Origin of the sequence: Actinomadura sp. DC4, from assembly GCF_030406325.1 — a bacterium.
Taxonomy (GTDB): domain Bacteria; phylum Actinomycetota; class Actinomycetes; order Streptosporangiales; family Streptosporangiaceae; genus Actinoallomurus.
The window spans coordinates 1-55768 of record NZ_JAUEQY010000040.1 but is presented as its reverse complement, the minus strand read 5'-3'; the positions used below and the strand labels follow the sequence as shown (position 1 = coordinate 55768).

At 71.5% G+C, this 55768-nt stretch carries 54 protein-coding genes and 2 pseudogenes (1 of these 56 cut by a window edge); 25 read left to right on the top strand and 31 right to left on the bottom strand.

Annotation, left to right across the window (positions count from 1 at the left end; translation table 11 throughout):
• Window positions 1-336: the 5' portion of a TMEM175 family protein gene (locus QWU11_RS41725; RefSeq protein ID WP_290120115.1), read on the bottom strand. 291 nt of this gene lie to the left of the window's left edge; the window shows 336 of its 627 coding nt (coding positions 1-336); it begins with the start codon at window positions 334-336; its stop codon lies off the left edge, out of view.
• Window positions 337-486: 150 nt separating this feature from the next.
• Between QWU11_RS41725 and uidA the strand changes: the two genes are divergently transcribed.
• The 3 genes from uidA (at window position 487) to QWU11_RS41710 (ending at window position 4760) form a co-directional block, all read left to right on the top strand.
• The gene (uidA, locus tag QWU11_RS41720) at window positions 487-2241 is read left to right on the top strand and encodes a beta-glucuronidase (RefSeq protein WP_290120114.1); all 1755 of its coding nucleotides are present in this window, start codon (window positions 487-489) and stop codon (window positions 2239-2241) included.
• A 92-nt stretch (window positions 2242-2333) separates the two neighbouring features.
• Window positions 2334-3428: an alpha/beta hydrolase gene (locus QWU11_RS41715; protein ID WP_290120113.1), complete on the top strand. Its 1095-nt coding sequence runs from the start codon at window positions 2334-2336 to the stop codon at window positions 3426-3428.
• Between the two features lie 93 nt (window positions 3429-3521).
• Window positions 3522-4760 (top strand): MFS transporter, encoded by a 1239-nt coding sequence (locus QWU11_RS41710; protein ID WP_290120112.1) that lies wholly within the window; start codon window positions 3522-3524, stop codon window positions 4758-4760.
• Here the strand turns inward: QWU11_RS41710 and QWU11_RS41705 are convergent.
• Together QWU11_RS41705 and QWU11_RS41700 are read right to left on the bottom strand one after the other, a co-directional pair.
• Entirely contained in the window at window positions 4731-5057 is a 327-nt protein-coding gene (locus tag QWU11_RS41705) for a hypothetical protein (protein ID WP_290120111.1), read from the bottom strand. The genes QWU11_RS41710 and QWU11_RS41705 overlap by 30 nt on opposite strands.
• Window positions 5058-5153: 96 nt before the next feature.
• Window positions 5154-5522 carry a hypothetical protein gene (locus tag QWU11_RS41700; RefSeq protein ID WP_290120110.1) on the bottom strand — a complete coding sequence of 123 codons (369 nt, stop codon included), beginning with the start codon at window positions 5520-5522 and terminating at the stop codon, window positions 5154-5156.
• Window positions 5523-5765: 243 nt separating this feature from the next.
• Between QWU11_RS41700 and QWU11_RS41695 the strand changes: the two genes are divergently transcribed.
• The gene (locus QWU11_RS41695; RefSeq protein WP_290120109.1) at window positions 5766-6254 is read left to right on the top strand and encodes a pyridoxamine 5'-phosphate oxidase family protein; all 489 of its coding nucleotides are present in this window, start codon (window positions 5766-5768) and stop codon (window positions 6252-6254) included.
• Window positions 6255-6260: 6 nt separating this feature from the next.
• Here QWU11_RS41695 and QWU11_RS41690 read toward each other — a convergent pair whose 3' ends face one another.
• The 5 genes from QWU11_RS41690 to QWU11_RS41670 all read right to left on the bottom strand — a co-directional run bounded on the left by QWU11_RS41690 (window position 6261) and on the right by QWU11_RS41670 (window position 10854).
• Window positions 6261-7262: a YihY/virulence factor BrkB family protein gene (locus QWU11_RS41690; protein WP_290120108.1), complete on the bottom strand. Its 1002-nt coding sequence runs from the start codon at window positions 7260-7262 to the stop codon at window positions 6261-6263.
• 62 nt (window positions 7263-7324) lie between these two features.
• On the bottom strand, window positions 7325-8215 hold the full coding sequence (locus QWU11_RS41685) for a TauD/TfdA family dioxygenase (protein WP_290120107.1): 891 nt from the start codon (window positions 8213-8215) through the stop codon (window positions 7325-7327).
• Window positions 8216-8231: 16 nt separating this feature from the next.
• The gene (locus QWU11_RS41680) at window positions 8232-9059 is read right to left on the bottom strand and encodes an ABC transporter permease (RefSeq protein ID WP_290120106.1); all 828 of its coding nucleotides are present in this window, start codon (window positions 9057-9059) and stop codon (window positions 8232-8234) included.
• Window positions 9056-9847 (bottom strand): ABC transporter ATP-binding protein, encoded by a 792-nt coding sequence (locus QWU11_RS41675; protein ID WP_290120105.1) that lies wholly within the window; start codon window positions 9845-9847, stop codon window positions 9056-9058. Before QWU11_RS41675 ends, QWU11_RS41680 begins: the two co-directional genes overlap by 4 nt.
• Window positions 9844-10854 carry an ABC transporter substrate-binding protein gene (locus QWU11_RS41670; RefSeq protein WP_290120104.1) on the bottom strand — a complete coding sequence of 337 codons (1011 nt, stop codon included), beginning with the start codon at window positions 10852-10854 and terminating at the stop codon, window positions 9844-9846. The genes QWU11_RS41675 and QWU11_RS41670 overlap by 4 nt, the downstream gene beginning before the upstream one ends.
• Window positions 10855-11103: 249 nt before the next feature.
• Between QWU11_RS41670 and QWU11_RS41665 the strand changes: the two genes are divergently transcribed.
• A complete protein-coding gene (locus QWU11_RS41665; RefSeq protein WP_290120103.1) occupies window positions 11104-11796 on the top strand; it encodes an RraA family protein in 693 nt (230 codons plus the stop codon).
• Here the strand turns inward: QWU11_RS41665 and QWU11_RS41660 are convergent.
• The 3 genes from QWU11_RS41660 to QWU11_RS41650 all read right to left on the bottom strand — a co-directional run bounded on the left by QWU11_RS41660 (window position 11760) and on the right by QWU11_RS41650 (window position 15216).
• Entirely contained in the window at window positions 11760-12503 is a 744-nt protein-coding gene (locus tag QWU11_RS41660; RefSeq protein ID WP_290120102.1) for a class I SAM-dependent methyltransferase, read from the bottom strand. The two genes, QWU11_RS41665 and QWU11_RS41660, sit on opposite strands and share 37 nt — an antisense overlap.
• Before the next feature lie 19 nt (window positions 12504-12522).
• Window positions 12523-14052, bottom strand: coding sequence for an alpha/beta fold hydrolase (locus QWU11_RS41655; RefSeq protein WP_290120101.1), 1530 nt, complete (start codon window positions 14050-14052; stop codon window positions 12523-12525).
• An 84-nt stretch (window positions 14053-14136) separates the two neighbouring features.
• Window positions 14137-15216 (bottom strand): aldo/keto reductase, encoded by a 1080-nt coding sequence (locus tag QWU11_RS41650; protein ID WP_290120100.1) that lies wholly within the window; start codon window positions 15214-15216, stop codon window positions 14137-14139.
• 152 nt (window positions 15217-15368) lie between these two features.
• On the opposite strand from QWU11_RS41650, the gene QWU11_RS41645 reads away from it, so the two are divergent.
• Window positions 15369-16235: an AraC family transcriptional regulator gene (locus QWU11_RS41645; RefSeq protein WP_290120099.1), complete on the top strand. Its 867-nt coding sequence runs from the start codon at window positions 15369-15371 to the stop codon at window positions 16233-16235.
• Between the two features lie 4 nt (window positions 16236-16239).
• Here QWU11_RS41645 and QWU11_RS41640 read toward each other — a convergent pair whose 3' ends face one another.
• Together QWU11_RS41640 and QWU11_RS41635 are read right to left on the bottom strand one after the other, a co-directional pair.
• Complete coding sequence (locus tag QWU11_RS41640; RefSeq protein WP_290120098.1) at window positions 16240-16611, bottom strand: VOC family protein; 372 nt, start codon at window positions 16609-16611, stop codon at window positions 16240-16242.
• 17 nt (window positions 16612-16628) lie between these two features.
• Window positions 16629-17168 carry a hypothetical protein gene (locus QWU11_RS41635; RefSeq protein ID WP_290120097.1) on the bottom strand — a complete coding sequence of 180 codons (540 nt, stop codon included), beginning with the start codon at window positions 17166-17168 and terminating at the stop codon, window positions 16629-16631.
• Between the two features lie 180 nt (window positions 17169-17348).
• On the opposite strand from QWU11_RS41635, the gene QWU11_RS41630 reads away from it, so the two are divergent.
• Window positions 17349-18368, top strand: a complete 1020-nt coding sequence (locus QWU11_RS41630) for an NADP-dependent oxidoreductase (RefSeq protein WP_290120096.1) — start codon at window positions 17349-17351, stop codon at window positions 18366-18368.
• Window positions 18369-18758 carry a MerR family transcriptional regulator gene (locus QWU11_RS41625; RefSeq protein WP_290120095.1) on the top strand — a complete coding sequence of 130 codons (390 nt, stop codon included), beginning with the start codon at window positions 18369-18371 and terminating at the stop codon, window positions 18756-18758.
• A 105-nt stretch (window positions 18759-18863) separates the two neighbouring features.
• Here QWU11_RS41625 and QWU11_RS41620 read toward each other — a convergent pair whose 3' ends face one another.
• Window positions 18864-19259, bottom strand: coding sequence for an RNA-binding S4 domain-containing protein (locus tag QWU11_RS41620; protein WP_290120094.1), 396 nt, complete (start codon window positions 19257-19259; stop codon window positions 18864-18866).
• 322 nt (window positions 19260-19581) lie between these two features.
• Between QWU11_RS41620 and QWU11_RS41615 the strand changes: the two genes are divergently transcribed.
• Together QWU11_RS41615 and QWU11_RS41610 are read left to right on the top strand one after the other, a co-directional pair.
• Window positions 19582-20577, top strand: a complete 996-nt coding sequence (locus QWU11_RS41615; RefSeq protein ID WP_290120093.1) for a LacI family DNA-binding transcriptional regulator — start codon at window positions 19582-19584, stop codon at window positions 20575-20577.
• A gap of 44 nt (window positions 20578-20621) precedes the next feature.
• Window positions 20622-23543, top strand: a complete 2922-nt coding sequence (locus QWU11_RS41610; protein WP_290120092.1) for a glycoside hydrolase family 48 protein — start codon at window positions 20622-20624, stop codon at window positions 23541-23543.
• 102 nt (window positions 23544-23645) lie between these two features.
• Here the strand turns inward: QWU11_RS41610 and QWU11_RS41605 are convergent, their stop codons facing one another.
• Window positions 23646-24251 carry a TetR/AcrR family transcriptional regulator gene (locus tag QWU11_RS41605; RefSeq protein ID WP_290120091.1) on the bottom strand — a complete coding sequence of 202 codons (606 nt, stop codon included), beginning with the start codon at window positions 24249-24251 and terminating at the stop codon, window positions 23646-23648.
• A 56-nt stretch (window positions 24252-24307) separates the two neighbouring features.
• Here QWU11_RS41605 and QWU11_RS41600 point away from each other — a divergent pair, with 56 nt between their 5' ends.
• Complete coding sequence (locus QWU11_RS41600; RefSeq protein WP_290120090.1) at window positions 24308-24940, top strand: class I SAM-dependent methyltransferase; 633 nt, start codon at window positions 24308-24310, stop codon at window positions 24938-24940.
• Between the two features lie 8 nt (window positions 24941-24948).
• On the opposite strand, the gene QWU11_RS41595 is transcribed toward QWU11_RS41600, so the two are convergent.
• The 3 genes from QWU11_RS41595 to QWU11_RS41585 are packed head-to-tail and all read right to left on the bottom strand — an operon-like array spanning window position 24949 to window position 27256.
• A complete protein-coding gene (locus QWU11_RS41595) occupies window positions 24949-25566 on the bottom strand; it encodes a GntR family transcriptional regulator (RefSeq protein WP_290120089.1) in 618 nt (205 codons plus the stop codon).
• Window positions 25563-26330: an NAD(P)-dependent oxidoreductase gene (locus QWU11_RS41590; RefSeq protein WP_290120088.1), complete on the bottom strand. Its 768-nt coding sequence runs from the start codon at window positions 26328-26330 to the stop codon at window positions 25563-25565. Before QWU11_RS41590 ends, QWU11_RS41595 begins: the two co-directional genes overlap by 4 nt.
• Window positions 26327-27256 (bottom strand): DUF6282 family protein, encoded by a 930-nt coding sequence (locus tag QWU11_RS41585; protein WP_290120087.1) that lies wholly within the window; start codon window positions 27254-27256, stop codon window positions 26327-26329. The genes QWU11_RS41590 and QWU11_RS41585 overlap by 4 nt, the downstream gene beginning before the upstream one ends.
• Window positions 27257-27521: 265 nt before the next feature.
• Between QWU11_RS41585 and QWU11_RS41580 the strand changes: the two genes are divergently transcribed.
• Both QWU11_RS41580 and QWU11_RS41575 read left to right on the top strand, forming a co-directional pair.
• Complete coding sequence (locus QWU11_RS41580) at window positions 27522-28910, top strand: MFS transporter (RefSeq protein WP_290120086.1); 1389 nt, start codon at window positions 27522-27524, stop codon at window positions 28908-28910.
• Entirely contained in the window at window positions 28907-29929 is a 1023-nt protein-coding gene (locus tag QWU11_RS41575) for an aminotransferase class V-fold PLP-dependent enzyme (RefSeq protein WP_290120085.1), read from the top strand. Before QWU11_RS41580 ends, QWU11_RS41575 begins: the two co-directional genes overlap by 4 nt.
• Before the next feature lie 5 nt (window positions 29930-29934).
• Here QWU11_RS41575 and QWU11_RS41570 read toward each other — a convergent pair whose 3' ends face one another.
• Window positions 29935-30423 (bottom strand): nucleotide disphospho-sugar-binding domain-containing protein, encoded by a 489-nt coding sequence (locus QWU11_RS41570; RefSeq protein WP_290120084.1) that lies wholly within the window; start codon window positions 30421-30423, stop codon window positions 29935-29937.
• Window positions 30424-31104: 681 nt separating this feature from the next.
• Here QWU11_RS41570 and QWU11_RS41565 point away from each other — a divergent pair.
• The 3 genes from QWU11_RS41565 (at window position 31105) to QWU11_RS41555 (ending at window position 33450) form a co-directional block, all read left to right on the top strand.
• Window positions 31105-31542 (top strand): hypothetical protein, encoded by a 438-nt coding sequence (locus QWU11_RS41565; protein WP_290120083.1) that lies wholly within the window; start codon window positions 31105-31107, stop codon window positions 31540-31542.
• Between the two features lie 602 nt (window positions 31543-32144).
• Window positions 32145-32987, top strand: coding sequence for an alpha/beta hydrolase (locus QWU11_RS41560; RefSeq protein WP_290120082.1), 843 nt, complete (start codon window positions 32145-32147; stop codon window positions 32985-32987).
• Window positions 32988-33066: 79 nt separating this feature from the next.
• Window positions 33067-33450, top strand: coding sequence for a VOC family protein (locus QWU11_RS41555; protein ID WP_290120081.1), 384 nt, complete (start codon window positions 33067-33069; stop codon window positions 33448-33450).
• A 38-nt stretch (window positions 33451-33488) separates the two neighbouring features.
• Here QWU11_RS41555 and QWU11_RS41550 read toward each other — a convergent pair whose 3' ends face one another.
• The 6 genes from QWU11_RS41550 to QWU11_RS41525 all read right to left on the bottom strand — a co-directional run bounded on the left by QWU11_RS41550 (window position 33489) and on the right by QWU11_RS41525 (window position 42699).
• Window positions 33489-34187 (bottom strand): YafY family protein, encoded by a 699-nt coding sequence (locus QWU11_RS41550; protein WP_290120080.1) that lies wholly within the window; start codon window positions 34185-34187, stop codon window positions 33489-33491.
• Between the two features lie 34 nt (window positions 34188-34221).
• Window positions 34222-38145 (bottom strand): FxSxx-COOH system tetratricopeptide repeat protein, encoded by a 3924-nt coding sequence (gene fxsT, locus QWU11_RS41545; protein WP_290120079.1) that lies wholly within the window; start codon window positions 38143-38145, stop codon window positions 34222-34224.
• Window positions 38142-39392 (bottom strand): TIR-like protein FxsC, encoded by a 1251-nt coding sequence (locus tag QWU11_RS41540; RefSeq protein ID WP_290120078.1) that lies wholly within the window; start codon window positions 39390-39392, stop codon window positions 38142-38144. Before QWU11_RS41540 ends, fxsT begins: the two co-directional genes overlap by 4 nt.
• Before the next feature lie 77 nt (window positions 39393-39469).
• On the bottom strand, window positions 39470-40276 hold the full coding sequence (locus QWU11_RS41535) for an AAC(3) family N-acetyltransferase (RefSeq protein ID WP_290120077.1): 807 nt from the start codon (window positions 40274-40276) through the stop codon (window positions 39470-39472).
• Entirely contained in the window at window positions 40273-42501 is a 2229-nt protein-coding gene (locus QWU11_RS41530; RefSeq protein ID WP_290120076.1) for an FxsB family cyclophane-forming radical SAM/SPASM peptide maturase, read from the bottom strand. The genes QWU11_RS41535 and QWU11_RS41530 overlap by 4 nt, the downstream gene beginning before the upstream one ends.
• 18 nt (window positions 42502-42519) lie before the next feature.
• Complete coding sequence (locus QWU11_RS41525) at window positions 42520-42699, bottom strand: hypothetical protein (RefSeq protein ID WP_290120075.1); 180 nt, start codon at window positions 42697-42699, stop codon at window positions 42520-42522.
• 599 nt (window positions 42700-43298) lie between these two features.
• Here QWU11_RS41525 and QWU11_RS41520 point away from each other — a divergent pair.
• The 4 genes from QWU11_RS41520 (at window position 43299) to QWU11_RS41505 (ending at window position 46169) form a co-directional block, all read left to right on the top strand.
• A complete protein-coding gene (locus QWU11_RS41520; protein ID WP_290120074.1) occupies window positions 43299-43964 on the top strand; it encodes a PadR family transcriptional regulator in 666 nt (221 codons plus the stop codon).
• A gap of 166 nt (window positions 43965-44130) precedes the next feature.
• Complete coding sequence (locus tag QWU11_RS41515; protein WP_290120073.1) at window positions 44131-45135, top strand: ATP-binding cassette domain-containing protein; 1005 nt, start codon at window positions 44131-44133, stop codon at window positions 45133-45135.
• Entirely contained in the window at window positions 45135-45929 is a 795-nt protein-coding gene (locus QWU11_RS41510) for an ABC transporter permease (RefSeq protein WP_290120072.1), read from the top strand. The genes QWU11_RS41515 and QWU11_RS41510 overlap by 1 nt, the downstream gene beginning before the upstream one ends.
• 24 nt (window positions 45930-45953) lie before the next feature.
• Window positions 45954-46169 carry a hypothetical protein gene (locus QWU11_RS41505; RefSeq protein ID WP_290120071.1) on the top strand — a complete coding sequence of 72 codons (216 nt, stop codon included), beginning with the start codon at window positions 45954-45956 and terminating at the stop codon, window positions 46167-46169.
• Between the two features lie 320 nt (window positions 46170-46489).
• Here the strand turns inward: QWU11_RS41505 and QWU11_RS47555 are convergent, their stop codons facing one another.
• The 3 genes and pseudogenes from QWU11_RS47555 to QWU11_RS41495 form a co-directional block, all read right to left on the bottom strand.
• Window positions 46490-46645 (bottom strand): hypothetical protein, encoded by a 156-nt coding sequence (locus QWU11_RS47555; protein ID WP_354670945.1) that lies wholly within the window; start codon window positions 46643-46645, stop codon window positions 46490-46492.
• Window positions 46646-46745: 100 nt separating this feature from the next.
• Window positions 46746-46994: pseudogene (locus QWU11_RS47550) on the bottom strand (LysR substrate-binding domain-containing protein); the annotation flags it as partial.
• Window positions 46937-47254: a hypothetical protein gene (locus QWU11_RS41495; protein ID WP_290120069.1), complete on the bottom strand. Its 318-nt coding sequence runs from the start codon at window positions 47252-47254 to the stop codon at window positions 46937-46939. The gene QWU11_RS41495 and the pseudogene QWU11_RS47550, both read right to left, overlap by 58 nt.
• Before the next feature lie 39 nt (window positions 47255-47293).
• Here QWU11_RS41495 and QWU11_RS41490 point away from each other — a divergent pair, with 39 nt between their 5' ends.
• Complete coding sequence (locus QWU11_RS41490; RefSeq protein WP_290120068.1) at window positions 47294-48145, top strand: PhzF family phenazine biosynthesis isomerase; 852 nt, start codon at window positions 47294-47296, stop codon at window positions 48143-48145.
• Here the strand turns inward: QWU11_RS41490 and QWU11_RS41485 are convergent.
• On the bottom strand, window positions 48142-49392 hold the full coding sequence (locus QWU11_RS41485) for an MFS transporter (RefSeq protein ID WP_290120067.1): 1251 nt from the start codon (window positions 49390-49392) through the stop codon (window positions 48142-48144). The two genes, QWU11_RS41490 and QWU11_RS41485, sit on opposite strands and share 4 nt — an antisense overlap.
• A gap of 111 nt (window positions 49393-49503) precedes the next feature.
• Here QWU11_RS41485 and QWU11_RS41480 point away from each other — a divergent pair, with 111 nt between their 5' ends.
• From QWU11_RS41480 to QWU11_RS41465, 4 genes are all read left to right on the top strand, one after another.
• Window positions 49504-50043: a hypothetical protein gene (locus QWU11_RS41480; RefSeq protein ID WP_290120066.1), complete on the top strand. Its 540-nt coding sequence runs from the start codon at window positions 49504-49506 to the stop codon at window positions 50041-50043.
• A 172-nt stretch (window positions 50044-50215) separates the two neighbouring features.
• A complete protein-coding gene (locus QWU11_RS41475; RefSeq protein ID WP_290120065.1) occupies window positions 50216-51244 on the top strand; it encodes an acyl-CoA desaturase in 1029 nt (342 codons plus the stop codon).
• Window positions 51245-51545: 301 nt separating this feature from the next.
• Window positions 51546-53381 (top strand): asparagine synthase (glutamine-hydrolyzing), encoded by a 1836-nt coding sequence (asnB, locus tag QWU11_RS41470; protein WP_290120064.1) that lies wholly within the window; start codon window positions 51546-51548, stop codon window positions 53379-53381.
• Between the two features lie 2 nt (window positions 53382-53383).
• Entirely contained in the window at window positions 53384-53845 is a 462-nt protein-coding gene (locus QWU11_RS41465) for a MarR family transcriptional regulator (RefSeq protein ID WP_290120063.1), read from the top strand.
• 7 nt (window positions 53846-53852) lie between these two features.
• Here QWU11_RS41465 and ctaD read toward each other — a convergent pair whose 3' ends face one another.
• Window positions 53853-55511 carry a cytochrome c oxidase subunit I gene (gene ctaD, locus QWU11_RS41460; protein WP_290120062.1) on the bottom strand — a complete coding sequence of 553 codons (1659 nt, stop codon included), beginning with the start codon at window positions 55509-55511 and terminating at the stop codon, window positions 53853-53855.
• A gap of 130 nt (window positions 55512-55641) precedes the next feature.
• Window positions 55642-55768, bottom strand: a pseudogene (locus QWU11_RS41455) (IS630 family transposase); the annotation flags it as partial.

The following is a 55768-nucleotide window of genomic DNA, read 5'->3' as shown; positions in this document are numbered from 1 at the left end:
GTCGAACTGGCCGATCAGCTCGGTGGGGAAGGGGAGCACGACGATCGCCAGCAGCCAGCCGAGGTTCGCCCGCATCAGCCGGCGGTTGTAGGCCTTGATCTGCTCGAACAACCGGTGGTGGGCCGTCCAGATCCGGGCGATGACGGCGAAGCTCAGCACGAAGCTGTAGATCTTGGCCTGGTTGTCGGCGAACAGGTGGTGCGAGTCGGGATATTTGTCGGCCGCCTCCGTGGCCACCTCGGCCAGGGGCAGGACCAGGAGGGTCAACGCGATCGCGACGACGGCGTCGCTGAAGAACACCAATCGCTCCGTGGATCGGTCAACGCTGGATGCCATGGCGGGGGTCCTCACTCTGCGGGGGATGAACGGCCGGTCACGATCGGCGGCAGCCTACTCAACCCTCGGTGACCGGGTGACGCCTTTCCCCGCGAGGCCTCGCACCTCTAGATTCGTGGCGATTCCGCCCTCTTTGATCGGGAGTGACCGTTGCTACGTCCTCTGGAGACGGCCAGCCGTGAACGCGTCAGCCTCAACGGGCTCTGGGCCTTCGCGCTCGACCCCGGCGACCGCGGGCGCCCGGAGGAGTGGTGGCGGGGCCCGCTGCCGGAGGCGTCGGAGATGCCGGTGCCCTCCAGCTTCAACGACGTTCCGGCCACCCGGGACGCCCACGACCACGTCGGCGACGTCTGGTACCAGCGGAGCGTACGGATCCCGGCCGGCTGGGAGGGGCGGCGCGTCGTGCTGCGGTTCGACGCCGCGGCCCACCGGGCCGTCGTCTGGTGGGACGACGTCGAGGTCGGGCGGCACGAGGGCGGCTACACGCCGTTCGAGTGCGACCTGACCGGGCACGTACGGCCCGGTGAGGCGGGACGGGTGACCGTCGTGGTCGACAACCGTCTCGACCTCGGCTCCATCCCGCCCGGAATCGTCGACGTCCTGCCGGACGGGCGCCGCCGCCAGCGGTACTTCCACGACTTCTTCAACTACGCGGGGCTGCACCGGGCCGTCTGGCTCTACACGACGCCTGCGTCCTACGTCGAGGACATCACCGTCACCACCGAGGTGACCGGGACGGACGCCCGCGTCCTGTACCGGGCCGACGTCGCGGGCGGGCGGGTCGCCTCGGTGGTGCTGCGCGACGCCGGGGGCGTCGAACGGGCGCGGGCGGACACCGCCTCGGGCACCCTCTCCGTACCGGACGCGACGCTGTGGCGGCCCGGCCACGGCCACCTGTACGAACTGGAGGTCAGCGCCTCCGGCGGCGACGTGTACACGCTGCCGGTCGGCATCCGCGAGGTGGCGGTGGAGGGCGACCGCTTCCTGATCAACGGCGAGCCGTTCCACTTCCGCGGGTTCGGCAAGCACGAGGACAACGCGGTGCGCGGCAAGGGCCACGACGACGTGCTCATGGTGCACGACTTCGCCCTGCTCGACTGGGTCGGCGCCAACTCCTTCCGCACGTCGCACTACCCGTACGCCGAGGAGGTGCTGGAGTACGCCGACCGGCACGGCATCGTCGTCATCGACGAGACCCCGGCCGTCGGGCTGAACTTCGAGATCGCCCACACGCTGGTGCCGGGCGACCCGCCGCACATCTGGGCCGCGGTCGGCGACACCACGCAGGAGGCCCACCGGCGCGCGATCGAGGAGCTGGTCGCCCGCGACAAGAACCACCCGAGCGTGGTCATGTGGAGCATCGCCAACGAACCTGACTCGGCCCGGCCGCAGGCGCGCACGTACTTCGAGCCGCTCGTACGCGCGGCGCGCGCCGCCGATCCGAGCCGCCCGGTCTGCTTCGCCCAGGTCCAGCTACCGCCGGACCAGGACGTGATGAGCGACCTGTTCGACGTCATCTGCCTGAACCGCTACTACGGCTGGTACGTCGACACGGGCGACCTCGTCACGGCCGAGCGTGAGCTGGAGGCCGAGCTGCGTGAGTGGGCCCGGCTCCACGGCAAGCCGATCATCGTCACGGAGTACGGCGCGGACGCCGTCGCCGGCGTGCGCTCGGTCGCGGCGGGCACCTGGACCGAGGACTACCAGGTGGAGCTGCTGGAGGCGTTCCACCGGGCGTTCGACCGGGTCGAGTCCGTCGTGGGGGAGCACGTCTGGAACTTCGCCGACTTCGCCACCGGGTACGGCGTTAACCGCGCGGACGGGAACAAGAAGGGTGTCTTCACCCGGGACCGCCGCCCGAAGGCGGCCGCGTTCGCCCTGCGGCGCCGCTGGACCGGGCGCTGATCCGTGGTCCGCCAAAGTCAGGGATTACCACGATGCCGGGTGCTCCGGCTGCGGGGGATCGTGACCTCAGGGACCACTCGGAGGGCCGATCAATGCAACGTCGCGTCGCGCGCTACACCCTCGAAGGCGTCCACGACGCCGAGGTGTCCGTCCACCCGTTCTCGACCGAGGACGACCTCGGCCTGGAGCTGCGGCGCTTCCGCCGCGCCGACTGCGACGACGTCGTGCTGGTGCTGCACGGCCTGACCGCCTCCAGCGACATGTTCATCATGCCCGAGCACCGCAACCTGGTGAGCTTCCTGCTGGATTCGGGCTTCACCGACGTGTGGACGCTCGACTTCCGGATGAGCGCCCGGTTCCCCTACGACGCCGAGACCCACCGCTACTCACTCGACGACATCGCGCACTGGGACCACCCGGCGGCCTTACGCGAGCTGCGCGAGCACGTCGGCGGCCGGCGGGTGCACGTGATCGCGCACTGCCTCGGCTCGGTGTCGTTCTCCATGAGCCTGTTCGGCGGCGCCCTCGACGGCATAACGAGCCTGGTCAGCAACAGCGTCTCGCTGCGGCTCCAGGTGCCGGGGTGGTCACGGGTCAAGCTGGCCGTGGGCCCGGCGCTCACCGAGTACGTGCTCGGCCTGTCCTGCCTGGACCCGCGCTACGGCGACGCCCCGGTGATGACGCGGGGCTGGATGCTGTCCCGCGCGGTGTCCCTGTTCCACCGCGAGTGCGACGTCCGCGCCTGCCACATGGAGAGCTTCATGTGGGGCAGCGGCCGCCCCGCGATGTACTCCCACGACAACCTCGACGAGACGACCCACCGGCGCATCGCCGACCTGCTGGGCCCCACGGGCGTTCACTACTTCCGCCACGTGCGCAAGATGGTGGCGGCGGGCAGAGTGGTGAGGTACGACCCGTCGGACGGCCGCCACGCGAGCCTGCCGGAGGACTACCTCGCGCGGGCGGCGGACATCCCGACCCGCGTCCTGTTCCTGACCGGCGACCGGAACCACGTGTTCCCCGGGGCCAACATCGTCTGCCACGAGATGCTGGAGAAGTCGGCCCCGGGCCGCCACGAGCTGGAGATCCTCCCGGGCTACGGCCACTTCGACCCCTTCACGGGCAAGAACGCCCACCTGGACGTCTTCCCCCGGATCGTCGACTTCCTGAAGCGCAACGCCGCCTGAGCCCGGGGCGCGGCGAGGGGCGGCCCGGGTGGCCGAATATGATGACGAGGCCGCCCTGAACCCGATGAATGTCCGAAACGAGGCGCCCGCCAGGTGAGTTCCCGACCGGTCTCCCTCACCAGGGTCGCACCGGCGGTCTTCCTCCCCACGCTGGTCTTCGAGATCGGCATGGGGGCGCTCGCGCCGATGATCGCGCTGAGCGCCCGTGGACTCGGGGCCTCGTTCGGGATGGCCGGGCTGGTGCTCGCGCTCCTCGGCGTGGGGCAGATCCTCGGCGACGTACCGGCCGGGGCGCTCGCCGCGCGGGTCGGGGACCGCCGGGCGATGCTCATCGCCGCCGGCGTGGCCGTCGTGACCCTCCTGGGCTGCGCGCTGGCCGACACGCTCTGGCAGCTCGCCCTCTGCGTCGCCGCCACGGGCGCCACGAACGCGGTGTTCATTCTGGCCCGGCAGGCCTACCTCACCGAGGTCATCCCCGCGGGGCTGCGCGCGCGGGCGCTGTCCACGCTCGGCGGGATGTCGCGCGTCGGGGCCTTCGTCGGGCCGTTCGTCGGGGCCGCGGTCGTGCACGGCCGCCCCGTACGCGACGTCTACTGGCTGGCCCTCGTCTGCGCGGTGGCGGCCGGGCTGGTCGTCCTGCTCGTGCCCGACGTGGCCGACCCGGCGGCTGCGCACCAAGATCGGCGGGCCCCCGTGTCCGTACGGTCCGTGCTCGTACGGCACCACCGGATCTTCCTGACGCTCGGGATGGCCGTCCTCCTCGTGGCGTCGGTGCGCGCGACCCGGCAGACGGTGCTGCCGCTGTGGGCCGACCACCTGGGCGAGAGCCCGTCCACCACGAGCGTCGTCTTCGGGCTCGCCGGGCTGGTCGACACCCTCACGTTCTATCCGTCGGGCAAGATCATGGATCGGGCGGGCCGGCTGTGGATCGCGGTCCCGTCGATGCTCGTCCTCGGGCTGACCCAGGCCGTCCTGCCGCTGACCGGCGGGCTGGTGTCACTGACCGTCGTCGCGATGCTGATGGGCTTCGGCAACGGGATCGGCAGCGGGGTCCTCATGACGCTCGGCGCGGACGTGGCGCCGCCGAAGGTCCGCGCCCAGTTCCTGGGGGTGTGGCGGCTGTGCTCGGACTCCGGCACCGCCGCGGGCCCGCTCGTCGTCTCGGCCGCCGCCGGGCTGGGCAGCCTTGCCGCCGGCATCGAGACCATGGGCGCGGTCGGCCTCCTGGCCGCGGCCGCCCTGCTGCGCTGGGCCCCCCGCTATTCGCCCTTCGCCACCACCGGCACGCGGACGCGCGGCGTACTACGACCCGCCGAGCCCGAACGAGGCTGATCGATCGGCCCCGCCGGGGACGTCGCGGCCGGTCAGCCGCCGGCGCAGGCGGACCAGTTCGGCACGGCCGTTCGGCGTGTACGTCCCCCGGAGCCGTCCCGCGCGGAAGAGCTCCAGGTGGTACGGGACCACGCTCGCGAGGCGGAACGGGATCACGAACGGAGCGAAGAGCAGGCGAAGGAGGAGCTCGGTGAGCCAGAGCGGCACGATCACGGCGGTGGCCACGAGGCCGGGGATCGCGATGATCGCGGAGATGGGGTCCTGGCATCGAACTCCGTCGGGGTCCCGCCGGCGCATCCGGCGGACGTACCAGGACCGGTGATCGTCGCCTGCGGCGGGCCGGCGCGGTGCGCTCCGCCTATTCCGGGGGAGAGGGCCGCGCCGGCCGGGACGTCACTTGATCGGGGCGAGGCAAAGGACGTAACCGGCCTTGCCGACCTCGCCCTTCCAGTACGCGCTCGTCGCGGTCGGGAATGGCTTGCAGATGGCCGCGGAATTCAGGCTGACGTCGACCTGGGTTTTGTGCTCGACTTTGCCGGCGACGCGGAACTTGGCCGCCGCGTCACCGCAGCCGACCACCTTCACCGAGTTGTCCTCCGGCTGGGAGACACAGTCATTGACCTTGGCCGAGTCCGGGTTGGAGCCGTGCGCGCCCAGCGCGGCGGCCGTGATGCCGCCCGCCACCACGACCAGCACGATCACGGCGATGATGCGGCGCCTGCGCATCTTGTTGGCCGGCGCCGGGGGCGCGACCGGAGGCATCGCGGGACCGCCCTGATAAGGGGGGCCTTGGTAAGAAGGGCGCGTGCCGTACTGCTGGGGGTCTGTCATTTCTTTCCACCCTCTGGAGCGAACCGTCTTTCTCGTCGGCTATTGAGATGCCGAATGCGGTCCGCCGGTTCGGCCGTCGTTTCATGAAAAGTCCGAGCCCGGTTCCGGCGCGCGGTCCCCGGTGCGCGACAATCTCCTTCGCGTGCACCCGTGGTCCCCGAGGAGGAGATGGGCATGACACCCGAAGAGCGACGTCAGTTCGTCCGCGACCACCGTACGGCCGTCTTCGGCTACTCCCGCAGGCAGGACGGCCCCGCGATGACGGCGTTGTACTACCTCGTCGAGGGCGACGACATCCTCGTCTCCACCATGCGGGCGCGGGGCAAGACCGCCGCCGTGCGCCGCGACCCGAAGGTCTCGCTCTGCGTCCTGGACGAGAAGTGGCCGCCGACGTACCTGAACGTCTACTGCGACGCGGTCGTCGAGGACGACCCGGCCGCGGGCGCCGACCTGCTCTTCAAGATCCTGGGCGTCATGGCCGGCCGCCCGCTCAGCGAGGACGCCCGCCCGGACGTGGAGGAGATGGCGCGGCGCGAGGAACGCGTCGTCCTGCGCCTGCGCCCGTACGCCACCTTCGCGACCCCGCCGCGCCACGTCGAGAACGAGGCGGACCTGGTCGGCCTCACCCACGGCACGAGCGCCTCGGTGCCCTGGGACGACTGAGCCCGCTCAGCCGTCGGGCGGCGGCCCAGGCGGCTCCTCGAAGTCGACCTCCACGGTCTCGAAGCTCTTGTGGCGTTCGGTCTCGGCGTAGGAGGTGTAGGCGCGCCGGTCGCCGGGGGTGAGGCTCACGTTGTCGGTGAACGGGGTGAGCAGGCTGCGGGGCCACAGCCGCTCCACCCGTACGACGTTGATCTCCGCGCAGACGACGAACGTGAGGGCGCCGAGGTAGATCCAGGTGAGCAGCCCGAGCACGATGCCGAACAGGCCGTACGTCGCGGTGGCGCCCCGGAGCCGGTACCCGAGCAGCAGCGAGCCGGTCCACTCGAACATCTGCCAGACCACGGCGGCGATGACCGCGCCGACGGCGACCTGCCGCGTGGTGAGCGTGCGCGCGGTCAGCACCCGGAACGCCGTCGCGAACAGGACGATGTTGAGAGCGACACCGACGAACACCGCGCCGATCCGCACGCCGCCGCCGTACGCGCCCGCGTTGGCGCTCAGCGCCGACAGCGCCGACGTCGTGATCACCGTCGTGCCGCCGGTCGCGAGGAGCACCAGGCTCTTGAGCCGGGAGACGATCGGGTTGGGCCGCGAGCCGCGCGGTATCGCCCACATCTGGTTCAGCGCGTTCTGCGCGGCCTGGACGACGCCGAGGCCGCCGTAGACGCTGCCCGCGATCCCGATGACCAGGCCGAAGACGCTGCCGTGAAAGGAGTGGACGTTGGAGGCGATCTGGTCGCCGATCACCGGGAACTGGGCGAGCGCCGAGTCCAGGACCCGGTCCTGCAGCCCGGGGCTGCCCTGCAGGGCGAAGCCCAGCGCGGCCGTGAACAGCAGTAACAGCGGGAACAGCGAGACGAATCCGTAGTAGGTGATCAGCGCCGTGAGATAGCCGCCCTGGTCGTCGGCGAACTTGTACACGACCGCGAGCGGAAGCCCCGCCCAGCGATGCCGGCGCTGGAACGCGTCGGCCGGCCCGATCCCGGGTCGAGAGGGGTCATCACCCACAGATCGACGGTAAACGACCTTCGTCTCGACCCGGTCACGGCTTCCCGCGTGGGCGGAGGAGCTCAGGCGGCGGCCGGGGTGTAGTGGCGCGCGTCGTCGCCCTCGATCACATAGCTCTCCTTGCCGTCGACGCCGGCCGGGGCGTTCCCCGCGACCGTGACGCGGTGCAGCCGGCGCGGCAGGTCGCCGTAGTCGTCCGGCGCGTAGTGCTGGGTGATGCGGTTGTCGAAGACGACGAGGTCGCCGGGGTGCCACACCACGCGCAGGATGTTCTCCGGGCGCGTGACGTACGCCTGCAGGATGCGCAGGATGTCGCGCGACTCGGTGCCGCTCAGCCCGACGATCCGCTGGGCGAATCCGCCGATGAACAGGCCGCGTTCGCCCGACTCCGGGTGTACCCGGACCACCGGATGGCCGGTCCGGTAGCGCGTGGAGACGAAGACCTGGTGGTGGTACTCCGCGGCCTTGTCGGTGTTCACGCGCGGCAGCGCGTAGTCGTAGTCGTTCGTGTGCACCGCCCACAGCCGGTCGGCGAACTCCCGCAGCTCGGCGGGCAGGTCGCGGTACGCGGCCGCGGCGTTGGCGATCAGCGTGTTGCCGCCGTACGGGGGGACGACGAGGGCGCGCAGCGTGCTGACCTTCGGCGGCGTACGGACGAACGTCACGTCGGTGTGCCACTGGTTGGAGCGGATGCCCTCCTCCCCGTCCACCGGGAGGACGTGGGGCCGGCCCTCCACCGAGGGCACCGTCGGGTGCGCCTGGGTGAGCGCGCCGAAGCGGGACGCGAAGGCGATCTGGCCCTCGTCGTCCAGGCCGGCGCCGCGGAAGATCAGCGCCTTGTGCTCCAGCAGCGCCGCGCCGATCGCCGCGAGGTCGCCGGTGCCGGTCAGGTCGGCGCCGGTGACCTCCGCGCCGATCCGGCCGCCCACCTGGCGGATGTCGAGACTGGTCATGAGGGGGTTCCCTTCTCTACCGGCGCGCCGTGGGGTCGGCCGCGCGCAACAGGAGCCGCAGCAGGCCGTCGAAGACGAAGCCGAGGACGGCGATCACGGCGATTCCGCTGAAGATCAGTGGGGTCTGGAGGTAGTTGCCGGCCTGCAGGATGAGGAAGCCCACCCCGCCGGTCGCGGCGATCATCTCGGCGGCGACGATGCTGGTCCACGCGCCGCCCATCGCGATGCGCATGCCGGTGATGACGCCGGGCACCGCCGCGCGGAGCCGTACGTGCAGCATCGTGTGGAGGGGGGACGCGCCCAGGCTGCGGCTGGCGTTGGACAGCTCGGGGGGTACGGCGTCGAGCGCGCTCAGCGTCGCGACCGTGACGATCGGCAGCACCCCGAAGAAGATGAGCGCGATCTTGGACGTCTCCCCGATGCCGAACCACACGACCAGCAGCGGGATGAACGCGATCGGCGGGAGCGGCCGCATCACCCCGATGACCGGGTCGGCGAGCTCGCGGATCACCCGGACGCCGGCCATGGCCGCGCCCAGGACCAGGCCCGCGGCCGTGCCGAGCCCGAACCCGGCCAGGATTCGGCCGGTGCTGATCAGGCCGTCCTCGACCAGGGTCTTGCCCTGGACCTGCGGGTACGGGTGGGACAGGTAGTGCCACAGCTCGCGCGCCGTCTCCTGGACGGTCGGCATCGTCACCGGGTCGCCGACGGCGTACGCCGCGACCTCCCAGACGGCGAGTGCCGCGGCGAGCCCCGCCGCGCCGACGAGCATCCGCCGCCGGGACCGCCGCCGCCTCGGCCCCGGCCGGCCGACGGCGGCGGCGGTGTCCTGAGTGAGCGTCACTGCTCCAGCACCTCCCGGATGCGGCGCTTGGCGGTGACGAACGCGAGCGTCTCGGTGTCGTCGTACGTGCGCGGGCGCCGCAGGTCGATGTCGATGACCGCCTTCGTACGGCCCGGCCGCCCGGACAGCACCGACACCCGGTCGCCGAGCAGCGTCGCCTCCTCGACGTCGTGGGTGACGAAGACGATGGTGGTGCGCTGCCGCTGCCAGAGTTCGAGCAGGAAGCGCTGCATGCCGGCCCGGGTGATCGCGTCGAGCGCGCCGAACGGCTCGTCCATCAGGAGCACCCGCGGATGGTTGATCAGCACGCGGGCGAACGCCGCCCGGTGCCGCATGCCGCCGGACAGCTCGTGCGGATACGCGTCGGCGAACTCGCCGAGCCCGACCGTCTCCAGCAGCGCGGCGGCCTCCTCCCGTACGCCGGGAGTGAGGGCGCCGCGGGCGCGCGGGCCGTACAGGACGTTCTGCCGGGTGGTCAGCCAGGGGAAGAGCGTCGGCGTCTGGAACAGCACGCCGCGCTCGGGGCCGGGCCCCTCCACGGGGCGGCCGTCCACCAGTACCTCGCCGGTGTCGGCAGAGGTGAAGCCGGCCAGGATGCTGAGCAGTGTGGACTTCCCGCATCCGGACGGGCCGACCAGGCACAGGAACTCCCCGGGCGCGATGTCGAGGGAGACGCCTTCGAGCGCCGTGGTCACGCGCCGCCTCCGGCGGAAGGTCTTGCCGACGTCGCGGAGCCGTACGGCCGCGGGCCGGTCGGTGACGGGCGGATCCTCGACCGCGGCGCTCATGCGCAGCCTCCGGCCTGCGCCTTGTCCCAGAACGACGGGTCGATGTGCGCGGCGATCGTGGCGATGGCCGGGGCGGACTTCGCCCGACCCTGGGTGACCAGGAACTCCCCGGTGAGCTGGAAGTTCTTGGCGAGCCTCCCCGAGGCGGCCGTCCCGTCCGGACCCTTGAGCCAGCCCGTCTCCTCGGCGGCGGGGACGTAGGGGTAGTCGCCGGTCGCGGCGATCGCGTCCGCCGGTCTCACGCCGAGGAAGCGTGTCGCCGGCGTGACGTACTTCGTGGCCTGGGCGCCCTTGACCAGGCCCTGCGCCTTGGAGACCTGGCAGACGAGCTGCTGGACGACGGCGGGGTGCTGCCGCGCGTAGGTCTTCTCGACCGCGAGCATGTTCACCGCCGCGTACCCGAGCCGGGCCACGTCCGTCGCGGTCGTGAGGACCCGGCCGCCGTGTTTCTTGAGTTCGAGCAGGTAGGCCTGGCTGATGTAGACCGCGTCGATCTTCCCCGACGTCCACGCGGCGGCCTCGGCGGCCTCGCTCGCGAAGCTGGCGATCTGCACCCGCCCGGTCAGCCTCTGCGTGGTCAGCCAGCCGCGAAGCTGGAAGTCGAGCGTGGAGCCGACGAGCACGCCGACCTTCTGCAGGTCGGCGCCGGAGTGGATCGCGTCGTTCACGACGAGGCCGGACTCGTCGATGCTCTCCACGAACACCGCCTCGACGTCGGTGCCCGTGGCGAACGCGCCGACCAGCGGCGGGTTGCCGACGCCGGAGACCACGGGGAACGCGCCGGCGCGAAGCTGCGCCATGCCGGCGACACCGCTGTCGATGGGGTGGAGCCGAATCGAGGCGTCGACGTGCGAGGCGAGGTCGGGGTTGGCGGCCACCACCGCCTCGGGCCCGGCCACGGCCCCCTGGAAATAGCCGATCTTGAGGACGGGCGCGCCACTGCCGGCGGACGCGCCGCAGGCGGTGGTGCCGGCGAGGACGGCCGCTGTGAGGGACTTTTTGAGCATGGCGGAATGCGCTCCTTGAGTGGGCCGGGCTGCTCTCAGGACGGGGCGACGGGAAATGCGTCAGATGCGACAGCGGGCGGCCGTGACCCGGACGAGGTCCACGTGCCGCCGGCGGATGAGGGCGGGCCGAGCGCGCATACCGGCATGCAAACACGGCCCATGCACATAGTCAATATTTCCTACCAAATTAATGGGGAATGGCATTCTGGCCTGGCTTCATTCGTTCGTCCGTACGGGGAGAGGCCGCCGATGCTGAAGTCCTTCGCCGATCTGTCCACGCCGCTCGTCGCCGACGCGTGCGTGCGGCACGGCGTGCCGCTGCGCGCCGCGCCTGCGGGCGTCACCCCGGTCGTCCCGGGCCACCGGCTGGCGGGCCGCGCCCTGCCGGCGCGGCACTACGGCAGCGTGGACGTCTTCCTGGAGGCCTTCACCGGAGCGGAACCGGGCGACGTGCTGGTCGTCGACAACGGGGGCCGTACGGACGAGGCGTGCGTCGGCGACCTGGCGGTGCTGGAGGCCGGTGCCGCGGGCGTAGCGGGTCTCGTGGTGTGGGGACTCCACCGCGACACGCCGGAGATCGTGGAGATCGGCCTGCCGGTGTTCAGCTACGGCGCCTATCCGCCGGGCCCCGTACGGGTGGACGAGCGCGAGCCGGAGGCCCTGGCCACGGCACGCTTCGGCCCGCACGTGGTGAGCGGGGACGACGTCGTTTTCGCGGACGCGGACGGCGTGCTGTTCGTGGCCGCCGACCGGGCGGAGGAGCTCCTGGAGACGGCCCGCGCGATCGCGGCGACCGAACGCGAACAGGCCCGCAAGATCCGCGCGGGCGAGACGCTGCGCCGTCAGACGTCCTTCGACGACTACCTGGCGCGGCGCGCCGCCGACCCGGCCTACACCTTCCGCCGTCACCTCCGCCGGATCGGCGGGGCCATCGAGGAGTAGCCGCGCCCGGCGACGAAGACGAACTCCCGGCCCGGCCGGTCGGGCGCCTCGCGTACGTCGAGCACACGGAAGCCCGACGCGGCCAGGCTCGACTCGACCTCCTCGCGCTCGCGGAACCGCAGGGTCGACTCGGAGGTGAGCATCGCGCCGTCCGCCGCGAACCGGTAGGTGCAGCGGAAGGAGACGAGCGGGAGGCCGACGCCGGTCACCCTCAGGCGCCGCTCCACCGGTTCCGGCAGGTCGATCCGGTCCTCGGTGTCCCACTCCTCCCAGGCCCGGCGCTCAGGGCGCCTGGTCTCGAACACCAGGTGACCGTGGGGCGCGAGCGCGGCGTGGACGCATCGGAGGGTCCGCGTCCAGTCCTCGTCGGTGAGGAAGACCTGCGCCACGTTGCCCGTCATCACCGCGAGGTCGGCGCCGAGCGCCGGCACGGCCGTCGCGTCGCCGTGGATCCAGGTGACCCTTCCCGTACGGTCCTTCGCCCGCGCGATCTCCAGGGACGCCGCGGCCGGGTCCACGCCCACGACCGTACGGCCGCGCTCCGCGAGCAGGACCGCCAGGCTTCCCGTCCCGCACCCCACGTCCAGCACGCGGTCCGCGCCCAGTTCGTCCGCGATGCCGACGTAGGCGGCCAGGTCGTCGCGGTCGCCGTCGAAGGCGTCGTAGAGAGGCGCGAGGCGAGGATGGGCGAACAGCGCGTCGGGCATCGGGCGACTCTATCCGCGGTCAGCCGATCGGCATCGTGACGGCGATGGGCCAGGCGAGCAGGACGCCGCCGACGACCGCGGTCAGCCACGCCGGGGCACGGAGCGCGCGCAGGGCATTGGCCTGGACGCCCTGCCAGACCAGCAGCGCGGCGAGCAGGGGCGCCACCAGGAGCACGAACGAGGAGGCCGTGCCGAGAACGACGGCGGCGCCGAGGCCGGCCACCGCCCCCGCCGCCGTCCAGGCGTGGATCAAGATGGCGGTGCGCCTGCCGTGCCCGCCGCACAGCGCCTCGACTCCGGCGAAGAACAGCGCGGCGCACGCCGCGATCGGCAGGAGCACCCAGGCGCGCGGGCCGACGGGGATCGCGTGGGCCCAGCCGAGCTGCGCCGGGACGGCGAACGACAGCGCCGTCAGCACCACCAGGACCATCGCGGCCACTGCCGTCCGCGACCGCCACTCGCCGCGAGGAGCGATGGCACGCCCGGTCAGCCGTACGGCGGCGAGCGTCCCCGCGCCGATGACGGCGAAGTACCCGGCGACCGGCCCGGCGACCGCGAGCGGCAGCCACCCTCGCGGGATCACCGCCGTCGCGGCCACGGCCGCCAGGACCGCGCCCGCCGGGATGCCGAGCGCGAGCCCGACCGGGAGAGGCCGCCGCTCCGCCCCCGGCGGCCGGCCCAGCACGGCGGAGGCGATCGCGCCGAAGCTCAGCAGCGCCGCCAGGTGCAGCAGCAGTGCCGGCACGGCGCGCCGCAGGGGGTGGACGCCGGTCCCGCGGCCACCGTTGTCCAGGGCCGCGTCGAACCAGGCGCCGGCCTCGCGATGGGTGACCGGGTCGAACAGGACGCTGACGTGTTCGACGCCGCCGACCAGGACGGCCCGGCGGGCGGTCCCGGCCCGCGGATCGCCGTACGTCACCCCGGTGCGCCCCCGCGGGTAGGCGGCCCGCAGCGCCTCGGCGGCGCCGTCGCGGTAGCCGGTGAACTCCAGGCCGCCGGCGAGCAGGAGCAGGTCACGGGGGCGCGACACGGAGGCGGGCAGCGACATCGGCCCTTGGGAGATCGCCACCGTGGAGCGGATGTCCGGGTGCGCGGTGGCGTACCGGACGACGGCGGCGGCGCCCATCGAGTGACCGAGCAGGCCGATCCGCCCGCCGTCCACGAACGGCATCGCCCGCAGGTGGCCGACGGCGACGTCCAGGTCACGGTCGAGCCGCGCGTCGGAGACCGCTCCGTCTCCCAGGTGCTCGGTGTTCGCGCCGTGGCCGGCCAGGTCGACCAGCTCCACCGCGTACCCCCGGCGCGCCAGGGTGTCGGCGAACCCCCGCATGAGCTGCCGGCTGGCGGCGAGGCCGTGGGCGACCACCACACCGGGCAGCCTGCCCGCCGCGCTCGCGGGCCGGACCACCTCCACCGGCACCCCGGACACCACGGCGGACCGCCGCTGGACGCCGCGGTCGGCCGTCGCCAGGCCGGCCGCCCCGGCCAGGGCGAACACCACGGCGGCCACCACCGCGACGACCCGGAACGTACGCCGATCGTCTCCCACACCGCGTCCTTTGCCGATCGAAGAGAGATCCATGATCGAGGAGGACGGCGCCCCGGCGCGGGGGAAGCCGGATATCGGCCCGGATCAGTAGCGGGCGTTCTCCAGCAGGGGCGGGTAGACCACGCTCTTCGCGCCGTCGACGGTGGCGCCCCCGTACATCAGCATCGACGCGGACCGGCGGTTGACCTCGGCCGGGTAGTTCAGCGCGGGCGCCGACACCTCGTCGAGCGCGTCGACCTGCTCGGTGGTGAGGGTCACCTCCAGGCCCGCGAGGTTGTCCTCCAGGTGGGCGAGCCGGCGCGGGCCGACGAGCACGGAGGTGACCGCCGGGCGGGTCCGCAGCCAGGCCAGCGCGACCGCGGCCGAGCTCACGCCCGCCTCCTCGGCGACCTTGGCCAGGACGTCGATCACGTCGTACTCGGCCTCGGTCGGCGTGCCCACGGCGGTCGCGCGGCGTACGTCGCCGGGCCGTCCGCCGTGCCGGGTGTACCTGCCGGACAGGAAGCCGTTCCGCAGCGGGCTCCAGGGCAGGACGGCCATGCCGGCGTCCTGCGCGAGCGGGACGATCTCGCCCTCGACGGTCCGCTCCAGCAGCGAGTACTCCACCTGCAGCGCGGTCACCGGCGTCCAGCCGCGCAGCAGCGCGGTCGTGTGCGCCTGCGCGGTGAACCATGCCGGGGTGTTGGAGAAGCCGACGTAGCGGATCTTTCCCGCGGTCACGAGGTCGTCGAGCGCGCGCAGGGTCTCCTCGACCGGCGTCGTCCGGTCGTGGTTGTGCAGCCAGTACAGGTCGACGTAGTCGGTCCGCAGCCGCCGCAGCGAGTCCTCCAGCTGGTCGATGATGGCCTTGCGGCCCGCCCCGCCGCCGTTGGGGTCGCCGAGGTGGAGGTTGCCGAAGAACTTCGTGGCCAGCACGACGCGGTCGCGCCGCCCCGGCTCGCGGGCGAAGAAGTCGCCGAGGATCTTCTCCGAGTGGCCGTTCGTGTAGAAGTTCGCGGTGTCGACGAAGTTGCCGCCGCGGTCGAGGTAGGTCCGCAGGATCCGTTCTGACTCCGCGACGCCGGAGCCGAGGCCGTCTTCGTCGCCGAAGGTCATCGCGCCGAGGCAGAACGGGCTGACGCGCAGCCCGGAGCGGCCGAGGGTGACGTAGGAATCCAGTGCCATATCAATGCGCTCCAGAGCGACAGGGGTTTTACCGACCTCCTCAGTCAACCGCTGTGACCTGCCGGATCGCGCGTCCGATCCGGTCGGGGGAGTGCACGATCCTGCCATTCTCGGCTTGTGCTCACGGCGGCGGGGCCCGCAGACTGGACGGCGTGTCCCTCGACGAGCTCCGTACGCTGATCGGCTCCTGGCGCGGGGAGCCGCCGATCGACGGTCTCCTGCTGTCCGTGGTCGACCGGGTGACCGCGCCGACGCCGCTGCTGACCGGCCCCGTGGTGGCGCTCGTGGCGCAGGGCGCCAAGTGCGCGGTCCTGGGGGACCGGACCTATGAGTACGGCGCCGGTCAGTATCTGGCGGTCTCGGTCGACCTCCCGGTCACCGGGAACTTCACCCGGGCGAGCCCCGCGGAGCCGTTCCTCGGCGTCGGCCTGGAGCTCTCACCGGCGGCGATCGCGGACCTGCTGCTCGAGACGGAGAGTGGCGACCGCCGCGGCGTCACCCACCCGGGCATCACGGTGAGCCACGCGCCGGCCGAGCTCCTCGACGCCTTCGTACGGCTGCTGCGGCTGCTCGACCGCCCGGACGACGTGCCGGTCCTCGCCCCGATGATCAAAAGAGAGATCCTCTGGCGCCTGGTCACCGGCCCGCAGGGCGCGATGGTGCGCCAGATCGGCCTCGCCGACAGCAGCCTCACCCACGTCGGCCGGGCGATCCGCTGGATCCGCGAGCACCACACCGAGACCCTGCGGATCGAGCGGCTCGCCGAGCTGGCCCGGATGAGCCCGACCTCCTTCCACCGGCACTTTCGTACGGTCACCGCGATGACCCCGGTCCAGTACCAGAAGCGGATCCGCCTGCACGAGGCGCGGCTGCTGCTGGTCGACCGCACCCACGACGTGGCGACCGTCGGGTACCTGGTCGGCTACGAGAGCACGTCGCAGTTCAGCCGGGAGTACCGCCGGCAGTTCGGCGTCCCGCCGGGCCGCGACGCCGAGCGCCTCCGCGGCGCGACGGCCTGAGCCGTCACGCGACGAGAGAGCGGTGCGGGGCGAGCACGCAGAACTCATTGCCCTCGGGGTCGGCGAGAACGACCCAGGAGACGCCGTCACCCTGACCGACGTCGGCCCGCCGCGCCCCGAGCCCGATGATCCGTTCGCCCTCGACCTCGGCCTCCTGGCCGTCGGGGTCCAGGTCGGTGTGCAGCCGGTTCTTGACCACCCTGCCGCCGGGCACGAGCACGAAGCAGAGACCGGGGTAGCTGTGCTCGTCCGCCCCGACGATCACCTCGTCGCCGGACCGGTAGAGGGCCGTCTGACCGAGCACGGCGGCCCAGAACTCGGCCAGCGCGCCGGGGTCGTGGGAGTCGACGACGAGTTGGTAGAAGCGAGACGCCATGGCCGTGATGGCAGAGGTCAGGCCGGATGCCCGCGGAGCCGGTCGAACGTACGGACCGCGAGCGTCTCGTCGTCCTCATGCGCCCCGTGCTCCGCCGTCGCGAGACGGCCGTGGCCCCGGTGTCTCCCGGAACAGGTGGCCGCCCATTCCCTGAGATCATCGGCGAGCTCGGTCGACAGATGGTCGAGGTAGCCATCGGGATTCACGCCGGAGCTGTCGGCGGCCTCCTCGAGCTGGCCGAGCGTGACGGTGCTGTTGCCCTGCATGAACTCCTTGTAGGGCAGCTTTTCGAGTCGCTCCATGAGCGCACTGATCATCTTGCCGATGCACCCGCGCGCCTCGGGCGCGGGCTCGTCCCTCCAGATGCTGTAGAGGCGCGCGGCGATCGACCGCAACGCGCTCTCGTTGGCCGGACCGCTGAGGGTCATGACGACGAGTGCCTCGATGACGAGCAGCTTGGTCCTGCGCCCGGCCGCGGGGATCCAGCGGCCCTCGACCGAGCGGGGCCAGTGGAGGGACTGGCAGGGATCGAGCTTGATCGCGTTACGGCAGAGCAACTCCGCGGCGACGAGCTGCGCGCCGGAGGAGGGGGAGCGGAGGGCGGCGTCGAGACTTATCTAGACAATGTCGCGACGCCACGCCACCCGGCATTCACGGCTGCGGGCTTGCAGCTGACGTACGGGTCAGGGGTTACCGTCTCGCCGCCATGCCGTCGACTCCCCTTGGAGGAGCGTCCAATGCCGGACTCCGCCCGTGAAGTGCGCCTCGTCGCCGTACCCGATGGAGTGCCGACCCCGCAGGACTTCGAGGTCGTAGAGACACCGCCGCCCGTGCCCGGACCGGGCGAGGCGCTCGTACGGAACCGTTACTTCCACGTCTTCACCGCGCTGCGCACGCTGCTCGGCGGAAGCATCGAGGGCGCCCCGCTGCCCGGCCTGTCACCGGGCGACACCCTGTTCGGGCCGGCCATCGGCGAGGTCGTCACCGCGCCCGCCGACAGCGAGCTGAACCCCGGTGACCTCGTCTCCCACTGGCTGGGGTGGCGCGAGTACGCGACGCCGGCCGTCGCCACGTGCGTACGGCTGACCGGTGACCTGCCCGACCCGGTCGCCCACCTCGCGCAGGGGCGTACGGCCTATGGCGCGCTGACCCGGGCCGCGCGGGTACGGCCCGGTGACGTGGTGTTCGTCTCCGGCGGCGCGGGCTCGGTCGGGTCGCTCGCCGGGCAGATCGCCCGGCTGCTCGGCGCGAGTCGCGTGATCGGCAGCACCGGTTCGCCGGAGAAGGCCGAGCGGATGGTCGCCGAGTTCGGCTACGACGCGGTCGTGGTCCGCGGCGCGGGACCGCTCGCCGGCCGGCTCGCCGAGGCCGCGCCGGAGGGCATCGACGTGTTCTTCGACAACGTCGGCGGCGAGGATCTCCAGGCGGCCGTGGCCGTGGCACGCCCGGAAGCGCGGTTCGTGCTGGTCGGAGCGCTGTCGGGGCAGCTCGCGGCCCGGGGCGCCGGCACCACGGCCCCGGTCGAGCTGGACTCCTTCCGGCTCATCGTCAAGCGGATCCGGCTGACCGGCTACAGCGGCATGGGCGATCCGGAGACGGAGAAGGAGTGGCTGGAGCACTTCGGCGGGTGGCTGCGCTCCGGCGAGATCACCTTCCCCCATGTCCGCGTCGCGGGCATCGAACACGCGCCGCAGGCGTTGCACGACATGATGAGCGGACGGCATGCGGGGACCGTCGTGGTGACGCTGGAGGACTGAATGCGGATCGGTGACGCGGCGGCAGCGGCGGGGACGACACCGCGCGCGCTGCGCTTCTATGAGCAGAACGGGCTGCTGCAGCCGCTGCGTCGCACGGCCACCGGCCAGCGGGAGTACGGCGCGCGGGAGGTGGCACGGGTCCGCGTCATCCGCGAGCTCCTCTCGCTCGGCCTGACCGTCGCCGACCTGCAGGGCTGCGCGGAGCGCCTCGATCTGCTGGAGGACGACACGCTGCCGCCGTACGGCGGGCCGGGCGCCTGCGCCCAGGCGACGGGCGTGGCCCGGCGGCGCCTCGCCGCGCTCGACGCCGAGATCGGCCGCCTGACCGCGCTCCGCGAGAGCTTGGCGGAGCGCATCGAGATGCCACCGATCGTCGCCGGCTCGCGCTGAGGCCCTGCGCCGGCTCGCCGGGATCGAGCGTCTGACCGTGCTCCGCGAGAGCCTCGCGCGGAGCGCATTGGGGTGCCCTGGATCGGCGTCGGCTCGCGCTGAGGTTCAGCGTGGGCGCACGCCGTACCGTGAGCTGAGGAGACGTTCCAGCTCGCGGCGCTCGCGCTTGGTGGGACGGCCCGCCCCGCGCTCGCGGCGGGCGATCGGGACCAGGCTCTCGCGCGGCGGTGGCGGCGGGCTGTTGTCGATGAGGCACTCCTGCGCGACCGCCGCCCCGATCCGCTTGCGCACGACGCGCCGCACCTCGACGATCCGCTCGCGTCCCTCGTAGCGCAGCCGTACCGTGTCGCCGGCCCGGACGACGGACGCCGGCTTGGCGCGCTCGTCGTTCACGCGGACGTGACCGGCGCGACAGGCGGCGGTGGCCAGGGAGCGAGTCTTCACCAGCCGTACGGACCAGATCCACACATCGACACGTACCGTGCCCTCGTCCACCGCCATGCTCCGACCCTAACGCGCCCCTTCACGGAGGACCTCCCATTAAGGCGTCCCCTGGAGACGTACGCGCAGCTCACGACCGGTACAGGCCACGTTTTCCTTTCACGGTCCTTTCACGGCGGCTCCACCCCGTCACCGGGCCTGAGTCTCACGCGTCCGCGCTGGTCGAAGAGCTGATCATCGGGGCGGTGGCACCCGGACGGTAACACGCGGTTTACACAGGCGACACACTCCTATTGACACGCGTCCTAATGCCTTGGATGGTGTGGGAGCGCTCCCACAGCCCGCCAGCCGAGCCATGTGCCCGAAGGGAGTCCTCGCCTTGATGGACCTCGCCACGCCTCCGGATGCGGCGCCGACACTCGCCGACGTCGCGACCCTCGCCGGGGTCTCGCCCGCCACCGCCTCGCGCGTCATCAACGGCAGCGCACGCGTCAGCCAGCGCGCCCGCGCGCGGGTCGAACGGGCCGTCCAGAGCCTCGGTTACGTACGGCACCGCGCCGCGCCGCACGGGCGCTCGATCGCCGCGGTGATCTGTGAGGACGACGCCCGCGTGTTCACCGACGACTCCTTCGCCCGTCTACTCGGCGGCGTACGCCGCGAGCTCGGCGACGAACGCGAGCTCGTCGTGATGGTGATCGGACGGAACGGCCGCTGGACCACGGTGCCCCGCTACCTGCGCGGCGGCCACGCCGACGGGGTCCTGCTGATCAGCGCGCACGACGCGCCGTGCGCGGTGCTCCGTCAGGCCGGGATCCCGGTGCTGCTCGGCGGCCGCCCGCTCGAGGCGACGCCGCTGCCCTACGTCGACGCCGACGACCGCGGCGGCGCCCGTACGGCGGTGGACTACCTCGCCCGGTCCGGCCGGCGGGCGATCGGCACCATCGCCGGGCCGCCCGACCGGGCCGCCGGGGTCGACCGGCTGGCCGGCTACCGGGCGGCGGTCGCGGAGTACGGCGTGGCCACCGCCGGGCTCATCACGTACGGCGACCTGCGGCAGGCGTCGGGGGAGCACGCGATGAACCGGTTGCTCGACCGCCGCCCGGACATCGACGCCGTCCTCGCCGCCTCCGATCAGATGGCGGTGGGCGCCCTGCGGGCGCTGCGCCGTACGGGACGGCGGGTGCCGGAAGACGTCGCGGTCGTCGGGTTCGACGACGCGCCGATCGCGGGCCGCGTACGGCCACGGCTCACCACGGTCCGGCGGCCCATCGAGGAGATGGGCGCGCGGATGGCGCGGGAGCTGCTCGGCCGGATCGCCGGGGCGCCCGACCGGAACGTCGTCCTCGACACGAAGTTGATCATCCGCGACTCCGCGTGACCCGGCCCGCGTCGGCCGGCAGCCCCCCGCCAGAGGAGATCACCATGAAGAGACGCCCCCGATGGCGGCCGTTCCTGGTCGCCCTGACACTCCTGGCCGGCGCGCTCGTCGCCGCACCGGGCGCGCACGCCGCCGACGTCCAGTGCAAGGTCGACTACTCGGCCAACGACTGGGGGTCCGGCTTCAGCGTGAACCTCACGCTGACCAACCTCGGCCCGGCGATCAACGGCTGGACGCTGAAGTACTCCTACACCGGGAACCAGCAGCTCACCCAGGGCTGGAGCGGTAACTGGACCCAGTCCGCCAAGGACGTCACCATCACCAACGTGAGCTGGAACGGCACGCTCGCCACGGGCGCCACGACCAGCCTCGGCGCGAACTTCACCTACAGCGGCACCAACACCGCCCCGGCCTCGTTCTCGCTCAACGGCACGACCTGCACCGGCGCGCACCAGGCACCGACGGTCGCGCTGACCAGCCCGGCCGCGGGCGCGACCTACTCCTCCGGCGCCACGATCCCGCTCGCCGCCACGGCCTCGGCGGCGGACGGCGCCTCGATCAGCAAGGTGGAGTTCTACAGCGACACCACGCTGCTCGGCACCGACACCTCGGCGCCGTACGCCGCGAGCTGGACGAACGTCCCGGCCGGCGACTACTCCCTCTACGCCAAGGCCTACGACGGCCAGGGCGCCACCGCCGAGTCGACGCCCGTCGGCGTGCACGTCGCCAGCGGGCCCGCGATCGTCGCGAGCCCTGCGACGCTCGCCGTCCAGCAGGGCAAGACCGGGACGTTCGGCGTGAAGCCGTCCGGCCGGCCCTCGGGCGACGTCACCGTCACCGTCGCGCGGGCGAGCGGCAACACCGGCCTGTCGGTCACCGGCGGCGGCACGCTGACCTTCACCCCGGCGAACTGGTCCACCGCGCAGAACGTCACGATCACCGCGGACGCCTCCGGCACCGGCGCGGCCGTCTTCACCGCCAAGGCCACGGGCTATGAGACCGCGACCGTCACCGTGACCGAGACCAAGTCGAACGGCGCGTACGAGGAGCGGTTCCTCAGCCTCTACAACAAGATCACAGACCCGGCCAGCGGCTACTTCAGCAAGGAGGGCATCCCGTACCACTCGGTCGAGACGCTCATGGTCGAGGCGCCGGACCAGGGCCATGAGACCACCTCCGAGGCGTACAGCTACCTGATCTGGATGCAGGCGGTGTACGGGAAGGTCACCGGCGACTGGAGCAGGTTCAACGACGCGTGGGCGCTCATGGAGAAGTACATGATCCCGACCCACGCCGACCAGCCGACCAACTCCTTCTACGACGCGGGCAAGCCGGCGACGTACGCGCCGGAGCACGACCTGCCCGAGCAGTACCCCTCACAGCTCGACACCGGCGTCGCCGTCGGCCAGGACCCGATCGCGGCCGAGCTGAAGTCCGCGTACGGCACCGACGACGTGTACGGCATGCACTGGCTGCAGGACGTCGACAACGTCTACGGCTACGGCGACGCCCCGGGCGGCGGCTGCGAGAACGGGCCGGCCACAAAGGCGCCCTCCTACATCAACAGCTACCAGCGCGGCCCGCAGGAGTCGGTCTGGGAGACGATCCCGCAGCCGACCTGCGACAAGTTCGCCTACGGCGGTACGAACGGCTACCTGGACCTGTTCGTGAAGGACTCCTCCTACGCCAAGCAGTGGAAGTACACCGACGCCCCGGACGCCGACGCGCGCGCCATCCAGGCGGCGTACTGGGCGGACACCTGGGCCAAGGCGCAGGGCAAGACCGCGGACGTGGCCACCACCGTGGCCAAGGCCGGGAAGATGGGCGACTACCTGCGGTACTCCTTCTTCGACAAGTACTTCAAGAAGATCGGCGGCTGCACGAGCCCGAGCTGCCCGGCCGGCACCGGCAAGGACAGCGCGCACTACCTGCTCTCCTGGTACTACGCCTGGGGCGGCGCGACCGACACGAACGCGGGCTGGGCCTGGCGCATCGGCGACAGCGCGTCCCACTCGGGCTACCAGAACCCGCTCGCCGCGTACGCGCTGGTCAACGACGCCGCGATGCGGCCGAAGTCGGCGACCGGCGTGGACGACTGGAAGAAGAGCCTGGCGCGGCAGCTCGAGTTCTACCGGTGGCTGCAGTCCTCCGAGGGCGCCATCGCCGGCGGGGCGACCAACAGCTGGAGCGGCGCGTACGGGACTCCGCCGTCCGGCGACCCGACCTTCTACGGCATGGCCTACGACTGGCAGCCGGTCTACCACGACCCGCCGAGCAACCAGTGGTTCGGCTTCCAGGCGTGGTCGATGGAGCGCGTCGCCGAGTACTACTACGTCAGCGGCGACACCGCGGCCAAGGCCCTGCTCGACAAGTGGGTGACGTGGGCGACCGCCAACACCACCCTGAACCCGGACGGGACCTACCAGATCCCCTCCACGCTGCACTGGAGCGGCCAGCCCGACACCTGGAACGCCACCAGCCCCGGCGCCAACAGCGGCCTGCACGTCACGATCGCCGACTACACGAACGACGTCGGCGTGACCGCGGCGTACGCCAAGACACTGGCCTACTACGCCGCCAAGTCCGGCGACGCGACCGCCAGGTCCACGGCCAAGACGCTGCTGGATGACATGTGGACCGGCGACCAGGACGGCATCGGCGTCTCGGTGCCGGAGACCAGGACCGACTACAACCGCTTCACCCAGGCGTACAGCACCTCCAACACCAACCACGACGGCGTGTACGTCCCGTCGGGCTGGACCGGCACCATGCCGGACGGCGACAAGATCGATTCCACCGCGACGTTCCTGTCCATCCGGTCCTGGTACAAGCAGGACCCGAGCTGGTCGAAGGTGCAGAGCTACCTGAACGGCGGGGCCGCGCCGACGTTCACCTACCACCGCTTCTGGGCTCAGTCCGACATCGCGATGGCGATGGCGACGTACGGACAGCTCTTCGACCAGTGACCGAGCCGGTCCCGGGGGCGCGACGGAGCGCTCTCCGCGCCCCCGGGGCCCCATCCCGAAGTCCCGGCCGGTCCTCGCCGAGCGGGCGGGCTTCGAGCCGCGTCAGCCGGCGAGGAACCGGTCGACGAGTGCGTCGGTGAAGGCGCGGGGGAGCGGGTCACCGGTGACCAGGGCGCGGTAGTGGACGGGGCCGACGAGGCGGTCGACGGCGAGTTCGACGTCGGTGTCCGGCGGCAGCTCGCCGCGTGCGATGGCCCGCTCGATCGGCAGGCGGTCCAGCGCTCGCTGGTGGACCAGGCATTCGGTACGGAAACGGGCCGCCATCTCCGGGTCGTGCTGGGCCAGCCCGGCGAGCGCGCGGAACACCGCGCCCGGGTCGGATCCGGTCAGGAAGCGGGCCAGCCGGCTCAGGTGGGTACGCAGCTCCCGGCCCAGGTCACCCTGGTCGGGCGGGGTCAGGTGCTGGACCATGTCGTCCACGAACGCGTCCATCAAGATGTCGACCTTGGACGGCCACCAGCGGTAGATGGTCTGCTTGGCCACGCCCGCGCGGGCGGCGATGCCCTCGATGGTCACGCCCGCGAAACCGCGCTCGACCAGCAGGTCGTCGGCGGCCTCCAGCACGGCCCGGCGGGCCTGCTCGCTGCGTCCGTGCCGGTTGCCGTGGTGGCCGGCCGAAGGAGCGGCGACGCCCCCGTCAGAACCCATGCGGACCACCCTAGCGGAGCTAGACAAGACGCAACGTCGCGTCTAGCCTACAGATCATGCCCGCATCACTGCACGCACAAAAGGTTCACGACACCCTCGACCGGCTGTTCGCCGAGGCGGCTCTCGACGAAGAGCGGCCGGTCTCCCGCGCCACCGGCACCGCGCAGGAGCTCGCCGACGCGCGGGAGGGCCTCTACCTGCCGATCTCCCGGCAAGGCGGCGAGTTGCTGTACGCCCTGGTCCGGGCCGCACGGCCCGGGACGGCCGTGGAGTTCGGCACCTCGTTCGGGATCTCCACGATCTACCTGGCCGCCGCGGTCGCGGACAACGGCGCCGGCCGGGTCTACGGCACCGAGATGAGCGCGGCCAAGGTCGCCGCCGCGCGGGCCAACCTGGACGAGGCCGGGCTCGGCGGGGTGGCCACCGTCCTGCCCGGCGACGCGCGCGAGACTCTCGCCGAAATCGCCGGTCCGATCGGCTTCGTGCTGCTCGACGGCTGGAAGGACCTGTGCCTGCCGGTCCTGCGCTCGCTCGAACCACGACTCGCGCCGGGTGCGCTGGTCGTCGCCGACGACATCGGCATGTCCGCCATGGCCGGCTACCTCGACCACGTCCGCGACCCGGCGAACGGCTACGTCAGCGTCGCCTTCCCCGTGGAGGACGGCATGGAGATCAGCTGCCGCGCGTAAGTCCCAGGTCAGGCGGTCTTCAGTGCGGCGATGACGCTCAGCAGGTGGCGGCGGGCGGCGCGTTCGGCGGCGTCCGGGGCTCGGGCGCAGATCTCGTCGATGATCGCCAGGTGCTCGCCGAGCGAGACGCCGGGGCGGCCCGGCAGCAGGGCGAGGCGGTACTGGTGGCGTACGTTCTGCGCGCGCAGGCGCTCCAGTACCCCGGCGGCGGCCGACTGGCCGCCGATCCGCAGGATGCGCCCGTGCAGCGTCTGGTTCAGCTCGGAGTAGCGCAGGACGTGCCCGTCGGCGACGGCCGTTCGCATCGCCGTGCCCAGGCCGCGTAGCTCGGTGATCTCCTCGGCGGTGACGCGCTCGGCGGCCTTGGCCGCGCACAGCCCCTCCACCACCATGCGGACCTCGGAGATCTCGATCGCCTCGTCCAGCGTGACGGCGCGGACCCGGGCGCCGCGGTTCTGCACGCGTTCGACCAGGCCCTCGTTGGCCAGCTCGAACAGCGCCGAGCGTACGCCGCTGCGGCTCGCGCCGAACCGTTCGGACAGGTCCGCCTCCACCAGCCGCTGGTTCGGCGCGAACTCGCCACGGACGATCGCGTCGCGGATCGCGGCCAGGACGCCGCCGGTCACGGGGCTCCGTCGAGCTGGGCCAGCCACGCGCGGCTCGCCTCGCTGATCCTCGGTGGCACGTCCAGCTCGGTGAGCAGCTCGGCCGCCGCGCGCATCTCCTCGGCCCGGCGCGCCGCGTGGCGGTGGCTGCCGGTCTCCAGGCGTTCGGCGAAGGCCGCGTCGGCGGCGGTCAGCTCCTCGGCGATGTGCGCGCGCATCCAGTCCTCGAGGCCGGCCGCGCGGGCGGCGTACAGTGCCTCCACCACCGACGCCGCCATGCCCTTGAAGAACACGCTGCGCAGCAGCTTGCGGGTGGCCGCCTCACCGGCCGGCCCGTCGAGCACGGTGACCCGCGCGCCCACCGGACTCAGCAGGCCGGCGTACGCGCGGGCGGCCGGGCCGGACACCAGCATCGGCGTGTGCAGCCCCTTGCCCGGTACGGGCGCCATGAGCGAGACGTCGGCGAAGGCGTCGCCGGCCAGCTCGCCGAGCCGGCGCTTGAGCGCGGGCGCCCCGGTGTTCAGGTCGGCCCACACCGCGCCCTCGCCCAGCCCCGGAAGACCGGCGCGCAGTGCGTCCTCGGCGGCCTTGGCACTGTTCACACTGAGAACGAGGCCAGCGCCGCGCGCCGCGTCGGCCTCGTCCGCGCACGCGACCAGGCCGTCCATCCGCTTGGGCAGCGGGTCGTACGCGCGCACCCGCACGCCCGCCCCGGCCAGGTCGCGGGCGATCGCGCCGCCGGCCTCGCCCAGGCCCAGGACCGCGACGCAGAGCCCGGCCGTCACCGGGGGTCCTCGCCGGCGACCCGGACGGAGTTCGCGACCGCCATCGCGCGGATCTCCTCCTCGCCGAAACCGTCCTCCAGCAGCGTGTCGGCCATGAGCGCGAGGCCGTCCTCGACCGGCGGGTTGAACGGCTGGCCCAGGTCGCTGGAGAGCACCGAGTGCGCGGGCCCGACCGCCCGGATGGTGTCGAGGAGCCGCCGCCAGGAGACCTTGCCGGTGTGCGGGGTGGTGAAGCACCGTTCCAGCAGCGCGCCGCGGTCGGCGAGCCGGCGTTGCACGTCAACGGGGAGCCGCTGGGAGGTGAACTCCGGGTGCGTCACGACGACACAGCGTACGCCCGCCTCGAACGCCGCGTCGGCGACCGCGACGATCTCCTCCGCGTTGAGGTGGCCGGTGGCCAGCGTCATGCCGTGCGCGGCCACGACCGTCAGCACGTCGCGTACGGCGGGGGTGACGGCGCCCTCGCCGTCGACCACCTCGACCGCGGGCGGCTCGATCCCGGCGGCGCGCAGGTCGTCCTGGAGCGCCGCCCACATCGGCGGCTTGGCACCCGGCGGATCCGACGCGCGGCTGTCCCGCTGGTTGCGGCTGTCCACGGTCGGCATCCAGACCACGCGCGCGTCCTGCCGCCCGGCGATCTCCACCGCCGAGGGGTTCAGGCCGCCGACCGAGCCGTTGAGCGTGATCGCCCCCAGTGCCCGTACGCCCGGCACCACCTTGCGGACGACCGCCGCCCGCTCGGCGGTCGGCACGTAGTGGGACTTCAGCACGAAGCCCGCCATCCCGACGTCGGCGAACCTGCGGGCCAGATCGACGTCGTCGATGCGGCGCTTCATCACGTCGGGGGCCACGTGGACGTGCGTGTCGTACGCGCCCTCGACGAGGGCGCGGGCCCGATCGGAGGGAGCAGAAGGAGCATTCGTCATGGTGGCGTCTTTCCGGCCCGGGAGGCCGATCGGAGACCCGGATGTGCATCAATAATGTCGACAATCTAGTCACCGTAGTCGCGACGGCGCAATGCGGGCAACGGATCACGCCGCTCGTACGGGCCGACGAAGTGGCAGGTGGGTGAGGTGATCCCTTGACAGCCGCCGTTCATCCCCCCACGATTGGCCACACGATTGTCAACAAAATGGAGCACGCCTCGCCTCCCGGCGACCCCCTCACGCGAGCTCCGGACTGGTGCCACCCATGACCTCGACCGCGCACGCCGCCGCCCCCGACACCGCCCAGCGCAGAGCCGCGGTGATCGGCGGGGCGTTCGGCTTCTTCGTCGACATGTTCGACGTCTACCTGCCGACCATCGCGCTGACCCCCGCCCTGCCCTACTTCGTCCCGGCCTCCGTCCCCTCGGGGACCAGGGCGATCATCACGGCGGCCGTCTTCGTGTCGACGCTGATCGGCCGGCCACTAGGTTCGCTGATCTTCGGCAGGCTCGCGGACCGTGTCGGCCGCCGGCGGGTGACGCTGCTGTCGGTCGCGGGGTGCGCGGCCACCACCGGCGTCATCGCCGTCCTGCCGGGCCACGCGCAGCTCGGCCTGTGGGCGGTCGCGCTGATGATCCTGCTGCGGTTCGTCGACGGGATCTTCCTCGGCGGTGAGTACACCGGCGCGATCCCGCTCGCCATGGAGATCGCCCCGCCCGGACGGCGCGGCCTGTACGGGAGCCTGGTCAGCATCGGGTTCCCGCTCTCGTACTGCGCGATCTCCCTGCTGAGCTACGCGATGCTGCACATCGCCCCGGCCGGCGGGCCGACCTCGGCGTACGCGGAGTGGGGCTGGCGCGTGCCGTTCGCGGCGGGCGCGGTCATCGGCGTCGTCTTCCTCCTCTACTACTCCCGTACGGTGCGCGAGTCGGAGGTCTGGCTCGCCTCCGCCCGCAGGGCCAAGCGCGCCGACCCGGTGAAGACGGTGCTGTTCGGCTCGGCGCGGCGCAGCTTCTGGCAGGTGTTCGTGCTGATGGCCGGCGTCTGGTTCGCCTCCAACATGGCCTCCGGGCTGCTGCCGTCCCTGCTCGGCACGCAGACGACGCTGACCGCCACCGAGGTCACCGGGGTGCTCGTGGTCGCGCAGTTCGTCCACACTCTGTGCTTCCCGCTGATCGGCGCGCTGACCGACCGGATCGGCCGCCGGACGTTCTTCATCGCCTGCGGGTTGAGCGTCGGCGTGGTCTGCGCGGCGGCATTCGCGTTCCTCGCCTCATGGCCCAGGAGCGGGCCGTGGTCCGGCGTGCCGCTCGTGTTCGTGCTCACCCTGCTCATCCGGATCAGCGGCGCCAGCATGTTCGCGGTCACGCCCTCCTACATCTGCGAGCGCTTCCCCGCCGCGGTCCGCGGCAGCGGCTTCGGCATGGGGTACAGCCTCCCGCTGCTGGTGACGGCCGGTTACGCCTACTACCAGGACTGGCTGGGACACCTCATCCCGTACGAGGACACCCCGGTCGTGCTGCTCGTCCTGGGCGGCGTCCTCATCCTCGTCGGAGCGCTGATCGGCCCGGAGACACGCGACGCCGACTTCGAGACGGCCGCCGGACCGGCGAACGTTTCCGCGACCGCGCGGAGCGGCAGACTTAATAGGTGAAACTGCGCGAAGCCCTACATCTCTGGCAGGTCGAGCCGGGCTGGCTCAACACCGCGAGCTATGGCCTTCCACCGCGGACCACCGTGGACGCGGTGTCCCGCGCCCTGGACGAGTGGCGGCGGGGCGCGTCCCCCTGGATGGCGTGGGACGCCTCCACGGGCCTGGCCCGCGCGGCGTTCGCGCGGCTGGTCGGGGCCGGTCCGGACGACGTCGCCGTGGGCTCCGCGGTCTCGGAGCTGCTGGCCCCGGTGGCGGCTTCGCTGCCCGCCGGCGCGAACGTCCTCGTGCCCGACATCGAGTTCACGTCGAACCTTTTCCCCTGGCTGGTCCAGGACCTGAACGTACGCACCGTGCCGCCGGACCGCCTCGCCGACGCGATCGACTCCCGTACGACGGTGGTGGCCTTCAGCATCGTGCAGTCGGCGACCGGCGAGATCGCCCCGGTCGACGACATCGTGGCGGCGGCCCGCACGAACGGCGCGCTGGTCGTGGCCGACGCGACCCAGGCGGCCGGCTGGCTGCCGGTGGACGCGACCCGCTTCGACGTGCTGGCCTGCGCCGCGTACAAGTGGCTCATGGCCCCGCGCGGCGCCGCCTTCTGTTACATCGCCCCCGCCGCCCGTGAGTGGATCCGCCCGAGCGCGGCCGGCTGGTACGCGGGGGAGGAGCACGCCTACTTCGGCCCGCCGCTGCGGCTGGCCGCCTCGGCCCGGCGCTTCGACATCTCGCCCGCGTGGTTCTCCTACGTCGGCGCGGTGCCGTCGCTGGAACTGCTGAACGACATCGGCGTCGATGAGATCCACTCCCACGACGTGGCGCTCGCCGGTCGTTTCCTGGAGGGCCTCGGCCGGCCGCCGACCGGCAGCGCGATCGTGAGCGTCGACGTGCCGGACGCCGCACGCCGCCTGGAGGCGGCGGGCATCCGGGCGGTCGTACGCGACGGGCGCCTGCGGGCCGCGTTCCACCTCTACACGACGGAGGCCGACGTCGACGCGGCGCTGACCGCGCTTTCGACGTAGGGATCTCACGCGGGCACGGGCGGCCTCTCACGGCGGGCCGCCTCGAGCAGCAGTCTCGCGGCGACGGCCGTCCCAACGGTGCGGGTCGTGGCGGCCACGGCCCGCGCCCGCGTCCGGGTCTCGGGTGCCAGGGCCGTCCTGAGCGCGGAGGACAGGGAGCCGGCGGTCGGGGCCGGCTCGTCGTGCGCCGCGCCGATGCCCGGCTCGGCCACCCGGGCGGCCCGGCGCGGCTGGTCCACGATCCGGGGCACCACGACCTGGGGCGCGCCGGCGAGGGCGGCCGTCGTGGTGGTGCCGGCGCCGCCGTGGTGCACGACCGCGGCCACCCGGGGGAACAGCGCCTGCTGGTCGACCTCGCCGACGACGAGGCAGTCGTCCCGGTCGTCGACCGCGGCCGGCCCGGCCCAGCCATCGGCCAGGAGTACGCGGCGGCCGAGCGCGCGGCCCGCCTCGACGGCCGCCCGTGCGATGCCCTCCGGAGCGTGCGCGGCCATGCTTGCCCGGCCGGGCCCCCGGCGGGAAGCGCCGCGACGGCAGCCCGGCGGTGGGGAAGCAGGCGAACACATAGGGGATGCCCGGCCTCTCGGCCACGTCCGGCGCGCCGGCCGGCAACAGGCCGGTCGCCGGCAGCGCGTCACATCCCTCGGCCGCCGCGGTGAGCGTCTCGAACCGCGCGGCGACCAGCTCGGGAGCGAGCCGGAACGCGTCCTGCGCCGAGGGCGGCCTCTCACCGGCGACCACCGAACGCACCGAGGGGCCCATCGGCACCAGTGGCACGCCGGCCCGCGCCAGCAGCGCCGCGAACTCCTCGTCCGGCGGCGCGCACACCCGGGCCTCCGCGCCGAGTTCCCGCAACCGCGCCGCGAGTCTCGCCAGCGGCTCGACGTCCCCGCGCGACCCCCACGTCGACAACAGCACCCGCATTCACGTCCCCCGTTTCCGTGCCTTTTCGCCTTTCGGTCGGCAATCATGCGGCACGACCCGGGTCCTGCCGCAAGCTCCCCGGGTGCGCTATAACCTGGAAATGCGGGGAGCGGGACGTCCCTGCATTTCGCCCGCCCGCGGTGCGCCGGCGGCCTCTCCCGAAACAGCCGTATTCCGGCCCTGGCAGTGGCGTATGCCGTCTACGACGCATGAATGATGCCGCGTGCTGACTGCGGTGAGAAAAATGAGTCATGTCTGAGTTCACCGATTCACTACGAACGAAGTGCTTCGAGTGGGTAAAAGGCCAGTTCACGGGTGCATACGCCAATCGGCACGGCGCCGTCGTCGTCCCGTTCGAGAAGACCGTCGTCTTCGTGGAGGTGACGGACGGCCTCGGGGGAGGGGGCCGGGTCAACGTCCGCGCCCCGGTGCTGGTCGACCTGGGCCTCACCCCGGAGGTCACCCGGCACGTCGCGGTGAACGGCGGGAACTTCCTGTTCGGCGCGCTGAGCTTCTTCACCGAGGGCGAGACCGACGCCGCGACGCTGGAGTTCGAGTACTCCCTCTTCGGTGAGACGGTGAACGAGACCGTCCTCGCCGAGACCGTACGGCTGGTGACGGCCAGCGCCACGAAGATCCAGGAAGACCTGCAGCCGCGCTTCGGCGGCCGGTCGATCCTCGCCCGCTGAACGAATGCGCTGAAGCCGACCTGAATCCGGTCGCTGCTTGGCTGAGTCCGGTCCAAGCACAGAGAAAGGATTCGATCATGCGTAGGTCGAACGTCACGGCCCGGGGGCGCGTTGGCTTCTGTGGTCGCTCTCGCTCTCGGGGCGGCGCTGTCCACAGGCGCGCCGGCGGCGCGGGCGACGGAACCGAAATCAACAGGGCGTAAGTCGTCTTGATGGATAAGAACAAGAAACCTGTGAGGACCATCAACGCGGGCAAGACAGAGCGCGTCGACTGGGATCCCATCTGCTTCATCGACGTATGTCGAGAGCACGTCCACCGGGCCATGAGACGGGCCTGCGTCCACACCCACGCGCCCCACGGCTGCGCGTCGGCGGCCGGCCGATCATCGCCCTCTAAAAAATCTACAATGTAAAGGCAGTGGCCTCGTCGGCCCGTTGAGCACCACGGAGACCACCCCCGCCGCGGCCCCGAAGATTAGGGCGATCCCGCGGCGCCCACAGCCGGGAATCTTTGCGAAAATCCTGAATGTGGGGCTTGCGCTATGGGGTGGGAGTCGGCGTTGGCACGAGTGGTGATCGCGGCTGACGGCAGGAAACTGGCGGTGGAAGAGAGCGGAGAGCCGAAGGGGCGTCCGGTCTTCCTCCTGCACGGGACGCCCGGCTGCCGGCTGGGCCCACGGCCGCGGCCGATCGTCCTCTACCAGTCCGGCGTCCGCCTGATCGCCTTCGACCGGCCCGGCTACGGCGAGTCGGATCGCAAGTCCGGGCGGACGGTGGCCGACGCCGCCGCGGATGTGGCGGCCATCGCGGACGCGCTCGGGCTGCGGCGGTTCGCCGTTCTCGGGCGTTCCGGCGGCGGACCGCACGCCCTGGCCTGCGCGGCGTTGCTCCCCGGGCGGGTGACCAAGGCGGCGGCCCTGGTTCCGCTGGCGCCGCACGGAGCGGACGGGCTCGACTGGTTCGCGGGCATGACGGCGTCGAACGTCGCGGAGTTCTCCGCGGCGCGGCGCAGCGTCAGTGTGGTCGCCGGGCGTCTCGGCCCGGCCGCCGAACGGATCAGGGAGGACCCGGGTTCGCACCTCGCCGGACTCCTGGACGAGCTCACCGACGCCGATCGGAAGATCATCGGAGACGTCGGCATCCGCCGTCTGCTGGTCAGCAACTTCGCCGAGGGACTGCGGTCGTCGGCGGCCGGCTGGGTCGACGACGTGATCGCCCTGGTGACGCCCTGGGGATTCGACCCGGGCACGATCTCCCGGCCCACGCTGGTCTGGCACGGCGCCGAGGACCGGTTCTCCCCGGCGGGCCACGCCGCCTGGCTCGGCGAGCGCATCCCGGGCGCCAGGCTGATCCTCCACCCGGGCGGGTCGCACTTCAGCGCGCTCGACGTCCTGCCCAGGCTCCTGCCCTGGCTCGTGGAGAGCCGCCGGAACGGCTCCGCGTAAATACCGACAGGGGGTTGTCGCCGCCGCCCTCCAGAGTGGGTGGGCCGGGCACGCCCGGCGCGACACGAGAGGGAGAACAATGCCTGCATTCAACGGCATCGGCTGGTTCGAGATCGGCACTGACGACCCGGCGGCCGCGAAACGGTTCTACGGTGACGTGTTCGGCTGGACGGTCTCCCATGACGCCACGAAGAGCACCGATCTGGCGTACCAGATGTTCACCACGGGCGACGCCGACGGGCTGCACGGCGGGCTTTTCGCGACAAAGGGAGAGACGCCCAATTACGCGGTCTTCACCATTCTGGTGGAGGACGTCGAGGCCACGTGCCGGCGGGTCGAAATGGCGGGCGGCAAGGTGCAGCGCGGGCCGGAGGTCAACCCGGTCGGGGTGACGTTCGCGCACCTGCTCGATCCGGCGGGCAACCACTTCGGGGTGTTCAGGCCGCCGTTCGTCCGGTCCTGAGCCGCGCGGGCCGGCCCTTCACCGGGCCGGCCCGGCCGTCAGCTCAGAGTGAGCCGGCGAACGGTCCCGTGCGGGATGTCGAGATCGTCCCTGCTCAGCGGTCGCGGCTCGGGCACCTCGGCGGTGACCGCGACCGAGGTGATCCGGTCGGTGCGGAAGATGCGCAGCGCGTCGCGCAGCCGGCACCACGCCACGAGATACCAGTGCGTGGGCGTGCCGACGTAGCCGAGCGGCTCGATCTCGCGCGTCGTGGCGGCGCCCCCGCGGTCGCCATAGCCGATGCGCAGGACGCGGCGGGCGGACAGCGCGTCGGCGACCACACGCGGCACCGACGGCGTGGTGCCCGCGTCGTCGAGCAGGTGGATGCGGGCGGCCAGGTCGCGGGCCGCGGCGGCGTCGTCTTGCTGCATCGCGGCGACGAGCTTGCGCAGCGCCGAACCCGCGTTGGTACGGAACGGCGTGCCCTCCAGCCGCCGCAGGGCCACCGCCATCGCGACGGCCTCGCCCGGGGTCAGGTTGACCGGCGGCAGCGTGCGCGCCTTGTCGAGGCAGTAGCCGCCCGTACGGCCGGGCTCGGCGTAGATCGGCACCCCCGACTGCTGCAACGCGCTGATGTCGCGCTCGACCGTGCGCACGCTGACCTCGAAACGGCCGGCCAGCCAGCGCGCGCTGCGCGGGCGTGGCGCGACGGCCCGCAGCTCCTCGACCAGGGCGTAGAGGCGATCCGTACGGTTCACGCGCACCACCCTAGGAACCGGGTACGACAAACCGTCAGAACGGCTGGGTCTCCAGGTCCCTGCCGAGCCGCCGGCCCGCGCGCGCCTTGTCGACGTCCGGATGGTGCGCGCCGATGACCTCCGACAGGGCGTCGACCGCGGCGCCGCGCAGCCGGGCCGCCTCCTCCTCGTGGCCCATGGCCTGGAGCGTGACCGACAGGTTCGACCGGCAGACGAGCGTGTCGGGATGCCGCTCGCCGAGACGGGCGGCGAACCGGCCGAGCGTCCTGCGCTCCAGCCGCTCGGCCTCCTCGTGCCGCCCGAGGTCGCCCAGGCAGTTCGCCACGTTGACCGCGCAGGACAGGGCGCAGGGATGGTCGTCCCCGAACGCCGCGGAGAGGGCCCGCCGTGTCTCCGCGCCGAGTTCGAGGGCGGCCGGAAGGTCTCCCGCGTCGCGCAGGTAGATGACGAGGTTGCTGGCGATCACATGGGTGTACGGGTGGTCCGCGCCGAGGCCGGAGCGCTGACGTTCGAGGACCGCGCCGGTCTGGAGGCGTGCCCCGGCCGGGTCGCCCAGCGCCCACAGGCAGCAGGCCATCTCGACGGCGGCGAAGATGGCGTCGGGAGAGTGGGGGAAGATCTGGTCGAACAGGTCGAGCGTGCTGGACGCCAGCCCGCCGGCCTCCTCGTGGAGACCGGATCTGCGCAGCGACACCGCGAGGCTCTTGCCCGTCCTCAACGTGTCGAGCCTCCGGTCGCCCAGCACCTCCCGGTACTCCTCCAGGGCGGTGCGCAACAGCGTGACCGAGGCCTCCAGCTCGCCCAGGTCGCGCAGGTCGGCGGCCAGGTTCGCGGCGGAGGACAGCAGGTCGGGGTGTTTCTCGTGGAGGACGTGGGCGCGCCGCGCGAGGGTCCGGCGATCGAGGTCGCGAGCGCGGGCCGGCTCTCCGGCGAGGCGGAGGGACACCGCGACGTTGTTGGCGGCCGAGAGCGTCCGCGGATGCTCCTCGCCGAGGACGACCTTCATCCGGTCGTACGTGTCGGTGGAGATGGTGAGGGCCTCGGCGAACTCCCCCAGCGCGCGCAGGTCGGAGGCCAGGCCGCCGGCGGTCACCAGCGTCTGCGGGTCGTCCTCGCCGAGCGTGCGCCGCTGCCGCAGGAGGACGTCCTCATCGATCGCACGGGCCTTTCCGTAGAGCCCCTGGTACCGGTAGGCGTTCGCCAGCTGCGACTCCAGGTGCAGCCGCTGCCAGTCGTCGTCGCCCAGCCGGCCGGCCCACAGCTCCGACATGTAAGTGCCGACGCTGATCGAGCGTTCGAAGTCGCCTCGCCGCCACAGGTAACGCACCAGGTCGATGAGGAGCTGCCGGGTGTCCTCCTCGCCGCACTCGGCGGCGCGGGACGGAAGGATGTGCGGCAGGATCAGGTCGTACTTCGGCCACTTGTCGGGGATATCGGTGTCGCCCTCTGGTTTGGCGCGGAACAGGATCGAGTGCACGTCGTGGCAGGCGCCGTCCTGCTCCGCCTGCGTCATGCGAGAACGCACGACGGCCTGCACCAGGCGATGGACCTGCAGCGACCTGTTCCCCTGGTCGACCTTTGCGAGCGCGAACCGGCTCAGCTCCTGCACCACCTTGGCGAGGACGAGCGTGTCACGGATCGCCCGGTCGTACTTCGACAGCAGGTGCACCATCTGGTCGCTGTAGATCATGTCCAGCGAGATGGGGTCCGAGGCGAAGAACGAGCACAGCCGCAGCAGCCGCGCGGCGGCCGGTGACGCCTCGCTGAGCTGCCGGAACGACAGCGCCCAGGTGCTGGCGACCGGCGCGGGATAGTCCGGGGGCGCGTCCGTCGCCAGGATCTCCGCGGTCTGCGTCTGCAGCATTTCGAGGTACGTCTCGGCCGGCACTCCGGTGGTCTCGAGCCACGCGGCCGCCTGCTCGACCGCGAGGGGCAGGAAGCCGAGCGCGGTGCCGAGGTCCAGCGCGTTGGCCGCGCTGAGGCCGGGAACGCGGCGCATGAGGTGCTCGACGCTCTCCCCGATGGTGAAGACGTCGATCTCCAGCGGCGTCGCGACCCGCGACCACGCCTTGTTGCGTGAGGTGATCAGGACATGCCCGTCGCCACCCGGAAGGTATCTCTTCACGGCCTTCGGGTCGTCGGCGTTGTCGAAGATCAGCAGCCAGCGTGCGCCGCCGCGCCGCAGCCGCTCGCGCGCCGCCTCGGCGGCCTCGGTGACGTTGTCGCCGACCGGCTGGCCGAGCCGTCCCGCGAGCTCGGCGAGCGCCGTGTTGATCAGGTCCGGCTGGTCGGCGGAGATCCACCACACCAGGTCGTAGTCGGCCTTGAACCGGTGCGCGTACTCGAGCGCGACCTGCGTCTTGCCGACTCCGCCCAGGCCGTACAGCGCCTGCGGCCGGGCGACGGCCTGGCCGCTACCGAGCATCTGGTCGCGGAGTCGTTCCAGCGCCACGCCGCGTCCGGTGAAGCCGGCGTTACGGGTGCCGACGTTCCAGACGGCGGGGTTCGTGGCCGCGCCGGGGAAGCGGGGCCCGGCGGGGGTCTGCGCCGCCGGATGCTCGGCGGGTGACACCGGCTGGTCCACGGCGCGCAGGAGCTCGTCGATCGCGCGGAGTTCCTCCCGCCCGGACAGGTCGGCCGACGGTACGGACGTGAACGGCGGCCGCAGCTTCGTGTCGAGGATCCGTATCGCGGTGATCCGCGTGGCGGCTCCCGAGAGCGGCGTCTCGGTCAGCGCGTTCCAGATCTTGCGGACCTGCGAGGACTTCGCATAGGCGGGGGACACGAGGGCGAGGGTCCGTGAGGGGGCCTGCAGCGCCGGATCGACGAGGCTCCCCAGGGCGCCGTCCGGGTCGTCGTCGGCACACCGGATGACGACCCGGAACCCGACGCGGTCGAGGACGGTGGCGATCCAGTCCGCCCAGGCGCGGTCGTCCGACACGTAGCTCAGGAGGATCTCGGTGATCTCGGCCGGTTCGTGCCGCGTGAACAGTTCCAGCGTCGCCGCCCGCCGCTCTTCGTCGATCGGCGGAAGGGCGCCGACCTCGCCGTCGGTGATGGCGTTCGTCAGTCTCTCGAAGGCGGACAGCAGGGAGCCGGGAGATCCGGGAGGGTCCCCGAACACGGCCAGCGTCTCCTCGAACGCGTAGAAGGCGCGGTAGGGGATCTCCACGGCCAGCCAGTACCGCGTCCGTTCCTCCTTTCCCATGTTCTTGGGAAAGTGGTCGAACCTGGCCCGCGCGACCGCCCGCCCGGCCTCGACCTTCACCTGCTCGGCGTTCTCCGTGCGCATGGGGACGGGAAGGATCCTGATGCCGCGGCCCGCGTAACGCTCGTCGATCCGGCGGGCGACGGCCGCGGCCCCCTCGATGCTCTGCGCGCTGAGGGTGAAGCAGTCGACCACGACGTCCGGCAGGTGGACCGTGCAGATGTCGGCGATATCGCTCAGGCCGGTACGGCTGTCGATCAGCACGTAGTCGTAGTGCCGTTTCATGTCCGCGCGTAACGCGTCGAAGAACTGCCCGCCGCCCAGCCGGCCGTAGAAGTTGTCCCAGTCCATGCTCGAGATCAGCGACGAGTAGTCGCGGTTCTGCCGGCCCGCCGAGATGAAGTCGAGCTCGCCGCCGGAGGGGAAGACCCACTCCAGCGAGACCGCGTGGGGGAGCACGCGGGCGTACTCGATGTGCCAGTCGCGGCTGCGCTGCCCCGCGGTGGTCGCCGCCCAGGAGTACCCGGTGATGAGCTCGATCACGCCGGGCGTCGACGAGACGACCTTGTCGTTGAGGAACGGGTGGAAGAACTTGTGCAGGCCGGGCGACTCCAGGTCCCAGTCGACGGTCAGGACCTTCTTGCCGCTCTGCGCGAGGATCCACGCGGTGTTCGCCAGCGCCATGGTCCGCCCGGTACCACCTTTGTAGCTGTAAAAGGTGACGATCGTTCCCGTACCGGGCTGGGTCATTGGTCTCTCCGGGGGCTGTCCGGGGTCTGTTCGTGCAGGGGACGTTCGACGGGAGGCTCCTGCGGCGGATAGGCGGGCGCGGTCTTGAAGTGCCGGGTGATCGCCTCGTTGACGGCCTTGGGAAGCTGCTCGCGGAACGCCTTGAGCGTGGGCACGCGGCGGGCCGAGCCGTTGAGCGCGAGGCTGCGCCCGACCGTGGCCGTGAGGTCGCGTTCGAGCCGGTCCTCGTCGCGCGTCGTGTCCTCGTCGTCGTTGTTCCAGGGCACGATCACGTGCCGTGGGGGGTCGTCGAGCCGGCGGAGCCGGTCCCCGATCGCGGGGACGCCGGCGGCCCACGGGTCGACGACCATGATCGAGGGCGCGGGCGCGGCCTCCACCTCGGGCTCGTCGAGCGGCGCGATGACGGCCTGGTGGCCGAGGCCGGCGATCACCTGCTCCGCGTACCGGGCGATCGGCGTGGAGTCGGTACGGCTGCGGTAGGGCGTCCACTCGCGCATCGTGTGGCCGTAGTAGTACGGGCTCCGCGACTGAAGGGAACGGTCCGCGCCCTCGGCGCGCGAGGCCGGCAGCGAGTACGCCGCGACGGTCACCTGCACCCGGCGCGCGACGCTCTTGGCCTGGTGGACGGCGAAGGCGTTCTCGACCTCGGCCAGGTCCGGCGGGGTGCAGGTCCGCAGGTTCGTCTCCTCGGCGATCCTCTTGATGGTCTTGGCCATCAGGAGCACCGACTCCTTGTACGCCTGGTTGTAGCGCCGGAGCTTCATCAGCCCGAAGAAGCCCTCTTCCCCGTACGTGCGGGGAAAGCCCGGCGGGATGAGCTGGATCTCGCTCACCTCCGGCGGGAGTTCGTCGAGCCGGAAGGGCGTCCACAGCGCGGGTATCAGGGCGATCGGCGGCTCGCCTCCGCCGGAGTGGGCGCGCATGCGCTCGGTGAATACGGCCCATTCCTTACCGCAATATTCGCTGGTGAAATATCCGGGCGACAGGAGTGCGACGAAGACGCGGCATTGGCTCAGGGCGCCGGAGAGCATGGCCGGCCATTGTGAGCCCAGTGGCGTTTGCAGGTCCATGAAGCCGGGATTCGGCGACGCCGTGAGGTGGTGGACGTCGTAGCATAACGCCTTGTAGAGCTTCTTCACCCAGAGATCGGGGTCCGAGCCGTCGTCCGGTTGATACTTCGAACGCGCGTAGCTCAGGAAGAAGTAGGGGGGAGGCTGGTTTCCTTCTGGCGGGTGATCCGTCGTCATCCTGCCCCCTTTCGCGACAACTATATGGAAAGGCGGCTCAGTCTCGCATCAATCTCATATAGCCACTATTTCGGGCGTCACCGTCTCCGTGCGGCGAACCAGCCCGCCGCGAAGCGTACGGCCTCGTCGAGCCGGATCAGCCGGCCGTCCGCCCGGCCCACGGCGCTGTGGCGGACGAGTGCCGTCGCGTCGAGCTCCGCGCCGATGACGGAGAACTCACTGTCGTCCAGGACGACGTCCTCATAGCTCCACCACCGGGCCCGGCGGCCCCGCCGGACGACACAGGCGTAGCGGCGCGTGGGCGGGTCCGGGGCGTAGCGGTACTCCGCGAGGTGGAACGCGGTGCAGGCGGCGTACCCGATGCCCAGCATGAGGATGTGGGCGCCGGTCTCGTACAGCCGGGCGAGCGGGGAGGCCTCCCCGAGATGGCAGTCGGGCGCGTGGCCGCCCATGAGAGCGCCGGCGGCCGGCCCGATCGCCGCGAACGACGACTGCGGATGCTCGCTGCGGACCGCCCCGTCGCGGGTGCGCACGAACTCCGCGACGGCTCCCGCGCTGGACGGGGTCGAGGCGGGGTCGAAGGCGGGCATCCGGCGGCGGTGCAGGCGGCGCCGCAGCGGGGACATGCCCCGCGTCCGTTCGCGGTAGGCGCGCGAGGTGTCGGAGTTGCCGTCGGTGGTGGTCGGCACGACGATCGTCCCGCCGGCGCCGATCACGGTGCGGACCGCCTCCACGACCGCCGCCGGCCCTCCCTCGACCTCGCCGAGACCTCGCAGGGAGACGTGGAGCAGGACGCAGGAGCCCTCCGCCATGCCGAGCCGCCGCAGATCCTGGGCCAGCGACGCGGACGTGACGCGGGCGGTGGCGACGGCGCCGACGCTCACCGGGGGTGTCCCGGGACGGACTCGGGCTCGTCGAGCCAGGGCGTGACCGTGGCGCTCATCCCGGCGACGAAGCGTTCTCCCAGCTCGGTCAGGGCGCCGGAGTCCTGCAGCGTCCTGATCGCCCCGGCGGTGTCCGCGCGCCAGCGGGCGAACCTGGCGCCCGCGGCCTCCGCGCCGGTGGGCAGCAGGCGGCGCGCGCGCCAGTAGTCGACGACAGCGACATGCGCGTACGCTCCCTGGAGCAGCCCCTCCAGCGGCCGGGGATCCTCCCGCCAGGGCGCGTGGAACAGCCGGCTCTCCGACCGGTCGTAGAGGTCGAAGAGGTCCAGGACCGCGCCCAGCTTCACGTGCTGGAACTCATGGATCAGCAGGAGCGCCAGCACCTCGGGGTCCTCGGGCAGCGCGATCGCGACCGAGCCGTACGCCTCGCGCGCGGTCGAGCTGACGTCGTGCCCGGCCCCGGCGGGCGCCAGCGGCACGATCGTGGACAGGCCCGCGGCAAGCCCGGCGGCGTAGGCGGGATGGTCGCGCCGGACCAGCTCCCACGCCCAGGCGAACGTCCGCTGCCAGCGCTCGAACTCCTCGTCGCCGAGCCGGGGCGCGGCGGGCCACTGATGGCAGTCGCGGAACGGATCGGTGTCCTCTAACGCGACCTCGATCCCGTCGGCGGTCAGCCGGCGCGCGGGCAGGGGAGAGGCGCCGTCCGGGAGCCGGCAGAGGCCGCCTCCGACCTCGACCGGAACGCTCTCCACCCCGTCCACCGCCCAGCCGCCCAGCGTGGGAAGGTGCACGATCCCGTCGTGTACGGGCACCGTGAGCGTGGTCTCCACACCGGCGCGGACCGCGGCCGCCGCGGCGACGGCGGCCAGCTGCCCGGCGTCCGCGCGGCCGCGCAGGCACTCCACCGCCCACACGCGGACGTACGGGTGGGCGAGCACGGCGTCGAGGGCGCCGGGGTCGGTCCGGTCGACCAGGGCGAGCACGTCCCAGGCCGCGCCGGAGTCGTGGCCGACCGATGACAGGAACGCCCTGCGCAGCGTCTGCTGGCCCGCGTCCAGGTGACCGATCGCGTCCGGTCCGCCGTAGCCGGCGGCGAGTTCGTCGAGGACCGCGGCCGGGAGCGTGAGCGCCGGGCGCCGCGTCCGCTGCCGTACGTGCTCGATGAGGGGGAGCAGGTCGTCGCAGTAGACGCTCGGATTGTCGAAGCCGGACCCCGTGCGGTAGCGGTGCGCGAAGAGCCCGCCCCCGCAGCTGGCGACGACCGGGCAGTCCCTGCAGGTCGCGCAGAGGCCGTCGAGCCCGCTCTGCCGGGCCAGGATGCCCGGGTGGCGGGCCACCTCGTCGAGGCTGTTGCGGAAGAGGTCGAATCCGGTGGCCGGGGCGCCGTCGTAGCTGGTCTTGAGGGAGTCCGCCTGCTCCAGGGCGCCGTCGGTCTCGATCACGACCAGGTCGCTGGGCTCCAGTCCGAACGCCTCGGTGAGGCTCTCCGCGCCGTGCGTGGTCCGGATGATCGAGTCGAAGACGCGGACGGGGACCGGCATGCCGTCGGCCTGCCAGCGGTCGAAGATCTCGATGAGCCACCGCGCGTACGCCCGGTCGGCCGGACGGTGCGGCGGCGCGTCCCAGGTCGCGTGGGGCAGGAGGAAGTCGATCGCGGGCGGCGCGTGACCGATCAGCGCCTCGTAACAGGCGATCGGGTCGTTGCGCACGTCGATCGTGCAGAGGAGCCCCGCGAACAGGCCGGGGATCTCACGGCGGATCAGGTCGACGGCGGCCACGACCTGGTCGTGGCTGCCGCGCCCGTCGGCGAACCGCCGGTGCCGGTCGTTTCCGGCCCGGTCGCCGTCGAGTGAGACGCCGACCTTCACGTCGTGTCTGCGGAAGAGCTCGCAGAAGGCGGCGTCCATCCGCAGGCCGTTGGTGTGCACGCGGAACTCCACGTCGCACAGACCGTCGAGGTCCGTACGGAGCGTGCTGATGATCGCGTCTAACCCGTCACGGCCGGCGAGTAGCGGCTCGCCTCCGTGGAGCACGATGCGGATCCCGGCGAGGTCGTGCCGTTTGACGTGCTCGCCGATGCGCGCCGCCGCCTGCGCGGCGGTGGCGGCCGTCATGACGCGCGGCCGGGTGCGCCAGCTCTGGTCCGCGTGCTCGTAGACGTAGCAGTGGTCGCATGCAAGGTCACATCTGCTGTGTACCTTCATGACGAACTGCCGGAATGGCATGTGTTCGCCTATCCGGGCTCAGATATGCGAATTGAAGGCCGCCACCGGAGGCTTACGCCGGGCCGGGTCCTCCTCGACCAGCCGGTGCAGGATGGCGCGCGCCTCGTCGTCGCGAATGCTCTTTATCGGTACACCACGCAGATCCTTGACTTCTGAGGAGATTTCAATAATCTTGGTGGCGGAAGCCGGAGCTGTCACGTGTCTATCCATTTCATATCTTGACTGAAGTCGGGTGGCCCCGGGCGATGCGTATCTGCCATCTCCAGGAGGTCGGATCGCGCTGTCGGGTGCCGCGAGAGCTGGACATGTTACCTGCGCTCACCGGCGGTTGTCTTCTGAAAGGCGTTATTGGCGCGCCCAAATTCAGGGATAGGTTCCGGGCGTCGGCGGCTATTTGTGCCGATAAGTCATATTTTGGGTAGTTCTGTCCGTTGTTGTGACGCGGACTTTTAGAGTCGAGCAACGATTCGAATCGTCGGCATTGCCGCTCGGCTTCCTTGCCTGTTTTCCGGCCTCCCGGAGTACGGCATTCCCGGAGATGTCCGCGGCAATCAATTGCGCTTCTCGACGTTTCCGCTGACCGTTCCAGTGCCGAAGTGGGCCGGGGTGTGACGGCACAGTCCGGCAGACCTCGACGGCTACGCAACGCCCCGGAGCCGTCACCCGCCGTCGCAGCGACTCTCCGATGTGGAGACATTTCGCGATATAACTTGTCTTCTCGCGCTGTCTCGTCCTATATTCGGCTACGAATATACGGACCGAGCGTGGAGGCGACGGCGATGGCCAGGAGCCGCAGGGTGACCAGCCCGCTCGCGCTGTCCGTGCTCGCCACGCTCAGCGAGGGGCCCACGCACCCGTACGAGATCGCCCGCCTCCTCAAACGCCGCGGCAAGGACCAGTCGGTCAAGATCCGTTACGGCTCGCTCTACACCGTCGTGCAGAGCCTGGAGGACCAGGGCTTCGTCACCGCCGAGGGCACCGCGAAGCCCGGCCGCCGGCCCGAGCGGACCGTCTACCGGCTCACCGGCGACGGCCGGGACGAGCTCCACGACCGCCTGCGTGAGCTCATCAGCGAACCCGCCAAGGAATATCCCCTCTTCGAGGCCGCCCTGTCGCTGATCGGCGTCCTGCCGCCCGACGACGTCATCGCGCTGCTCACCGAGCGGCTCCGGATGCTGGAGGTCGAACTCGCCGGCACGAGGGCCACCCTGCACGAGCTGATCGTCGAGCAGAGGCTGCCCCGGCTGTTCCTGGTGGAGTCCGAATACTCCCTGGCCATGAAGCAGGCCGAGACCGACTGGGTGCGCGGGATGATCGCCGAGCTGACCGATGGGTCGCTCGAGGGCGTCGACCACTGGCGCACCTGGCACAAGACCGGGGAGTTTCCCGGCGAGTGGGCGCAGCGCGACTGGGCCAAGGCCGATCGCGCCGGACGCGAGAGCGAGGTCGATGAGCCCGGATAGCCGATGAGAAACCCCCGGCTTGGTGCACCCGTCCGCCACAGACCTGGAGCACCGCGCCGGGGTCGCCAGCACCATCGAGCCGTGGCCGAGGTGCCGCGCGCCCAGCCTACCTGCGGGCGCTCGCCTCCGGCCGGTTCGCAGACACGACCGGAGGATGGGTACGACCATGCCCGAAAACGCCATCGAGGCCTGTGGCCTCGTCAAGACCTACCCGCTGAGGGGAAAGCCGGATATCCGGGCCCTCGACGGACTCGACATCACCGTCCCGAGCGGCACCGTGTTCGGCCTGCTGGGCCCGAACGGCGCCGGCAAGTCCACCGCCGTCAAGATCCTGACCACTCTCGCCCGGCCCGACGAGGGCGCGGCGACCGTCGAGGGCATCGACGTGCTGCGCAGGCCCGACCGCGTACGGCGCGCGATCGGCGTCGTCGCGCAACGCTCCGGCAGCGACCCCATGGCCACCGGCCGGGAGAACCTCATCCTGCAGGGCCGCCTGTACGGGATGGGCGGCGCGGCGAGGGCTCGCGCCGAAGAACTCCTCGCGCGCTTCGACCTGACGGAGGCCGCCGGCCGCCTCGTCAAGACCTACTCCGGCGGCATGCAGCGCCGGCTCGACGTGGCGCTCGGCCTCGTGCACCGGCCACAGGTGCTCTTCCTCGACGAGCCGACGACCGGGCTGGACCCCGAGGCCCGTGCCGCGATGTGGGCGGAGATCTCCCGGCTCGCCGGCGAGGAGGGCCTGACCGTGCTCCTCACCACGCACTACCTGGAAGAGGCGGACCGGCTCGCCCGCGGCCTGGCCATCGTGGACCACGGGCGGGTCGTCGCCGAGGGCACCCCGGACGAGCTCAAGGGCGAACTGCACGGCGACGCCGTGCACCTGGAACTGGCGGGGGAGACCGACGCGGAGACCGCCCGCGGGGCGCTCGCCGGGCTGCCCGCCGTACGGGAGGTCCAGGGCGCCGGGCGGAACCTCAGCGCGCGCAGCGACGACGGCGCCGCCGCCGTTCCCGGCATCCTTGCCGCGCTGGAGCGGGCCGGCGCGCCCGCCGCGTCCGTCACCGTCGCCCGGCCCTCGCTGGACGACGTCTACCTGCGGCACACCGGGCGCCGCTACAGCGAGGCGGAATCCCCCGGAAGCGACAAGGACCTCGAAGGGGCGATCCGATAATGGCCACCGCGCAGCTCAACACCACGATCAACCACACCTGGCACCTGACCGGGCGGCGGCTGCACGCCGTCCTGCGGCAGCCGGCGTTCGTCGGGATCAGCCTGGTCCAGCCGGTGATCTGGCTGTTCCTGTTCGGGCAGCTGTTCCGCAAGGTCATCGACATCCCCGGTTTCGGCGCCGGCGGCTCGTACCTGGACTACCTGATCCCGGGCATCGTGGCGATGAACGCCATGAACGGGAGCATGTGGGCGGGCATGGGCGCGATGGAGGAGATCGAGCGGGGTACCCTCAACCGCTTCCTCGTCTCCCCGGCGAGCCGCGTCGCGCTGATGAACGCCAACGTCGTCGAACTGGCCGTCACCACCACGGTCCAGTCGCTGATCATCTTGTTCCTCGGGTGGCTCGGCGGGGCGCACTATCCGGGCGGGATCACCGGGCCGGCCGTGATCGTCGTCGCGTCGATCCTGCTCGCCACCGTGTTCGGCACCCTGTCGAACGCCTGCGGCATGCTCGTACGGCAGCGTGAGGCGATCATCGGGATCAACACCTTCTTCATGCTGCCGCTGACCTTCCTGTCCTCGGCGTTCATGGCGCCCACGCTGATGCCGGGCTGGATGCGGCACATCGCGGCCTGCAACCCGCTCAACTGGGGCGTGCAGGCGGGGCGATCGGCGCTCAGCGCCGATCCGGACTGGGGTGACATCGCGATCCGCTGCGGCGGACTGCTCGCCCTCGCGGTGGCGTGCGTGGCGATTTCCGTCGCGACATTTCGGTCCTACCAGAAGAGTGTCTGATGGGACGCCGCTACGCTCCCGAGAATGAATGAGCTGAAATGCACCTACTGTGGCGCAACGGGCCTGGAGCCGGGTTTCATCCTGGACTCCGGCGGGGGCTCGCCGGGATACACGCGCTGGGTCGAGGGCCGTCTGGAGCGCGGGGTGTTCGGCGGTGCCAAGCTGGCGCGCCGGCCGAAGTGGCGGGTAGAGGCCTTCCGGTGCCCGCGGTGCCTGCATCTGGAGATGTTCGCGTCCTGATCGGGTGCCGGGCGGCGTCCAGACGGCGTTGAGGGCCCGTGACCGGCTACGGTTCGTACGGCGTGAGAGGCGCCCGCCTGACGTCGGGCGAGCGCCCCTCACAGTGGGATTCCGCGCGGTCGCGGCATAGTGGCCCCTTGCCGCGAACAAGGGGTCACCGTTTTTCTCGGATCCCCCGGTGAGGCGTACCTCTCCGGGGGATCCGCGTCGGAGTCTAGACGTAAGCAAATGCTTCTTTAGTGGCTTCCGTCGAAAAACGAATCACTGCATGCGGATAAACGATAGATAGCCGACATTAAATATTTTTACTGTTATTAGCCTTATGTCGTCGGTAGAAAACGTGCGGTGTCGCCGAGGAAGGCGTGGACGGCTCGTACGGCGGGCGACCTCCACCGGGACGACGGCTCCGCGAGCCACAGGTGCTGCGGAGCCAGGCCGCCGGGCGGGCGCAGCTCGGCGAGGCAGCCGTCGGCCAGTTCGTCGGCGACGGTGACCGTCGGCAGCAGGGCCAGCCCCGAGACCGGCCGCGACGCACCGCTTGACCGTCTCGACGCCGCCGAACCGTGGCAGGGCCGCGGCGGGATCGGCGGAGGCGACCAGGGCGGCGAGCTCGTCGCTGTAGGCGCAGCCCGCCTCCATCAGCAGGACGCCGGCCGCGGCCAGCTCCGCCGGGGTGACGGGGCGGCGGCGGTGAAGGCCGGTCGCGGCGGCCGCGACGAGGGACAGCGGCTGCGCTCCCAGGTCCACCGGATCGACGTCGGCCGCCTTCAGCGAGGGTTCGATGACCAGGGCCAGGTCGGCGCGGCGGTCGGCGAGTGAGGCCAGCGCCGTGCGCGTGTCGGCGGGGAACAGCGACAGCGTACGTCCGGCAGCCTCCTCCTCAGCTCGGACAGGAGGGGCGCCAGGAGGTAGGCGCACATCGACTCAGGCGCGCAGAGCCGTACGGGCCCGGCCGGCGTGGTGGCGGCGGCGGTGAGCTCGGCGAGCATGCGCTCCTGCAGGTCGAGGATCCGCCGGGCGTGTTCGGCGAGCAGCGAGCCCGCGCGGGTGGGGGAGACGCCGCCGATCTCCCCATCGAAGACCATCGTTGGACGAAATCCTATTCCAGGCGGCAGGCTCGGGGCATGACCCGCACACCATCCTCTGTTCTGCGCTACACCGCCTTCGACGTGGACGGCGCGGGCGGCAACCCGGCCGGCGTCGTGCTCGACGCGCGCGGGCTCGACGCCACCCGGATGCAGGAGATCGCCGCCGAGGTCGGCTTCTCCGAGACCGCCTTCCTGACGGGCGGTGAGGGGCGCCGCCTCCGCATCCGGTACTTCAGCCCCCTGGCCGAGGTGGCCTTCTGCGGGCACGCGACGATCGCGACCGCCGTCGCGCTCGCCGAGCGGGAGGGCACCGGAGAGCTCCGGCTCGCCACCTCCGCCGGGGAGGTCCGGGTCGGGACACGGACCGAGAGCGGCCGGATCCTGGCCACCCTCACGAGCGTCGCCCCGGCCGTACGCGAGGTGGAGGAGGCCGACCTCGGCGCGGCGCTGACGGCCCTGCGCTGGGACGCCGCGGAGCTCGATCCGAAGCTGCCGCCGCGCGTCGCCAGCGCGGGCAACGACCACCTCGTGCTCGCCGCGTCCTCCCGTACGCGCCTGGCCCACCTCGACTACGATCTGGCGGCGCTCGGCGGCCTCATGGCGCGCCGTGGCTGGACGACGGTGCACCTCGTGTGGCGGGAGGCCGAGACCGTCTTCCACGCGCGCGACCCGTTCCCGCCGGGCGGCGTCGTCGAGGACCCGGCCACCGGCGCCGCCGCGGCGGCCTTCGGCGCGTACCTGAGATCTCTGGGGCTCGTCCTGCCTCCGGCCCGGGTCACGATCCACCAGGGGCGGGACATGGGCCGCCCGAGCCTCCTTCTGGTCGACGTACCCGCGGGGGACGACAGCGGAATCGGGGTGAGCGGGACCGCGGCCCCGCTCCCTTAGGACGCCGGCGGCGCGGCGCGGTCGCGCCGCCGGGTCGAGCTCCCGCGGGAGGCCAGGAGCAGGACGGCGGCGGCCGCGATCGCCGACACCGCGGCGATCGCGAAGCCGGAGCGCGCGCCCCACGCCCCGCACGCCCAGCCGACGATCGGCCCGCCGATCGGCGTGCTGCCGAGGTAGACGATGTTGAAGAGCGCCATCACGCGGCCCCGCATCTCCGGGGCACTGCGGATGATCATGAGCGAGCGCGCGACGTTGTTGAACACGAGGTTGGCGCCACCGACGCCGACCACCGCGACGAGGGCGAGCGGGAACGACGGCATGACCGCGGCGACGAGGTTCACGACGCCGAAGACGACACAGGCGAGCAGCAGCCCGCGCAGGGACGAGCGCCTGCGGGTGGCGCTCCCCAGCGCGCCGATCACCGCCCCGAGCCCGAGCGCGGCGGTGAGGTACCCGTAACTCTGCGCGCCGCCCCGGTAGGTGTCCTGGGCGAGCAGGGGAAGGACCACGCGGAAGTTCTGCCCGAAGACGCCGACCACGGCGACGAGCAGCAGGCTCTCGCGCAGGTCCCGGTGGCTCCACAGGTAGGCCGGCCCCTCGCGGACCTGGCGCGGGGCGCGCGCCATCGGCCGTACGTGCCGCAGGCCGCCGACGTCCACCGACGCCAGCGCCACGATCATCGCGACGAACGACAGCGCGTTGAGCCCGAACGCCGCCGAGACGCCCAGCCAGGCGATGACGATGCCGGCGAACGCGGGCCCGACGAGCCGCCCGCAGTTGTTCACGGTGCTGTAGAGCGACTGGGCATTCATGATCTTGTCGGTGCCGACCATCTCGGCGACGAACGTCTGGCGCGCCGGGCTGTCGAACACCGTGACGACGCCGAGCCCGAGCGTCAGCGCGTACACCAGCCCGATCGTCGCCAGCCCGGTCGCGCTCACCACGCCGAGCGCACCGGCGAGCACCGCGGACGCGAACTGGGTGACCAGGAGGATGCGGCGCCGGTCGACGCGGTCGACCACGGCGCCGCCCCACGCTCCGAGCACGAGGACGGGGGCGAACTGCAGGGCGCTCGAGATGCCGAGCGCGAAACCGCTGTGGGTCAGCTGGAGGACGAGCCAGTCCTGCGCGACGCGCTGCATCCACGTACCGCTGACGGAGACGGCGCTGCCGAGGAAGTAGACGCGGTAGTTGCGGTCCGTGAGGGAGTCGAAGGTGCGTCTTCGCCAGGTGCTGACCAGGGCCACGGGGCTCCTCCGGGCACGTCATTATTAGCAAAACTAATGATAATCCCATTAACACGCAGCTCACAGGGCACCCTTGTGCGACGTCGCGTTCAGGCGCCTACACTCGCGGGTATGCGGCGGCTGAGCAGCACGGTGGTCGTGGTGGCGGGGGAGCGGGCGGACACGGTCGTCTCCGGCCTGGACGGCCTGCACAACGTACGTGCGATCGCCCGTGGCGAGCGTTCGCCGGCCGAGGTCGCCGAGGCCGTCAACCGGACCGTGGCGACGTACGTGGTCCACGACGCGGACCCGCTGGGCGCGGTCGGCGACGCCTGGACCGGCCTGTTCGACGGTACGGTGCCGGTCGGCGGGCTGGAGGTCGCGATCGAGTCGGCGCTGGCCGCGCTGCGCTCGGACCGGGTGGTGCTGCCCGACTACTACGTCGTCCTCGACCCGGACGGCCTGCCGGTCACGCGGCGGCACTGGTGGCTCGGCGTGCTCGCGGGAGCGGCGCCCGCGCGTGTGGTCCCCGCCCGCGCCTCGTCCGCCGCCGTCGCACAGGAGCTCGGCCGGCTCGCGTCGGGGCGCTGGTGGCCGCAGGACCTGGCGGCCTGGCTGCGCGAGCTGCCGAGGACCGTACCGGACCAGGCGGGCCTTCCTCCGGGGGCGTAGCCGGGGGTGGTGCTGGCACCACCGTTCTCGGTGGGGGCGGCCTCCGGCGTTCGGGGGGCTGACCGGCTCGAAAACAGGTGCCGCGATTTTTATCGTTCTGGACAGATCCAAAGGACAGTTCCGTACCTTTGGTCGCGCCCGTTCATCGCCGCGAAAAAATGAGGAATACTCAATGCCAGAGAGCACCCTGACCAGGATCGGCTTTCCACCTTTGATCCGCCAGATCCGGGACCGGGGACTGCTCGACCGCCGGTCCGGCTACTACGCGAGGCTGATCGGGACCGACGTGCTGCTCTACGCCGCCGTCTGGCTCGCGGTCGGGTTGACCGGCGACTCCTGGTGGCAGCTCGCGCTGGCCCTGCCCGCCGCCGTGCTGACCACCCGGATCTACTTCATCGGCCACGACGCCGGGCACGGCCAGATCGCTGGCACCCGGCGGGCGAACCGCCTCCTCGGGATGCTCATCGGCGACCTTCTGCTCGGGCTGAGCTACGGCTGGTGGACCGACAAGCACAACCGGCACCACGCCAACCCGAACCACGTCGACAAGGACCCGGACGTCGGCGTCGGCGTCCTCGTCTGGACCCCCGAACAGGCCGTGGACCGGCGCGGAGGGTTCGTGGGCTGGCTGACCCGCAACCAGGGCCGGCTGTTCGTCCCGCTGTTGCTCCTGGAGGGCATCAACCTCAAGGTGACGAGCGTCCGCTCGGTGATCGGGGACCTCCGCGGGAAGGACCGGAGCAAGCGCCACCGCGCCCGGATCGAGGCCGTGCTGCTCGCCGTGCACCTCGGCGCGTACCTCGGGCTCCTCTTCACCGTGATGTCACCGGCCCTGGCGGTCCTGTTCGTGTTCGTCCACCAGGCCCTGCTCGGCCTCCACCTCGGCTGCGCGTTCGCCCCCAACCACAAGGGCATGCCGTCCCCGGACCCGGACGAGCCGTGGGACCACCTCCGCAAGCAGGTCCTGACCTCCCGCAACGTACGCGGCGGGCGCGTGACGGACTGGTTCCTGGGCGGCCTGAACTACCAGATCGAGCACCACCTGTTCCCGAGCATGCCGCGCCCGCACCTGCGCCACGCCCAGCCGATCATCCGTCAGTACTGCGAGCTCGCCGGCCTGCCGTACGCCGAGGAGAGCCTGGTCGAGTCGTACGCCCAGGCCCTCCGCCACCTCCACGAGGTCGGCGCGCCACTCCGCTGACACCGGCCGGCCCGGCCACGGGGATGGGACAGGCGGAGATCCGCCCGCCCATCCCCGTACGCGTGATGGCCGGGGTTGGTGAGGCGCGCGTCGATGATCGCCGGTGACGTGGCGCGTCTCACATCGATGCCGGTAACCGCCGTGTGACCAGGCGTGTGGAGTCATTGCCCGGGGCTCGTCCCCGGAGCGGACCGTGAGCGCGGCGTAACATGAAATTTATATAGACGACCGATGTAATTAGGCGGTGCGTGACCGGAGAGCTACGTACTGATCAACTCGGCGACGCACGTTGGAGGTGCGCATGTGTGGAATCACCGGATGGGTCTCGTTCAGGCGTGATCTGCGCGCGGAACAGGTGACCGTGGACGCGATGACCGAGACGATGGCCTGCCGTGGCCCGGACGACCGGGGCACCTGGGTGGCCGAACACGCGGCTCTCGGCCACCGGCGGCTGGCGATCATCGACCTGCCCGGCGGACGTCAGCCGATGAGCGTCGAGACGCCGGACGGGCCGGTCGTCCTGGTGTACTCCGGAGAGACCTACAACTTCACCGAGCTGCGTAAGGAGCTCGGCGGCCACCGCTTCACGACCGACTCCGACACCGAGGTCGTCCTCCACGCGTACCTGGAGTGGGGCGACGCGTTCGCCGAGCGGCTCAACGGCATGTACGCCTTCGCGATCTGGGACTCCCGCGAGGACCGGCTCGTCATGGTCCGCGACCGGATGGGCATCAAGCCCTTCTACTACTACGAGACCGCCGACGGCGTGCTCTTCGGCTCTGAGCCCAAGGCGATCCTCGCCAACCCGGTGGCCGAACGGACCGTGACCCTGGACGGGATCCGCGAGCTCTTCGCCTTCGTCAAGACGCCCGGTCACGCGGTGTGGGAGGGCATGCGCGAGGTCGAGCCCGGCACGATCGTCACCGTCGGCTCGAACGGTCTGCGCACCACGCCGTACTGGACGCTGGAGACCCGCGAGCACACCGACGACCGCGACACCTCGATCGCGCACGTACGCGACCTGCTCGAGGACATCGTGCGCCGGCAGCTCGTCTCCGACGTGCCGCGCTGCACGCTGCTCTCCGGCGGGCTCGACTCCTCCGCGATGACTGCCATCGCCGCCCGGCAGCTCGCCGAGAAGGGCGAGAGCGTACGCAGCTTCGCCGTCGACTTCGTCGGCCAGACCGAGAACTTCGTCCCCGACGACCTGCGCGGCACGCCGGACACGCCGTTCGTGCACGACGTCGCGGAGAGGTCACGTACACAGCACCAGGACATCGTGCTCGACTCCGACGAGCTCGCCGACCCGGAGGTGCGCTCCAGGGTCATCCGTGCCCGTGACATCCCGATCGGGCTCGGCGACATGGACGCCTCGCTCTACCTGCTGTTCAAGGCCATCCGCGAGCACTCGACGGTGGCGCTGTCGGGGGAGTCGGCCGACGAGGTCTTCGGCGGATACCAGCAGTTCTTCGACCCGGAGGCGCAGCGGGCCACGACGTTCCCGTGGCTGGTGCGGTTCGCCAGGCACTTCGCCGACGACGACGACATCCTCACGCCGGGCCTGAGCGAGTCACTGCACCTGCCGGACTACGTCCAGAGCGCGTACGACCGGTCCGTCGCCGCCGTCCGGCGCCTCGACGGCGAGAGCGACTTCGAGTGGCGCATGCGCAAGATCTGCTACCTGCACCTGACGCACTTCGTCCGCATCCTGCTGGACCGCAAGGACCGCGCGTCGATGGCGGTCGGCCTCGAGGTGCGCGTGCCGTTCTGCGACCACCGCCTGGTGGAGTACGTCTACAACGCGCCCTGGTCGCTCAAGACCTACGACGGCCGGGAGAAGTCCCTGCTGCGCGGCGCGACGAAGGACGTGCTCCCGCAGTCGGTGGTGGAGCGGGTCAAGTCGCCCTACCCGTCCACGCAGGACCCGAGGTACGCGGTGAAGCTGCAGAGCAACGCCCGCGCCTACCTGTCCGACCCGGGCCACCCGGTCTTCGACCTCGTGAACCGGGACTGGCTCGCCCGGGCGGTCACGGTCGACACTCCCCAGATCACGCAGGCGTCCCGGCGCGGTCTCGAGCGCACGCTCGACCTGGCTCTCTGGCTGGACATGTACAAACCGGCACTGAAACTATCCTGAGCATGGCCGCGAGGGAGGTGGGCGCCGACGAGACGCTGGACGTCGTCATCGCCATGCACCGCCTCACGCGCCGTCTCCGCCGGGCGGGGCACACCGGCGCGGTGCACCCCACGCAGCTCATCATTCTTGCCCTGCTGAACCAGTACGGCCCGCTGCGCGTCGGTGAACTCGCGCGGCGGGTCCCGTGCTCCCAGCCGACCGCGACCACCGCCGTGTCGGGTCTGCGGACCTCCGGCCTCGTCGACCGCGAGCCGGACCCGACCGACGGCCGCGCGACCCGCGTCGCCGCCACCCCGGCCGGCCGGGCGATCCTGCGGACGTTCACGTACGGCGAGGCCGAGGTCCTGGCCGCCTTGATGTCGGCCATCCCCGAGGACGACGCCCGCCGCCTCCTCGCGGCGGCCCCCGTCCTCAGCACGCTGGCCGACCTGCCCGCGCCCCCGGGCACGCCGGAGGACGAGTAGCGGAGGTCTACAGCTGGTCGTCGCCGCGCGGGAGGGCCGCATGGGGGTAGTGCAGGTCGAACGCCGGGCGTTCGGAGCGGATGCGCGGGATCTCGGTGAAGTTGTGGCGGGGCGGCGGGCACGAGGTCGCCCACTCCAGGGAGTTGCCGTAGCCCCACGGGTCGTCCACCGCGACCCTGGGCGCCGTACGCGCGGTCACGTACACGTTCCAGAGGAACACCAGCGTGGACAGGCCCAGCAGGAACGCCCCCACGCTGGAGACGACGTTCATCGCCGTGAACGCGGAGAAGTAGTCGGGCACCCGCCGCTGCATGCCGGCCGCCCCGAGCCAGTGCTGGATGAGGAACGTCGTGTGGAAGCCGACGAACAGCATCCAGAAGTGGACCTTGCCGAGCCGGTCGTTCAGCATCTTCCCGGTCATCTTCGGCCACCAGAAGTAGAAGCCGGAGAACATCGCGAAGACCACGGTGCCGAAGACGACGTAGTGGAAGTGCGCCACCACGAAGTAGCTGTCGGTGACGTGGAAGTCCAGCGGCGGCGAGGCGAGGATGACGCCGGTCAGCCCGCCGAGCAGGAACGTCACGAGGAAGCCGATGGCCCACAGCATCGGTGACTCGAAGGTCAGGTGCCCGCGCCACATCGTCCCGACCCAGTTGAAGAACTTCACGCCGGTGGGAATGGCGATCAGGTAGGTCATGAAGGAGAAGAACGGCAGGAGCACCTGGCCCGTGGCGTACATGTGGTGCGCCCAGACCGTCATCGACAGGCCGGTGATCGAGATGGTCGCGCCGACCATGCCGACGTAGCCGAACACCGGTTTGCGGCTGAAAACCGGGATCACCTCGGTCACGATCCCGAAGAACGGGAGCGCGATGATGTAGACCTCCGGATGGCCGAAGAACCAGAAGAGGTGCTGCCAGGTCATCGGCCCGCCGTTCTTGGCGTCGAAGACATGGGCGCCGAGCTTGCGGTCGGCCTCCAGCACCATGAGCGCCGCCGCCAGGACCGGGAACGCCATCAGCGCGAGGATGCTGGTGAACAGGACGTTCCACGTGAAGATCGGCATCCGGAACATCGTCATCCCCGGCGCGCGCATGGTGATGATGGTCGTGACGAAGTTGACCGAGGTCAGGATCGTGCCGAGGCCGGACAGCACGAGTCCCATCGTCCACAGGTCCCCGCCCATGCCGGGTGTCCTGGCCTCGCTGCTGAGCGGGCTGTACGCGGTCCAGCCGAAGGCCGCCGCCCCCGTGGGCACGAAGAACGACGAGACCACCATCAGCCCGCCGAACAGGAACAGCCAGTAGCTGAGCGCGTTCAGCCGCGGGAAGGCCACGTCGGGCGCGCCGATCTGGAGCGGCATGATCACGTTGGCGAAACCGGCGAAGAGCGGCGTCGCGAACAGCAGCAGCATCAGTGTGCCGTGCAGCGTGAACAGCGCGTTGTAGTCCTGGGCCGAGACGAACTGCAGATGCGGTTTGGCCAGCTCCGCCCGCATGATCATGGCGAGCAGGCCCGCGACGAGGAAGAACGCGAACGAGGTCGTCAGGTAGAGATAGCCGATCACTTTGTGATCGGTGGAGGTCACCACCGAGACGATGACCTGCCCCTTGGAGCGCCGGGGCTGTGCCGGGACGGTCGGCGGGGTACGACCCATGAGCACCATGACGGACTCCAAGTGCCGTCAGGCATCGCCATCCAACCCGTTCCCTCCACGCCCCGGGACAACCCCTCATGATCGACCGAAGTCGACGGCCGGTAGCCGATCGGCCGGTGCCCGGAACGCGCCGGACCTCCTAGTGTCCTGAGTTGGGAATTCTGTTCAGATATCCGGCGAGGCGTTCGAGGATCTCATCAGCGGTCTTGGTCCATACGTAGGGCCTGGGGTCGGTGTTCCAGGCCGCGATCCAGTCGCGGATGTCC

Excerpts from the sequence above, each read along its gene's own strand:
- QWU11_RS41715 (WP_290120113.1), top strand. The coding sequence starts at position 2,334 with ATGCAACGTCGCGTCGCGCGCTACACCCTCGAAGGCGTCCACGACGCC.
- QWU11_RS41705 (WP_290120111.1), bottom strand. The coding sequence starts at position 5,057 with ATGCGCCGGCGGGACCCCGACGGAGTTCGATGCCAGGACCCCATCTCC.
- QWU11_RS41700 (WP_290120110.1), bottom strand. The coding sequence starts at position 5,522 with ATGCCTCCGGTCGCGCCCCCGGCGCCGGCCAACAAGATGCGCAGGCGC.
- QWU11_RS41695 (WP_290120109.1), top strand. The coding sequence starts at position 5,766 with ATGACACCCGAAGAGCGACGTCAGTTCGTCCGCGACCACCGTACGGCC.
- QWU11_RS41685 (WP_290120107.1), bottom strand. The coding sequence starts at position 8,215 with ATGACCAGTCTCGACATCCGCCAGGTGGGCGGCCGGATCGGCGCGGAG.
- QWU11_RS41675 (WP_290120105.1), bottom strand. The coding sequence starts at position 9,847 with ATGAGCGCCGCGGTCGAGGATCCGCCCGTCACCGACCGGCCCGCGGCC.
- QWU11_RS41670 (WP_290120104.1), bottom strand. The coding sequence starts at position 10,854 with ATGCTCAAAAAGTCCCTCACAGCGGCCGTCCTCGCCGGCACCACCGCC.
- QWU11_RS41665 (WP_290120103.1), top strand. The coding sequence starts at position 11,104 with ATGCTGAAGTCCTTCGCCGATCTGTCCACGCCGCTCGTCGCCGACGCG.
- QWU11_RS41660 (WP_290120102.1), bottom strand. The coding sequence starts at position 12,503 with ATGCCCGACGCGCTGTTCGCCCATCCTCGCCTCGCGCCTCTCTACGAC.
- QWU11_RS41650 (WP_290120100.1), bottom strand. The coding sequence starts at position 15,216 with ATGGCACTGGATTCCTACGTCACCCTCGGCCGCTCCGGGCTGCGCGTC.
- QWU11_RS41640 (WP_290120098.1), bottom strand. The coding sequence starts at position 16,611 with ATGGCGTCTCGCTTCTACCAACTCGTCGTCGACTCCCACGACCCCGGC.
- QWU11_RS41630 (WP_290120096.1), top strand. The coding sequence starts at position 17,349 with ATGCCGGACTCCGCCCGTGAAGTGCGCCTCGTCGCCGTACCCGATGGA.
- QWU11_RS41625 (WP_290120095.1), top strand. The coding sequence starts at position 18,369 with ATGCGGATCGGTGACGCGGCGGCAGCGGCGGGGACGACACCGCGCGCG.
- QWU11_RS41620 (WP_290120094.1), bottom strand. The coding sequence starts at position 19,259 with ATGGCGGTGGACGAGGGCACGGTACGTGTCGATGTGTGGATCTGGTCC.
- QWU11_RS41615 (WP_290120093.1), top strand. The coding sequence starts at position 19,582 with ATGGACCTCGCCACGCCTCCGGATGCGGCGCCGACACTCGCCGACGTC.
- QWU11_RS41610 (WP_290120092.1), top strand. The coding sequence starts at position 20,622 with ATGAAGAGACGCCCCCGATGGCGGCCGTTCCTGGTCGCCCTGACACTC.
- QWU11_RS41605 (WP_290120091.1), bottom strand. The coding sequence starts at position 24,251 with ATGGGTTCTGACGGGGGCGTCGCCGCTCCTTCGGCCGGCCACCACGGC.
- QWU11_RS41600 (WP_290120090.1), top strand. The coding sequence starts at position 24,308 with ATGCCCGCATCACTGCACGCACAAAAGGTTCACGACACCCTCGACCGG.
- QWU11_RS41585 (WP_290120087.1), bottom strand. The coding sequence starts at position 27,256 with ATGACGAATGCTCCTTCTGCTCCCTCCGATCGGGCCCGCGCCCTCGTC.
- QWU11_RS41580 (WP_290120086.1), top strand. The coding sequence starts at position 27,522 with ATGACCTCGACCGCGCACGCCGCCGCCCCCGACACCGCCCAGCGCAGA.
- QWU11_RS41570 (WP_290120084.1), bottom strand. The coding sequence starts at position 30,423 with ATGGCCGCGCACGCTCCGGAGGGCATCGCACGGGCGGCCGTCGAGGCG.
- QWU11_RS41565 (WP_290120083.1), top strand. The coding sequence starts at position 31,105 with ATGTCTGAGTTCACCGATTCACTACGAACGAAGTGCTTCGAGTGGGTA.
- QWU11_RS41555 (WP_290120081.1), top strand. The coding sequence starts at position 33,067 with ATGCCTGCATTCAACGGCATCGGCTGGTTCGAGATCGGCACTGACGAC.
- fxsT (WP_290120079.1), bottom strand. The coding sequence starts at position 38,145 with ATGACCCAGCCCGGTACGGGAACGATCGTCACCTTTTACAGCTACAAA.
- QWU11_RS41540 (WP_290120078.1), bottom strand. The coding sequence starts at position 39,392 with ATGACGACGGATCACCCGCCAGAAGGAAACCAGCCTCCCCCCTACTTC.
- QWU11_RS41530 (WP_290120076.1), bottom strand. The coding sequence starts at position 42,501 with ATGCCATTCCGGCAGTTCGTCATGAAGGTACACAGCAGATGTGACCTT.
- QWU11_RS41515 (WP_290120073.1), top strand. The coding sequence starts at position 44,131 with ATGCCCGAAAACGCCATCGAGGCCTGTGGCCTCGTCAAGACCTACCCG.
- QWU11_RS41510 (WP_290120072.1), top strand. The coding sequence starts at position 45,135 with ATGGCCACCGCGCAGCTCAACACCACGATCAACCACACCTGGCACCTG.
- QWU11_RS41505 (WP_290120071.1), top strand. The coding sequence starts at position 45,954 with ATGAATGAGCTGAAATGCACCTACTGTGGCGCAACGGGCCTGGAGCCG.
- QWU11_RS41495 (WP_290120069.1), bottom strand. The coding sequence starts at position 47,254 with ATGGTCTTCGATGGGGAGATCGGCGGCGTCTCCCCCACCCGCGCGGGC.
- QWU11_RS41490 (WP_290120068.1), top strand. The coding sequence starts at position 47,294 with ATGACCCGCACACCATCCTCTGTTCTGCGCTACACCGCCTTCGACGTG.
- QWU11_RS41480 (WP_290120066.1), top strand. The coding sequence starts at position 49,504 with ATGCGGCGGCTGAGCAGCACGGTGGTCGTGGTGGCGGGGGAGCGGGCG.
- QWU11_RS41475 (WP_290120065.1), top strand. The coding sequence starts at position 50,216 with ATGCCAGAGAGCACCCTGACCAGGATCGGCTTTCCACCTTTGATCCGC.
- asnB (WP_290120064.1), top strand. The coding sequence starts at position 51,546 with ATGTGTGGAATCACCGGATGGGTCTCGTTCAGGCGTGATCTGCGCGCG.
- QWU11_RS41465 (WP_290120063.1), top strand. The coding sequence starts at position 53,384 with ATGGCCGCGAGGGAGGTGGGCGCCGACGAGACGCTGGACGTCGTCATC.
- ctaD (WP_290120062.1), bottom strand. The coding sequence starts at position 55,511 with ATGGTGCTCATGGGTCGTACCCCGCCGACCGTCCCGGCACAGCCCCGG.